The sequence below is a fragment of the Methylocystis sp. genome (genome assembly GCF_050246715.1).
GTDB lineage: Bacteria > Pseudomonadota > Alphaproteobacteria > Rhizobiales > Beijerinckiaceae > Methylocystis.
Map to the genome: position 1 here is coordinate 1 of NZ_JBFWVN010000012.1, position 55,854 is coordinate 55,854.

Sequence of the window (55,854 nt, forward strand, 5' to 3'; positions counted from 1 at the left end):
CTCCACGTCCGACGCCCCGCACCAACACCATCATTCGCAGCCGCCATCTGGTGTCCACCTCTTCGATGGTGGACACCTAATCAACTCCACATGCAGAGCGGTAGGCGGTCGTCCGATCACGCTTACCCACAGGCCAGCGCCATTGCGGTTGCCGGCGGCCCATTGCGCGTCGAGCCAAGGGAGATGCGGCTCGAGTGAGCTCTCTCGCGTGCGGAAGATATCAGAAGATTTACGAGCGCATGGAAGCCGAGCGCGAGCGGCGGCGCGATTGGTGGGCGCGTCCCGTCGAAGGCTGGCGCGATGGCCGGCTGACGATCCGCAACATCGCCCGGGACGAGAGGGTCGTTGTCGGTTTTGAGAAATGGAGGGCGGGACGATGAACCGTCACCGTCTCCAAAATCGCCGCGCGCATGAAGCTATCCGTTTTTCCTTCCGGGGGCGGCCCTACACGGCGGGCGTTGGCCGATTCCCTGACGGATCGGTGGCGGAAATCTTCATCGATGCGGAAAAGCAATCCACCGACGCCGCAGATGACGCCCGCGACGCGGCCGTCTGCCTTTCGCTCGCCCTGCAATATGGCGTTCCTCATGAAGCCATCCGCGCCGCCGTGACGCGCGAGAGCGATGGTCGGCCGTCCGGAATTGTCGGCGCTGTGCTCGATTTGTTGGCGGAGGGCGCGGCGCGATGACGATCCTCGGAATAGACCCCGGCCTTGATGGCGCAATCGCGGTTCTGACCGACAGCGGCGAGCTTGTCGAAATCCGTGACATGCCGACGTTGCTCGATGGCGCGAAAGGACGCCGAGCCGTTAATCCGGCACTGTTCGCCAGCATCATCTATTCGACGCAAGCGAGCCGCGCCTATTGCGAATTGGTCGGGCCTCGTCCGACAGATGGAACAGCCGGAGCCTTCGGCTTTGGCCGCACGCGCGGAATCATCGAGGGCGTGCTCGCCGCTGCGGGCGTTCCTCTCGAATTGATCGCGCCGCCGGCCTGGAAACGAAGCGCTGGCATAGCGCCGGGCAAGGAAAACAAGGACAGCGCGCGCAGCGTCGCAATCAGCCGATGGCCTTCGCAGGCGGCGCTTTTCGCCCGCAAGTGTGACTGCGATCGCGCCGAGGCGGCGCTGATCGGTGTCGCCGGCCTGCTGCGGGAAGGGAGGGCAGCGGCATGACAGACGATCCGAAGATTCTTGTTCCATTCGATCACGACGAAGCGATCCCAATCCGCATTATGGCGCGGCTCGCCGGCATATCAGAACAGACGGCGCGCAACTGGTGTGCTGAGCACGGACTCGGCCGACGCATTGCTGGCCGCTGGTGGGGCTCGCGCGTCGCCCTTGCGATGTTCCGGGACGGCGATAAAGCAGCGCTGAACGCCTATCACGCCGGACAAAGAGACGGCCGCGTCGCCGACTATTTTGCCCGCGTCCGCGCACAAAAACTCAAAAATCTCTAATTCCCAAAATCTCGGCATGGCGCATGAGAATCCGCGCGCATAGATTCCGCTCATGTCCTCGCTCGACACAAACCAAACCGCGCTTGCGCTCGCCTGCGTTGTCGATGCGCTCGCCAGCGCAATTGATCCAACCGGCGCTTCTCTTCGACTAGCGCGCCGTCATCTCGGCGACGGCCTTCTGCTTGCCGAGCAAATGGACGCAGCAGACAGCCCTGTCGCTGAGATCGTGCGCGTATTGATCGCAAACCTAGAGGAAATGGAGACAATACATTGACCGATGCGCCCGCCCTTCTCCAACATCGTTTTCAGACCGCTGAAACGCAGCGCAATGTTTGGTTCGCGACTGTCGAAACGAACATCCAGGCAGAAGACGTGCTGAAGCCTGATTTCTGGCGGCATCTCTCCGGACAGATACAACCTTACGACGTGATCGAAGTCGGCGTCGATTCATGCGAGTGGCGTCTGGAGCTGCTAGTCTGCGATGTCTGGCACCAGGGCTGCCGCGTCGTCGAATTGGGCCGCATCGAAATGGGCGGGCAAGAGGTCGAGGATCAAAGTGCGGGCGATGACATGCGGGCGAGATGGCGGGGTCCGGTCAACAAATGGTGCGTTGTTCGCATTGCGGATGGGGTCGTGCTCAAAGGCGGTATCGGAAACAAGACTACCGCATTTGACGTTCTTTCAAGGATCGCTGCTGAACGAGCGCGCGCGGGGAATTGATGCCTGTCCTGGAGAACCCCCGCCACGAAATCTTCGCCCGAGAGATCGCCAAAGGCGCGTCTCAGCGGGAGGCTTATCGTGCGGCGGGTTATGAGGGCGAGAACGAAGACGCCGTCGACGCCAGCGCTTCCCGACTGCTAACCGACGCTAGGGTGGCGCTAAGGATTCAGGAAATCCGGGCGGCTGCGGCCAAGCGTGCCGAGATCACCATCGAGCGCACCCTGCTTGAACTCGCCAAGATCGGCTACGCCGACATTCGGAAGGCTGTCCGATGGGGCGAAGAAGTCGCCGTCAAGGATGCGGACGGCAACGAGGCCATCAGTAACGGCGTCGCCATGCTGGACAGCGTCGAGATTGACGACGACACGGCTGCGGCGATTGCGGAGGTCGCGCAGACGCGCGACGGCATAAAAATCAAGTTTCACGACAAGCTCGGCGCTCTTGAGAAGATCGGCAAGCACCTTGGAATGTTCGTCGACCGCCATGAGCACTCCGGCAAAGATGGCGGCCCAATCGAGACGCGCGAATTGTCTCCGCTGGAGGCGGCGCGGCGCATCGCTTTCGCCTGGGCGAAGGGCGAGCGGGAACTGGAGGGAAAATGAGCGGGATTAGTAATCTTGCACGCTTCGCCATGGGAACGGCTGGGGCTGGAGCGCTTGTCGGCGGCTATGGCGAATATCGATCCGGCATGGCGGAGGCGGGAGCGATCGATGCTTCACGGCCCTATGATCTGATCAACGCTGCCAATCAGGCGAAGTCGCTCCGCTATGGAGCCGATACTGCTCTTGCCGGCGCTCAGCGGCGCGCCGAAGGTAGTGTCATCGACAAGAACATGGCGCTATCGCGCGCGAAGGCGGTCGCTGGGGCATCTGGAGCCGGAGCGTCCGATGCGACTGTCGTCAATCAGGAAGCGCTTATCGAAAACCAGGGCGAATTCAACAAGGCGCTCGAGATGTTTGGCGGACAGGATCAGTTCAATCAGATGAACAGTGCCTCGGATAACGCGCTGATTGAGGGCGTCAACACCTATAACTCGAAAGGCGTTCAGGCGAGCCGATTGCGGAGCTCCGCACTGACGCAGGGGCTTGGGACGTTTTTCGGCGGAGCCAGGACGATGTTTGATATTTACGGCAAGGCCGCTTACCGCCAATATCCGAAAACATATTGAGAAAGCCCAAGAAACCGCCGTCGCCGTTCGAAAGCGCCGAGGCTCGCGAGGCGTTCAACACATCGTTGCGCGCGGCTTTTACAGCGAGCCGAGCGCTGACTGACTTCATCGAAGGTGTCTTGCGCGACAATCCCGATGTCGAGCCGCTGGCCGCGATCGAGCTGGCGGCTGCGGCAGCGCGTGAAGCTGAAAAGGCATGGGCTTACTTCTTGCGGCTCTCCCACAGGAGCTTTCCCGACAAGGTGAGCCTCAACTGAGTCGCTAGCGTCCGTCTACGACTACGCGCCTGTGGTGTATCTCGCAGGCGCGCCTCTGCTCATGACCGCGGTGTCACGGAGAAGCCGGGGACGGCCTGCACTCGAACACGCACTCCTTTAGATCGTTCGCCTGTTCGCGCACGCAGGCGGCGAACACTTGAGGGCCGGTTTTCAAAGGCGTTCCGCATTCTTTCAGATCGACTTTGTGCGTGTTCACACATCGATGTACGCAGCCGCCAACCAGCCCGTGCGCCGTCTCCGGCAGAAAACCAGCCCACGCCTGCGCCGTCTCCGGCAGAAAAGGAGTCAGCGCCATAGAAACGAAAAGTGCCACCAATGTCCTGGTCAACATCTTCTTCCTCCCAATTGCTTTGGCGTCGAAAAGGCCTGTCGGCGAGGTTCGCCACAAATTGGGCCAAACCCTTGTGTTGCAATTAAGGCTGCGCCGCGTGCTGCCGCTATTTGCGGCCCTTTTTCCTCAGCCCGGGCAAGGCGTTCGTCGCGGATATCGAAAAGATGCACAAGGTGACGGAGGCGAAATTCCGTGAGCGTCAAGCGACGCTTGAGGGAGCGGATTTGCCAGAGGCCATCGCCATGCAGAAGCTGCGCTGATGCTCGATCTTGAGCCTCGGCCGGATAAACTCGGCAATAGACGCACGATGCTGAGCGGCCTGGGCTCTCTTCTTGCGTCTTCTGCAAACGCAGATTTTGCGTTTGCATCTCCATAGCGCGCATCGACTGCTCTGGCGCAACAGGAAACGGTTGGCGCGCAGCGTGTTCCTACGAGTTACTGACCAGCATTTAGCGTCGGCCACGATGCAGATCACGGCGGCTATAAGGGGAGCGACGATAACCTGGCGCGGGTTGGCCGTATCGCTTTTGCGGAACACGTCCCTCGACGCCAGACGGCGGCAGATCGACGCCAGATGGCGGCAGATCGGTGCCAAACGGCGGCAGGCCGAGCGCATCGGGATTGAACTGAGCAGCAGCCGGTCCAGCCGCCAGCTGCCCAAATCCTATCACGAGCGAAATGCCCAGCGCCCGGCAGAGGCTCCTTCGACAGCCTGCCGCGAAAATCCGATCAAGATTGATTGTCATCGTTTTTGCTCCTTAGCCGGGATTCCTATCATTGTAGATTTATCGTGCGGTGATAGACGGCAAGACAGAACCCGCTGTTGCTTCAGCGCTGACCGGACTCCCCGCCGCGAGCGGTCGCAGCGGCTATCGCGCGGAATGGCGTTGCTCTTTGCGCCACTCCCAAGGCGCTTGTGTATGTCCTGCCCATACGCCGCGACGGTTATTCTTGGCCTCCTGCTCCGCGCCAATGTAGTCCGACGAATAGCGGCGGTACGCGAAGGCGTTGCCGCTTCTGACCAGCCAAAGCCCTACATCCTCGCCGCGGACCCGGCAGGCAGCGACGGTCCGCCCATAGCGGTCGACATCCTTCTCCCGGCACGACACGGGCGACTGTCCGATAAGTTCGTCCAGAGCCACCGCTGCGTTCTGCCCGCAGCGGTAGGGTTGGTTCGCGGCGTCGAAACACGGCTGCCCCTTCTCAGGCGCATCGACCCCATGGAGGCGGATGCGCTGTCCCTGAATTTCGATTGTATCGCCGTCTATCACTGACGCTCGCCCGACGATGTCGGCCAAGCAGACGCCAGAGGTCATTGCCGCAAGCGCAGCGACGAGCAAGCGAGTCGTCATGCCGATTTGTGGCCCTTCATGAAAGCACAGTATAAAGACGCCCATTGGCTATGTAGAAAGGTCGACTCAGCTTTCGTCGAAAGAGTGGGCTGCATCGACGAGGGAGGAACCGTTTAAGCGATGGAGAGGGATGTTGGCGGTGTGATCGGATTTTTCTGTGGCGTATTTATCGCCGCAGTAGTCATCGTCTTCGTGGCCTTGGCCTCAAGCGCAAGTGCGACAGACCAACGGAACGCTTGCCGTGTTGCCGCGCTAACTGATTACACCCAAGCCAACCAGGCCTTGCTCACTAAGTCGGATCTGCCGATGACCGTCGAGACGACAATCGCCCAACGACGGTTACAAGAAAGGTATTGCCTTAGCGCCGCACAGTGTCAGCTTGCGAGCATGCCGCCACAGCAAACCACAGTGGCTTTGGACGTAGCCTTTTCGCGCTGCTTGCGCGACGAGGCTATGGAAAAATACGAGCTGGCTCCCGCTACCGGCAACTAAGGCGACAAAACTGTCGGTCGTCCGCGATCGTTAAAAAGGCGGGGTGCGCCAATGGCATGGCCGCGAAGCGCTAATCCGCGGTCGGGTGCGCAACTAACTACCTGCGCTTCCTCAACCTGACGCCTGGCCCTTCGCCATTTTCGTCGACAAAGATCACGCCAGCCTTTTCGAGGGCGGGACGGGGTTCATAGGCGCTGCGTCCGCCGAAATTCACCGGCGTTCCGGAGCAGCTTTTCCGTATTTTTTCCGTATGGCGGGCTATCGAGGCCAAAATCCAATGCTAACACATTGATTTTATTGGCGCTCCCTAGGGGACTCGAACCCCTGTTTTCGCCGTGAGAGGGCGACGTCCTAGACCGCTAGACGAAGGGAGCGGGAAGGAGCGTTCTATAGACCGCCGGCTCCCCCCGCACAAGCGCGAGAACGGGCTGAGACAGCCTTGCGACGCGGCGTCGCCGGCCAATCAATTCAATCAATGAAGCTTCGCTCCGCCAGCAAAAGTCTCAGCCGCGCGCGGACGTCTTGCGGCCGATGAGCGTGCGCGTCGCGGCGCGCTTGCCGTCGCCTTCAGCCGCCAGATACAGAGACCGCTTGGCGGCCCTGGCGCCCGAGGCGCTGCGCACCGCCTCATTGATGCGCTCGATCGACGAGGTCGAGGGCAAGTTCGCTGACTTGGGCGGCACGGCCGCGACCTCGACACGTTCGGCGCGTTCGCCGCCTGCTTTCGCGGCCGGCGCGGGCTTGGCGGCGCGATAATCCTCGAGCGCCGTCAGTTCGCCGGCGATGACGGCGCCCTTCTCCAGCTCGATCTCGCCATAGGTGATCCTGCCTTCGACGCGCCCGCTGGCCCGAACGACGAGCAATTGCTTGATTTCGACATGGTCGGAAATCCAGCCGCTGACGTCGGCTTCGGTGGCGCTGACATTGCCGCGAATGACGCCGCCCTGCCCGACCTGAATGACGCGCGCCGAGACGTCGCCCTCGATCGCGCCGTCGACGATGATGAGATCGGAGGCCGAGATTTCGCCCTTGAGCGTCACGCCGGCGCCGATATAGGCGACATTTTCTTCATCCGGTCGAAAGTCCATCGCGTTCTTCGCCATCGCCCAGCTCCTCGGTCGCGAAAATGCGCGCAAAGCTTACGTTGAGCGCATCTCGACATTCAACGGGAAAATGCCCGAGTCGGCTCAGCGCGTTTTTTCCGCGGCTTCCGACATTGGATGTAGATCGCGCACCATGGCGCGCATGCGCTCGTCGAGCACATGGGTATAGATTTGCGTCGTTGAAATGTCGGCGTGGCCGAGCAGCTCCTGCACGACGCGCAGGTCGGCGCCATTCTGCAGCAGATGGCTTGCAAAAGCGTGACGCAGCGCATGCGGATGCATGGCGGACGCCGACAGGCCGGCGGCGCTCGCGAGCGCCTTGAGTTCGCGGGCGAAGGCCTGGCGCGTCAGATGGCCGCTGTCGCTGTCGGCGGGGAAGAGAAAGGCGGATGCGGCGCGCTCGGGCGCCGTCGCCTCAAGCAGCTTGCGGTACGAAAGAAGCGCGCGGCGGGCGCGATCGGTCAGCGGCGCCAAGCGCTCGCGCCCGCCCTTGCCGCGAATGGCGATGAAAGGATCGCGTGCATGCGCGGCGCTTTTCGGCAGCGAGACGAGTTCGGAGACGCGCAGGCCGGTGGCGTAAAGCGTTTCGAGCAGCGCATAAAGCCGCGTCGCCTGCAGCCGGTCGCGCGCCGGCCGGCGCTCATCGTCAAGCCCTTCGCCGGCGACGGCGAGCAAGCGGTCGATTTCCGCTGTGGAGAAGACGCCCGGCGCGCTGCGCCGCATGCGCGGTCCCTCGAGCGCCGCCGCGGGATCGTCGCCGCGATGGCGATCGACATAGAGAAATTTGTGGAACTGGCGAATCGCCGAAATCCGCCGCGCCACCGTCGCCGCCGACATGCCGCGCGGCGCCAATGCGGCAAGATAGGCGCGAATCTCTTCCGTCGTCGCCGCGCCGGGATCGCCGCCGTTTGCCGAAAGATGCGCGATGTAATCGGAAAGGTCGCGCCGATAGGCGTCCTGCGTATTGCGCGCCGCGCCGCGTTCGGCGGCCAGCATGTCGAGAAAGGCGTCGAGCTGGCGGGAAGCGCCGGGCGTCATGCGCTCAGATCCTCGAATGTCGATCCTCGTCAGGCCGCATGCCTGACCCGAACTCCTGCGCCGCTGCGTCTCTTCACTTGCCGAATTCGCGATAGCCCTGCGCGCATCGAGAATGACGCGCTCACTTGTTCAGCCGCTGCGCTGGAATCGTATAAGTCATCTGGCGCGGCTGCGGCGTCACATAGGAGACGAGCGCGACCATGGCGCCGTAGACGATGGCGACGACAGCGGCGACAACGACCAGAAAGCGGATGAGACTGGGCAATGATTCGACTCGACCCCGGAAAAAGCCTGCGACTCTATTCGCCCGAACGCGCCGCGATTGCAACCCGCACGTCGGTCGACTGCAATCAAATGCCTGAAATCCTATATGAACTTCGGCGTGGCCGGGCGACGAAAGGCAAGTGCCAAGTGTGATGTCGAGATCGAACGCCGCTTAAGCGATTCGATCGCCCAAACGGCTGCGCTCTTGATGATGGAGGCCGTCGGTTAGAGCGCGCTGCGAATTAACTGAGTCGGTCATAGTAGCTTTGGCGGGCCAGGAGGCTCGCGGTCCAAGGGCGACGGACCGCGAGCCTCCTGGCTCGCATCGCTGCGAACAGGCCGGAGTTGCTGCATTTAATTCGCGGCGCCGACTTAACCTCAAAAATGCACTTCCGTATCTTCGTCCTCGCGACGGATTTCATGGCGCATGATCAGCGGCGCCTGAGTGAGGGCGAAGATAATCGTCAGCGGCAATATGCCGAAGACCTTGAAATTTACCCAGGCGTCGGTCGTCAGCACGCGGCGCAGAACTTCATTCAGCCCGGCGAGGGCGAAGAAGAACAGGCCCCAGCGTATGGTGAGCTTGCGCCAGCCGGCGTCATCGATATGGATCGCCATGTCGAAGACGATCGGAAGCAGCAGCTTGCCGAAATAGAGCGCGCCGATGAGGCCGGCGCCAAACAGCGTGTAAAGGATCGTCACCTTAAGCTTGATGAAGGTTTCATCGTGCAGAAAATAGGTCAGCGAGCCGAACACCAGCACCATCGCCGCGGTGACGACCGGCATCGCCGGCAGGTGCCGCGTGATCGCCCAAGAAACAGCGAGAGTAAGGACGACGCCCGCCATCAGCACGCCAGTCGCGGCGAAGATGCCATATTTGGCGTTGGCGACGAAGAACAGCAGCAGCGGTCCTAATTCCAGCGCGAGCTTCAGCCAGGGATTGAGCTTCTTCTTAACCGCTACGGCCGTTTCCTGCGTCATCTGTCTTTAGCTTTCCGCATCCGCCGTTTCTTCAAGCCCCGCGATCGCCCGCGCAAAGTCGCGCGCCTCGAAGGGCTCAAGGTCATCTGCGCCTTCGCCGACCCCGATGTAATGGATCGGCAGTCCATAGGTCTCGGCGATGGCGACCAGAATGCCGCCGCGCGCCGTGCCGTCGAGCTTGGTCATCACCAGGCCAGTGACGCCGGCGACGCGCTCGAAGACGTCGACCTGCTGCAGCGCGTTTTGACCGACGGTGGCGTCGAGAACCAGCAGCGCCGCATGCGGCGCTTCGGCCTCTGCTTTTTTGATCACGCGCACGATTTTTTCAAGCTCGGCCATCAGTTCGGCGCGGTTTTGCAGCCGCCCCGCCGTGTCCATGAGCAGAATGTCGGCGCCCTGCTCCTTGGCGCGCCGGATCGCGTCAAAGGCGAGGGCCGCCGCATCGGCGCCTTCAGCGCCCGAAACGACTTCGGCGCCGAGCCGCTCGCCCCAGACCTTAAGCTGCTCAACCGCCGCGGCGCGGAACGTGTCGCCCGCCGCGAGCACCACCGACTTGCCCTCGCCGCGCCATTTGGCGGCGAGCTTGGCGATCGTCGTCGTCTTGCCCGAGCCATTGACGCCGACGACGAGGATGATGAAGGGCTTCTTGCTCTCGTCGACGATCAGCGGCGCGGCGACCGGCGCGAGGACGCGCTCGACTTCGCTGGCGAGAATAGCGCGCACTTCCTCGGCGTCGATGTCGCGCTCGTAACGGGCCTTGCCGACCGCCTCGGTGATCCGAGTCGCGGCGCCGACGCCGAGATCGGCCCGCAGCAGCACGTCTTCGAGCTCTTCGAGCGTCAGCGCGTCGAGCTTCCGCTTGGTGAAAACGTCGGCGACGCCCTGGGTGATCGCCTGCGAGGTGCGCGACAACCCGCCGGAGAGCCGCGACCACCAGGAGCGCTTTTCTTCCTCGGGGGCCGCCTCGACCGGCGTTTCGGGCGCGGACTCGTTTTGGCCGCCGCCGAACAGGCGGGAAAACATGCCGCGCTTCTTGCCATCGTCAGTGCTCATGCAAGCGGATGCCTACACCAGACCGGGCGAAAGGGCTAGAAGCGACGCGACCGGCGCAGGGATCGGCGCAAGCGCGCCGATCCGCCGTTCGCCTTGGCGCTAGGCTGTCGCCTCGGCGCAGCCCTTGGCCATCGCCTCTCGTCCCGCCGCCGCGATCTCTTCCGGCGTCAAATTGCGGACATGGGTCGCGATCGACCAAACATGGCCGAAGGGATCGATCACCTGGCCGTAGCGGTCGCCCCAGAACATGTCGGCGACCGGCATTTTCACCGTCGCGCCTCCGGCGACGGCCTGCGCGAAGACAGAATCGACATCGTCGACCATGAGATGAATCGTGACCGGCGTTCCCTTGAGCGCCTTCGGCCCGAGCGCGCCCCATTCCGGCATTTCGTCGACCAGCATCACCGTCGAATCGCCGATCTTCACCGAGGCGTGCATCAGTTTTCCGTCCGCGCCCGGCAGGCGGAAGGTCTCTTCGGCGCCGAAGGCTTTCTTATAAAACTCGATCGCGTCGGACGCGCCGGCGCAAATGAGATGCGGCGTGATCGATCGCAGGCACGGGGTATTTTTCTCAACATTGGCGTTCATGCTGGGAGTCCTTTCCTTCAGTGTGAGTTTCAGCCCCTAACTTTCGCAGCGCTTTGCGAAGCTTTTGGCCTTCGCTTTGCGACAATTCAGCGTCGAGCGCGGCATGTTCGCGCCGCCAGATCGGCAGCGCCGCCGCGAGCTTCTCAAGACCCGCATCCGTCAGAAACAGTCGGCGGGCGCGGCGGTCCTTCTCATCGAGTCGCGTTTCGACCAGTCCGCGCCGCTCAAGCGATTTCAGCGCGGCGGTCAGGGTCGTGCGGTCCATCGCGAGAAACTCGGCGAGCCGTCCCAATGTCGGCGCCTGCGGGGCATTGAGCGCCATCATGAGAGAAAACTGCCCATTGGTGAGTTCCAGCGCCGCGAAGGCGCGATCGAAGCGCCGCGCCAAGCGACGCGCCGCGCGTTGCGTCGCAAGGCAGAGACAGGCGTCGCGAACCTCATGAACGACCTCGATCGGCAGTTTCTTCGACATGGCTTTTTTGACAACGCGGCGTTATGTTGATATCAACGTTTATCAGTCTTGTCCAGTCTTTCGTTCGAAGCGTAAGTGTCGCGGGGAATGTCATTCCCGACAGGCCGCAGGCCTGATCGGGAATCGAGAGTCACAATACGCATGTTGGAGAAGCTCTGGATTCCCGATCGCGCGCCAAGCGCGCGTCGAGAATGACAGCGGCGAAATAATCGCAAGGAGCACCCATGAATCCGAAAGTCAGAACCTGTCTCGCCTTCAAGGATCGGGCGGAGGAAGCGGCGCGCTTCTATGTTTCGGTCATTCCGGATTCCAATTTCGAAGGCGCCTTCCGCCGCGAGCCGAACGGGCCGGCGGTATTGGTCTCCTTCACCCTCGCCGGGACGCCCTATCAGGCGCTCAACATGGGTCGCGACACGATCCACAACGAGGCCTTTTCGATCTCGGTGATGACCAAGGATCAGCGCGAGACCGACGAGATTTGGGAAAAGCTGCTCGAGGGCGGGGGCGCCGAAATCCAATGCAGCTGGCTGAAGGACCGTTTCGGAATCTGCTGGCAGATCGTGCCCGAAGCCCTGCCGCGCATGTTCATGGATGAAGATCGCGCCGCCGCCGCGCGCGCCTTTCAGGCGATGCTCGGCATGGTGAAAATTGACATCGCCGCCGTCGAAGCCGCGTTTCGCAGCGCGCTCTAGTCGGCGCAGCGAATTAAACGCGCCAACCCCGGCTTGTTGGCGCCCAAGCGAGCCTGGAGGCTCGCCAAAGCTATTGTGACCGGTTCAGCTATTTCATAGCATCGCCTTAAGCCGAACGCGCGATCGGCGCGGCGTCGCTTTTCGCGGCCATGGCGTCGCCCTTGGCGGCGACCGCGTTCCATTCCTGCTCCCAGAAATCGGCGACGCCGAAGCGCGCGATCACCGCGCCCTTTTCATCGAGAATGATCACCTCGTCGAAATCGACGACGTCGAGCGCCGTCGGGCTGGAGAGCTCCATTTCGAAGAAGCGGCTGACCTCGGCGACGACGCTGGCCGCACCGGATGATTCACGCTCATATTCGCGCAAGGGCTTAAGCTTGACGTGACCGCCTTCGGTCTCAATGAATTTGACTTCACGAATACGAAAAACAGGCATTGTTTTCACTCCCCGTCAGCAACGGGCACAAATGTGAAATTGGCTGATTCAGCGTCGAGTCAAGAGGCAAAGCAAGAGCTAGGCTGTCGTCTCACGCGCTTACGCATCCGGAAGCGCGGACAGCCACGGGAGTCGTCATTGCGAGCTGGAGGCGAAGCAATCCAGAATCCGCCTGCGATTCTGGATTGATTCGTCGCTGCGCGCCTCGCAATGACGGCCTTGAGCGCCCTTAAACGCAAAGTCGGTCCCGGGCGATCTGGACCGCGAGCCTCCGGCTCGCACGAAGCGTTCAAACGAATAACGCATCAGACGTCCTATGGAGATTTTGGCAGCCGACTCTCTCCTGGACGCGCAGCAGGATCATAAATGGCCAAGGCGTCAGAGCGACATATTCTGATATCGGAAGAGAGCATCCTGCAGATTGCGGCGCATATTCTCACGTCCGGAAAAGCGCCGCCCGACGAGGACATCGCCAATCAGAAAATTATCGCAAGACTGATCGAGCTGATTACCAGACTTCCCGAGGCGTCGCCGCGACTGCTGAACTGTCTGTCGGATTGCGCGCACTTCATGAAAATAAGGGGCCACGAAAATCATTTCGACGAAGCGAAGATTTACGCGGAACGCCAACGCCGATCGAAACGCGCAACGCCATCAAAGCGGGGCGGTTAGCGGCGCCAGCATGTGAGCCGCGACGAACAGCCGTCGCTTTGCGAACTTCAAATTGCCCGATTACCCGTTAGCGCCGCTTGTCACTACCTTCAATGGGAGACGAAGACGCGCAGGCCTTCGAACTCGGGTTAATTTCTGCCTACCTTCAGCCGTCATGCCCGCGCTTGTCGCGGGCATCCACGCCGAGACATCGCGAAATGCGTCGCCAGGAGACGCCATGTCCGACTCATGCGCTCACATTTGCGTCGTGTGAGCGCGTGGATGGCCGCGACAAGCGCGGCCATGACGCGGTGAGATGACGCCCTGTTAACCTGGACGCGGAGTCCTCCACGCCGACGGGCCCTATTGACACCACCGGAATAAATTCGCATTTATATACTTGACAAAAGTAGGAGCGTAGTCCTAGATTCGTGACCGTCGCGAAAGCGGCTGGCTCCCCGAATGGTCAAGTGTGTAAGCGCGTCGCCTGAGTTAGGAGGCGCATCGTGAGTGAGAGTGCTTCACTTAATGTAAGGCTCTATGAACCTGTCGAGGGCATCGATCGTCTTCGTCGTGACCTGAGAGAGGTGAAGGAGAGTTGGGATAACAGGCTGATTCTCGAAAACAGCCCCTTTTGGGAACTTTATATCAGCGGTCGTGCTGAAATTGTTTTCTATGGCGATTGGGGAGTTGGACATAATAAGTTTGATTGGTTTGTCCGCGTTCCCGCCAGCCGCACAGTCTTTCATTCGATTCGTCCCGATCGTGGCGTTTATGCCTGCAACGCAAGCAATGGAGACGATTGGCACAAAATCGTTATGTTTGTTGTCGTTGCAGAGGCTGGTAATAGCCCAGAGGTCGAGGTTCATGTCCCTGCACGGTTGTACGTTTGTAAAAATAAAGTCTGCAAGGTCGGGGAATGCCTTCTCTACCGAACGATAACGGCCGGTGGCTTTAAAGTCTTCCCATTTATCATGGAACGGGAAGTTAGGTTGTTTCCCGGTAACCCCGGTAGCCCCAGTTGCTCCGATAATGGCAGCTGTGATCCAGTAATCCAGAGATTCTCTGAGGTTGTTGACTGCATCCCCGATGATGCAGCCGAAAAGCTGAGAGATTGGCTCTTTGGGTCTGTAGGTAAGCTCAAAGCAATCAGGGTTAGCCAACAAAACATGGGTGCGCGCCCTTTCGACCCCAATCTCATACAGGTCTCTGGAAAGTGGGGCAGAATGCTTGATAAGCGTATCAATGTGGCTGTTGGCCCGTTTGATCTTTAAGCGGGATGATTTAGATACTATGGACATGGCAAGCGACCTTATCGACGAAACAAAGCTCCTAATGCGCGCACTTCTGCGCCAGCCGCCGAAACTTCACGACGATATGAAGGTCGGCAAGAAAAAGTCTGCACAAGAACAGCCAGCTTCGAAACCCAAAAGAAAGGCGTCGGGAACGAGCCCCGACGCCAAGCGTTAACCAATCATTGACGATTGCATGGCGGGGTAAGACCATGACGGAGATCGGTTTCGATTCTCAATCGCAAGGCGTCGTCGCCGGGCACATGCAAGGTGCATATGTGGGTTGCGCCAGCGGCTCGAATGCTCTGCCAATTGTGATGGCACGGAAGGTCGTCGGCGATACGACCGCTAAAATCATTCGTCTCGCCGACATACACCGCGTCCCATCGCAAATTTGGCGCGAGCTTACAGAATATGTAGACTCCGGCTCTGGCATCGTAGCGCACGCCGATAGGGTGAAGCTGGAAATCATATTTTGTTTTGCTAGCGCCCCACCAGCTTACAATGATAGGTGAGTCGACAGAGGGATTCGGATTTAGCAGATTCATTTTCTCGTAGCCTCATTGGTTACGGGTCTCCCGGCCCGCTTCAAGGTTTCTCAGGCCAATGAGAAGCGGGCCGGTCTCTCGACCGATTCGAAATCGTTCCAATATATCTGAATCTGTACAACTCAAGGTGGAGGTCTGTGGATTTCACGTGCCATTTCGGCGATTTCTCCACACTAAGAAGTGCTTAGCGAAATGTTTTTTGCTTTTAAGTTTAGTTAATTGGCCGATACGTCAGGCGCTTGCCTTCTATACCCTTCATGGCAAGTGCCGTCCGTTCCCCATCGTTTACGCCGAGGGCGGTGCGGTTGTTATGGCGAAACTCAAATTCGTTCAAATAGCGCTGTAGGTGCTGCTCGCTGCAAAAGCGATAAGTGCCCTTCATTGAACGCTTGAAGTTGCCGAAAAAGTTCTCGACGGCGTTTGTCGTTTGGCCTTCGTCGCCGACGTAATAGCCGCTCTGGTTCATGCCGTGCTCAACGGTCTTATGCGCAGCAAACTCTCTGCCGACCTTGATATAAAGGCGGCTTTCGTCCGTATGCAGTTCTGACTTGCGATGGGCATTCGTGACAAGTATCTCGCGCACTGTCTCGACCGTGGCGCTCTTGACGTGAAACACGCGGGCGCGGCCCTTGGGTTCGACAAGAGCGACGACGCCAGCTTTATGGCTGTGGCCCTTCTTGTAGCCCTTGGCGCGCTTCGAAGAGTTGCCGTAGTAGGTTTCGTCGGCTTGGACGCTCTGGCCTTCCCCGCCCATGGGCGCGGGCGCAAGGTCTTTCATAGCCTCGCGCAAGCGATGCATCATGAACCAAGCGGTTTTGTAGGTGACGCCAAGCGAGCGGTGAATTTCGTGAGCCGAAACGCCGTTCTTGCCAGAATTGAACATATGCGCAGCCATCCACCACTTTGTGAGGGGGACTTTGCTGCGCTCGAACACGGTGCCAACAGTGACGGTGAACTGTTTCTTGCACTCTAGGCAATAACGGAGGCCAGGCCGATGCGACTGCTTCTTGCCAGCAATGAGCGCAATACGGTCAGGGTCAGCGTTGCCGCAGTGAGGGCAGATCGCGCCATTGGGCCAGCGGACGCCTTCAAGCGCCTCGCGGGCTTTGTCTTCGTCCTGAAAGATGGGGTTTTGGAAAACAGCGGTCATATGGGCGACTCCCTATGACTGCAATCCTACCATTGTCCCAACTTTTGTCAAGTATATAAATGCGAATAAATTCCTATCATCCTCTCGCCTTCGTCAAGCGAGGGCGCGGCTCAGGGTCGGGCGGCGCCGGCGAGGGACGGATCCGGCGGGACGAACGACCCTCGTTCCCTGGTCCGGCGGCGCGTCGCCGGTTTGGGCTTCTCTCCTTTGCGCGGAGACGCATGAGCCCCTTCGAAGAGCCGCAAGGCTCGAACGAAACTCATGTGCAGGCTTTGAAGGCCCGGACCACAATATCCGAGGATGGCGCAGGCGTCGGTTACCCGAACGATGGGGAGCGGCTCCCTCAGCCCGGAGGCGGCGAGACGACGCGATCCGTGTCCGGGAGAAACCGGCAGTCGAAGACAATTCTTAGCGCTGCGGCCAGCGACGGCCGGGGCGTCCCGGACCGCTCGCCCCCGCGCCTCACGGCGCCGGGAACTCTTCGCGCGCCCATTTTGGCGCATCCGTTTGAACGGGTCTGTCATTCCCGACGCGCGAAGCGCGATCGGGAATCCAGAGCAAAGCCAGCATTTCTGAATTGGCTCCGGATTCCCGGTCAGGCCTTCGGCCTGCCGGGAATGACATGGCCCGAGCAAACGGTTCAGCGCACTTCCGCCACCACCATGGCGATGTCGTCCGACGCGGGCGCCTCGCCGCGAAAGGCGCGCACGTCGGCGAGCGTCGCCTTGATGAGGTCGCCCGGCGAAAGGTCGCGATGCTGCATGAAAGAGGCGGACAGGCGTTCGAGCCCGAAGAAGTCGCGCTGGCGGTTTTGCGTCTCGGTGATTCCATCGGTGTGGAACAGCAGCCTGTCGCCCGGAGCGAGTTGGATGTTCCCCTCCTTGAAATCGACGCCGCGCATGACCCCGAGCACCAGGCCATCCGCGTCGAGCTGCGTGCACGCCAAGCCTCCGGCGCGCAGCAGCAGCGGCGGATTCTGGCCGGCGTTGGCGTATTGCAGCATGCACGTCTGCGGCGAGAACCGGCAACAGAACATCGTGATGAAGAGGTCCGAGGCGCACAGATCCTCGTGCAGCAGCTCATTGAGGTCGCGCAAAAGTTCGGCCGGGCCGCATGTGGCGTTGGTCGACCGCCGCGTCTCGGCGCGCAGCGTGCTGCGCACTTCGGTCATGATCAGCGCGGCGCCGACGCTATGGCCGGAAACGTCGGCGATAACGATGTCGATCACGCCGGAATTTTCGAAATAGTCGAAATAATCGCCGCCGACATGCGTCGCCGGCACGCAGATTCCGGCGATTTCCATATGCGGCGTGCGCAGCGGCGCGCTCGGCAGCAGCGACAGCTGAATGTGCCTGGCGATTTCGAGCTCATGGCGGCTCTCCTCGATCCGGCGCCGCTCGGAAACATCGGCGTGAACGCTGACGAAATGGGTGATGCGCCCCGCCTCATTGGCGACCGGCGAGATGAGCAATTCATCCCAGAAGGAGACGCCGTCCTTGCGGTAGAATTTCACCGTCACCTGACAGCTCTTGCGATGCGCGATGGCGTTGCGGATCTCTTCGATCGCCGCGGGATCGGTCTCTGGCCCGCGCAACAGATGCATGCTGTGCCCAAGCAGTTCCTCGCGGGCGAATCCGGTGATCCGGGAGAGCGCCGGATTGACATAGACATTGGGAACGCCGGGCGCCCGCGCATCCCAGATCGCGATTCCGATCGGCACGGATTCGATTGCGCGATTGCGCACGCGCAGCGCGTCCTCGAACTTCTTGCGCGCCGTCATGTCATGGTCGACGCCGCGCCATTTGATGAGCCGGCAGTCTTCGTCGAAAACCGGCGCCCCGGTCGACTCGGTGTAGACGTCGCCGCCGTTTTTATGCCGATAATGGTTGACGACGTGGTGGAACGGCCGACGCGACGCGATGCGCCCGCCCGCGCTCTTTACGACGGCGCCGCTCGCAGGCTCCTTGGCGAAGAGGTCAAGATAGGTTTTGCCGACGACCTCTTCGGGCCTCATCCCCAACACGTCCTCGACCGCGCTGCTGCAGTAAGTGTAGCGGCCGTCCTTATCCTGCTCCCACAGCCACTCGCCGGCCATGTCGGCGATCTGCCGGAAGCGCTGCTCGCTCTCGAGCAGCGCCTCCTTGTCGCGCTTCTGTTCGGTGATGTCCTGCTGGATGGCGAGATAATGGGTGATTGCGCCGCCGGCGTCGCGCAACGGCGTGATGATTTCGGACGCCCAGTAGAACTCGCCGTCCTTGCGTCTGTCCTGAATCTGTCCGCGCCACTCGACGCCGGCGGAAATGCTTTCCCACAGGCGCCGATATTGATCGCTCTCCGTCTGCTTCGATTGAAGCATGCGCGGATTTTGGCCGATGAGCTCATGCGGCCGATAGCCGGTCAGAGTCGCAAACCGGCCGTTCACATATTCAATTTCGCCATCCTTGTTGGCGATCATCACCGCGATCGGACTTTGCTCGATGGCGGCGGAAAAGGTCAGCAGCTGCTCCTCAGCGCGTTTGAGCCTGGTAAGATCGTGGGTGACGCCGACAAAATAGCGCTTGCCCTTGAGCCGGATTTCGCCGATCGAGAGATACATCGGGAAGGTCGTGCCGTTCTTTCGTCTTCCGACGACCTCGCGGCCGACGCCAATGATCTTCTTGACGCCGGTTTTCTTATAGGCGGCAAGATAGCCGTCATGCGCCTCTCGATAGGGCGAAGGCATCAGCAGCTTGACGTTTGCGCCGAGCGCTTCTTTGGCGCGATAGCCGAAAAGCTTCTCCGCGCCTTTGCTGAACAGCAATATCTCGCCGGCCTCGTCGATCGCCACAAGGCCGTCGGCCATGCCGCCGAAGATTGTTTCGAGCTTTTCCTTGATGTCGTCGAGCGCATCCGCCTCGCTCAACCCCTCGTCGATAGGACGAAGCTTGATGAGCGCGCCGCCGTCGTCGCCGAGAGGATCGATCTCGCAGCGGACGTCGATCGATGTTCGATCCTTGCGACGAATGCGTAACGACAGCCGTTCGCGGGCCTGCGTCGGCCGCGATGGTTCGCGGTCGCCGCCGTTGCGCGCGACAAGCTGCGAGAAGAAAGATCGGCCGCGAAGCTCGCGCTCGGAATAGCCGGTCAGCCGTTCGGCGGCGCGGTTCATCGTTCGCAGGACGCCAGAAGACTCAAGAACGCAAAGCGCCTCATCGAAGGCGTCGAGAATGGCGCGATCGGCGGCCAGCGTTTCCATCGGGCTAAGAAACCCCTGCCTGCGCCGAAACGCCCTGACGCCTTCGCTCATCTTCCGCGCGGACGCCGGTTCGGGTGCGATAGGCGGCGTCGCATGAGTCGACGAGCGCATTCAGCTCAGCGACGAACGCCGCAATCGGCGTGAGCGTGTTGAAAAGCGAGGACTCCAGTTTGAAGGCCAGCCGCTCAAGACCGGCGAGCCGGAATTCGAGGCCGACGTTACGGAACAAGGCGCGAGGATCGGCGATTCCGGTAAGGAATTGCATGGACGCGATGCGCGCGGCCGCATCCCTCATCCTTGAGTCGAGCGCGGCCTGCAACTGCTGCTCCCATCGATCTCTCGGCTTCACCTCCTCCAGAAAGGCGGTGAGCTTTTTCAGTCCGAAAAGATTGGCCGCCTGATCAAAATAGGCGCCGGCCACGCGCATGTCTTCTCCCGACTCCCGGCTGAGCGCGACCAGGAAAGGAAAATCGCCCAGGCGACTGAAGTAGGGCTCTCCCAGCCCATCCGCCGGTTCGGCGGCGCCCACGCGCGCGCGGTAGTCGCGAAGATCAAAACGCCAGCGTTCAATCTCTTCATCATCCGGGCTCAGTCGATAGCCGCGCCGCATCGCCCATCGGCACATGTCGGCAAGAGCGTCTTCAAGCTGAAGCAGCAGTCCATATTCCTGCGCGGCGTCGAACTGGCCTTGCGCGCCGAAGGACGCGCGCCATCTGTCGCCTTCGAAAATTCGATCGAAGGAGAGGTAGAGTTTCACGGCATAGCTGAGCAGCGCCGGCGTCAGCCCCTCGCCGAGCAGGAGAATACGGACGCCCGCCTGATCGACCACTCTATTGCAAATCGCCGTGACGGCGATTTCTCGCGCGAGCGAATGGCTTTTGATCCGGTCCGGAAAATGAGATCGCACATATTCGGGAAAATAGCCCGCCAGAAACTCATTGGCCCAAGACCCTTGCAGGAATGACTCGTCTTCAAGCAGCCGCTGTTTCAGCGCCAGTTTCGCGCTCGCCATAAGCAATGCAAGTTCCGGCCGCGTCAATTCCTTCGTCTCGCGCGCCGCGACATCCTTGCGCGTGGGGAACGCGTCCATAGTCGTATTGATATAGCCGGCGTTTTCGAGTTGCGCCGCGATATCCATGAGCGGTTCGAGATTGACGAGACAACGCGCCCGGTCCAACGACAGACAAAGACTCTGCTGGTCATTGTCGTGCAACACGGTCGCGCAGACTTCATGAGTTAGGGATTCAAGAAGCGCGTTGCAGTCGCCAGGCTCCGGCGCATCCCGATCGCTACTTGTGCGCAGCAACGTCTTCAGATTGACCTCGTGATCGGAGAGATCGACTCCCGCCGAATTGTCGACAGCGTCGGTGTTGATGCGCCCGCCCTTCAGCGCATATTCTATACGCGCCCTGTGGGTGAACCCCAGATTGGCGCCCTCTCCAACAATTTTGGCGCGAAGCTGCAACGCATCGACCCGCGCGCTATCATTAACGCGGTCGCCGACGCAGTCATTCGTCTCCGAACTTGCTTTGACATATGTGCCAATACCGCCCATCCACAACAGGTCCACGGGCGCCGTCAACAGCCAACGAACCAGCGCCTCGCCATCGGTTGTGCTGTGCCGTACGCCGAGCCAGGCGCGCACCTCGGGGCTGAGCGCAACGTCCTTGGCGTCGCGCCGATAGACGCCGCCACCCTCCGAGAGCAGCGCCGGGTTGTAGTCGCGCCAAGTCGACCGGGGCATATCGAACAGGCGGCGGCGCTCGGCGAAGGAAACCTCCGGGTCGGGATTGGGGTCTAGGAAAATGTACCGGCCATCGAAGGCGCCGAGCAATCGGATATTTGGCGTATGCAACATTCCATTGCCGAAGACGTCGCCATCCATCGAGCCGACGCCAACGACGGTAAAAGGTTCGGCGTCGACATCGCGACCAAGCTCATAAAAGTGCCGTCTGACGCAAACCCACGCGCCGCGCGCGGTAATGCCCAATTTCTTGTGGTGATAGCCGTGCGCGCCGCCGCTCGCGAAGGCGTCGCCGAGCCAGAAGTCGTAAGATTGAGAAATCTCGTTGGCGACGTCGGCCCATGTCGCCGTGCCCTTGTCAGCCGCGACGACGAGATAGGGATCCGGATCGTCATAAGCGACAAGCTCCGGCGGCCGAATGATCTTCGAATCCTTTAGATTGTCGGTCAGATCGAGCAGCCCGCGCAGGAATTGCGAATAGGCCTCCTTTCCCAGCCGCTGACGCTGCGTCGCGTCCTCATAGGGAAGCTTCAGGACAAAGCCGCCTTTCGCGCCCTGCGGCACGATGAGCGCGTTCTTGATCATCTGGGTCTGCATCAGGGCGAGGATTTCGCTACGAAAATCCTCCGGCCTGTCCGACCAGCGAATGCCGCCGCGCGCGACCTTGGCGCCGCGAAGATGTACGCCTTCCATCGACTGAGAATGAACGTAAATTTCCGCCATTGGTTTTGGCGCCGGCATGTTGAAGACGCCGAGACTGCTGATCTTCAAAGCGATGAAGTCTCGCGCCGATTCGCCCGAAAAGTAGAAGTTTGTGCGCACCGTGGCGTCGATGAGATTGAAGAGGTCGCGCAGAATGCGGTCGTCGCTGCCGTCGACGACCTTGTCGAGAATGTCGACGAGCTGAGCCCGGATCGGCGTGAGCAATTCAAGTTCGATCTCAAACGAGTCGCGTCTCCCGTGATCCGGCTTGAATCGCGCTTCGAAATAACGATACAGCAGGTCGACGGCCGCCGGACTTCGTAAAAGCCCAAGATAGATGCGGGCGCGCCCGAGCCGGACGCCGAGCTGCTGATAATAATTGCAGTAAGCGCGAAAAAGATCGATCTGACGCCAATCGAGTCCGGTCGCCAGGATCAGGCCGTTCAAGCCGTCGCTTTCGACCTCCGCCGCAAGCACCGCTTCGAGCGCCCGCAACAATCGCGGGCGGCAGCGCGCGAGGCTCATTGCGCCGGGCGCCGAGGGCTCGACCGCAAAGCTTCGTATGAACCGCGGACCGGCGCCAAGATTGAGCCTGAACCGGATTTGATCCGAGACGCGCAATCCCAGGTTCTGCAGTATCGGCAGGAGTTCGTCGAGCGAACGCTCCTTCGCGCCGATGAGGCGAATTTCGTAGCTCGCGTCGCCGGCGCCGCGCAGCGGGCGGAGTTCGACGATTTCGCGCGCGCTGTCTTCGCCGCTCTCGATCAGCGCGATGTCGCGCGCGGCGCGCGACGCCGGCACGAGATAGCGATAGGACTTCGGCAACCCGCGGAGCGCATCCGCTGACAGTTCGCGTCCGATGCGGCGTCCGGCGCGGCTGAGGAAGCGGCGAACCGACGCATCCCAGTCAGCGGTGCGGGATGTATCGGGCGCCGATGTTTCCGGAGAGCCAAACACGGGAGGTCTATGCGATCTTCTTGCGCATTTCGAGCACATTGCCCGAATCCGTCTTGCGATATTGAACCGAGTCCATCACAGAACGGATGAAAAATATGCCGCGGCCACGTTCGCAAAGTTCACCAAAGTCGGGCGTCGGCACGGCGGCAAGATCGAAGCCTCCGCCATGATCAAACACGCGCACGGAAAGATAGGCGTCTTTAACGGAAAGACAGATCCGAACCGAGTCCTTCGCGTGCGCTGCGACGCTGTATTGAATCGCGTTGGCGACGGCTTCGGTCAGCGCCAGATTGAGATTGAAAGCGAGGGTGTCGCGTTGATCCTCTTGAATGTCCAATTCCTTCGCGAGCTGTTCGGCGACCGCGCCAACGAAACGCAAATATCGCGTTTCATTTGGAACGACGATGTCCAGATTGACCGCCGTCTCGCACATTTCGACCACCGCCCATTTCCATTCAGGCGCTCAGCGCCGTTTGCAGGCTAGGATAAATGTCGAAAACTCTATGCAGCCTTGTCAACTCGAACATCGATCTCACGCGCGGCTGCAGCCCCGCCAACGCAAATCCGCTTGAGCGCAAATTCGCGTTCTTATAGCCAGAAAGCAAGGCGCCTAAACCCGAGCTGTCGATAAATTGAACTCTCGCGAGATCGATCACCACATTGTGTGCGCCGCCCTCAAGCGTTTTCAGCACCAGATTCTTGAGCTCTCCGGAGTTATGCGCATCGATGCGATCTTCCTGGATGCTCAAAACGGTGCGATCGTCTCGCTCTTCCGTAGCTACTCTCATTGTCCAGCCTCGGCTCGATTTCGGATCGCGATCCGATACTAATTAAATATGTCGGCGTCCCCGCATTTAACAGTCCCCGGCGCGAAGCTTGCGGCATCCTTTTTTCTTCAGGCGCCTTAGACTTGAGCATTTCAGCCAAAAGCTAGGGCGAGATCGGCAATGAGGTCGTCCGGATGCTCGATGCCGATCGAAGCGCGAATGAGCGAAGGCGTGATGCCGATTTCCCGCCGGGCTTCCTCGGTCAGTCCCGAATGCACCGTGGTCGTCGGGTGGCAGATCAACGATTCCGAGCCGCCCAAGCTCACGGCGAGCTTGAAAATCTGGAGTCGATTGAGAAAGGCGAAGGCCTCCGCCTGCCCGCCCACGACCTCGAATGAGAAGGTCGAGCCGGCGGATGTGGACTGGCGCTCCATCAGCATGCGCTGGGGGTGGTCGGGCGGCAGCAGCGGCGGATAGTGAACGCTGGCCACTTTGGGATGGCCCGACAGAAATCTTGCGACGATCGCGGCGTTCTCGGCGGCCCGGTTCATGCGCAAGGACAGCGTTTCGAGAGACCGGCCGAGCATCCAGCAGGAATGCGCGTCGAGCTGCGTGCCGATCGCGCTGCGCATTGCGCGAATGACCTTAAGATGCGCGCAATCGCCGACGACGGCGCCGCCGATGAGATCGCTGTGTCCGCCGACATATTTGGTCAGCGAATAGAGCGAGAGATCCGCGCCGTGCCGCAGCGGCGACTGAAATACCGGGCCGAGCAGCGTATTGTCGCAGCAAATAACCGGGCGCGCGCCTTGCTTGCCCGCAATGTCCTCTGCGATGCGCCGCACGAGCGCGATGTCGACGAGGCTGTTCATCGGATTGGACGGCGTCTCGATGAAAATCATCGCGATGCGCCCGACGTCCATCGCGCGGACGGCGGCGGCGCGGATGTTCTCCTCGTCAAGTCCGTCAGTGAAGCCGACGCCGGTCAATCCGAACGGCGCCAGGGTTTTGTCGATGAGAACTTCGGTGCCGCCATACAGCGGCCGGCTGCGCAGGATCGTTTCTCCGGGCCGCGCAAACGAAAGTATCGTCGTGACGATCGCCGACATGCCGGAGGAAAAAACGAGACCGCACTCGGCATGTTCGTAGACCGCCAGACGATCCTCGACAATTTCGAGATTGGGATGATTGAAGCGCGAATAGACGAGGCCGGTCTCTTCGCCTTCCGGCGGCGTACGACGGCCGGACATGTAATCAAAAAAGTCACGCCCATCTTCCGCCGTTCGAAACACGAAGGTCGACGTCAGAAACACCGGCGGCTTGACCGCCCCTTCAGACAGCGCCGGGTCGTAGCCATAGCTCAGCATCAGCGTTTCCGGTTGAAGCAGACGGTTGCCGATGCTGGCCTTGTGGTAGCGCGCGCTGTCCATCGTCATTCCCTCTCCGCCGCGCCAAAGCCGGCCGACTGCGCCTGTTCAAACTTGAAGAGCGGCGACGCTATCGAGGCCAAGCGCCTTTAGGCTTGCCGACAGGGAGCGCGTTTCCTCATCTTCATAGAGCGTGAGTTCATTAAGGATCGGCGCGCCGAGCGCCTTCTCGAAGGCGCGCCGGTCGGCGCGCTCGGTGAACTCTTCCGCGCGCTGATCGCCGAGATTCGAGCGAAAGATGCCGGCGGCGCTGACGGGGAGAAAATCTTCGTAAAGGATCGGTTCCACGCGCAGGGCTCCGATCCGAAGGAGATCGTCCACCGAAGGACGAGACGCCAACTCCCCTGCCCGCGCTTTCGCATCGGGAGAATAGCGGAAGTAGGCGAGCTTCTCGCGTCGAAGCGCCTCATCATCGTCGGGAAACGCCGCGAAGCGTCGGGTCAGCGCCGAATGATAGGCAAGCGCATTTCCGCCATCCGTCGCGAGCGGAGCCTCGGCCTGAGTCTCGGCGAGGAGCCGGTCGTAAAGCGCGCGTCCTTTCGCGGTCAGCGCGGCGCCTCTTTGCTCGATCTCGCCGAAGCGGGCGGCATGGGCGCCGCTTGTGCGCCGGCCATCCTCCTCGATGAACTCGATAGGCTCAGGATTCGCCTTGAAGCTCGTTTGGCGCAGCAGGATCGGGCAAGAGCGACGCGGCGGGCCTTCGATGATCGCCTTCGGATTCATGCCGTGCTGCTCCATCATCGCAGCATGCGCGGCGTCAATATCGAGCGCGTGCAAAGTGAGATGATTGATATGCGGCCCTTTGAAGCAAACAATGTCGGCAAGTAGCGGATGCGTCGAATAGAGCCTGCGATAGACGTCGGACGAGACCGTCGCCTTCCCGTTCCAACGGAATATTTTTGTCGCTTCAGTGATAAATTCCCGCGCCTCTTCGTCATCGAAGCCGCGCGTTTCGTGGAGATCGATCAGCATCCGGCAGCGCGGCGTGAATATGTCGCGCTGCGCGAGAATTTTTTCTGCGATCTCGCGCGCCTGCGCATCGGCGATGAGATCAGGTCTAAGAAGCGAGCAAAAGATTCGAAACGGGCTCGCACGCAGAGCGCTTTCGCCGATCGGCCGGAAGGCGGTCGAATGTACCGGAAGTCCGGCGACCGACAGATCGTAATAGCCGACCGGCGCCATGCCCATGATCGCGAAGAGCCGGCGCAATGTCGCGAGCTCTTCGGCGGTCCCGATGCGAATGGCGCCATGGCGCTCGACGTCGAGTCGTTCAAGCTCGCCGCTCTCTAGAAGGCGCCGCTTCAGTTGCAGGTCATCGGCCAAGCACTGCCGATTCGTCTCAGCCACAAGAGCTTTCATGGCGCGATACTGTGGCGCCTCGGCCTGATACATGTTCGAAATCGCCGAGGCGAATATCGCCCGAAGGGCGTCGGCGGAAGCAGAAGACTGGTTCATCGCAGCCCCTGACTGATCGAGGTTTGCATCTCGTCATTTAAGTCGTCGGCGTCGCAAAACCACGGGCGCGACGGCGGACGCCATGTAAGCCTGGAGGCTCGCATGGCTGCAAACAAGCCGGCGCCGATTATGCCTCCAGATCGAATTTGACTCCCTGCGCCAGAGGCAGTTCGCCGGAATAATTGATCGTGTTGGTGGCGCGGCGCATATAGGACTTCCAGCAGTCCGACCCCGCTTCGCGGCCGCCGCCGGTGTCCTTTTCGCCGCCGAACGCCCCGCCGATTTCGGCGCCGGAAGGCCCGATGTTCACATTGGCGATGCCGCAATCCGATCCGTCGGCGGCCATGAATCGTTCGGCTTCATCGAGGCGCGCCGTGAAGATCGACGACGCCAACCCATGTGCGACATCATTGTTCAACCGGATCGCCTCATCGAGGCTGCGAAACTTCATCAGATAGAGGATGGGCGCGAATGTCTCCCGCCGCACGACCTCCGCCTGGTCCGGCATCTCGACGAGCGCCGGGCGCACGTAAAAGGCTTCGGGATATTTTTCAGCAAGCATGCGTTCGCCGCCGAAAACGACGCCCCCCGCGCCGCGCGCTTCGTCGAGCGCGGCGCGCATCGTCGCATAGGCGCGCTCGTCGATGAGCGGTCCGATAAGCGAAGCGCCGTCGCGGGGATTGCCGACCGGAACTGACGCATAGGCGCGCCGCAATCGGCCAAGAAGCTCCTCATGAATGTCTTCATGCGCGATCAGGCGGCGCAAACTCGTGCAGCGCTGGCCCGCCGTGCCCATCGCCGCGAAGGCGATCGCCCGCACGGCAAGATCGAGTGGCGCGGAGGCGCAAAGGATCGCGGCGTTGTTGCCGCCAAGCTCCAGAATCGATCGCGCAAAGCGACGCGCAAGACGCGGCGCGACGGCGCGGCCCATGGCCGTCGAACCCGTCGCGGAAACGAGCCGAACCCGCGAATCTTCGACCAGCGCCTCGCCGATCTCGCGCCCGCCAATAAGCGGGCTGCACAGCCCATCCGGCGCATCGCCGAAACGCGCGGCGGCGCGCTCGACCAGCGCCTGCATCGCGAGCGCGACAAGCGGAGTTTTTTCCGACGGCTTCCAAACCACCGCATTCCCGCAGACGAGAGCCAGCGCCGCGTTCCAGGCCCAGACGGCGACAGGAAAGTTGAAGCTGGTGATCACGCCGGCGACGCCGAGCGGATGCCAGGTCTCCATCATGCGATGGCCGCGGCGTTCGGTAGCGATGGTCAATCCGTGCAGTTGCCGCGAGAGGCCGACGGCGAAATCGCAGATGTCGATCATCTCCTGAACTTCGCCGAGACCCTCAGTCGTGATCTTGCCGGCCTCGATCGTGACGAGGCGCGCCAACTCGGCCTTGGCCGCGCGCAGCTCTTCGCCAAGCAGGCGTACGAATTCGCCGCGACGCGGCGCCGGGACATTGCGCCAAGCGCGAAACGCGGCCTCGGCGCGCGCGATCGTCTGCTGCGCGACCGTCGAATCGGCGCTCTCGACATGCGCAATGATCTCGCCGCTGATCGGCGAACGAACGGCCAGCGACCCACGCGCGAACTTGCGAGAGTCCACCCCGAATTTTTGCAGCAGGGCCGCAGTTTCAGCGGCAACGCCGGCATGCGGAACGCGCGGCTCCATCTTAATTCCCCGATAATCGCCATGCTCGCGCGGCTGGCGCCTTCTGTCGCTCCTTCCTATCTAAGCATGAAAGGCGCAAATGTCCGCACGCCTCCCTCTGGCGCCGACAGGCGCAAAAGCTTTCGGGTAAGGGTAGCTCGACGTTCAGGAACAAGCACATCGCCACGAACTACGATCCGCTGCCGGTCAGGCTCACGCGCGGAGAAGGAGCTTATTTGTGGGATGTGGAAGGCCGGCGCCATATCGACATGATGAGCGCCTATTCGGCGGTTAGCCTTGGTCACGCTCATCCGCGTATCCTCGCCAAGCTTGCCGAACAGGCCCAGCGTTTGGCCGTGCCGTCCCGCGCTTTTTGCGATGACAGGCTCGGCCCTTTTCTCGAAGAATTGTGCAAAGTCACCGGGCTCGACGCCGCCCTGCCGATGAATAGCGGAGCCGAGGCGGTCGAGACGGCGATCAAGGCGGCGCGCCGCTGGGGCCATCGCGTCAAAGGGATCGCCAATCCGGAAATCGTCGTCGCGGACGGCAATTTTCACGGCCGCACCACGACGATCATCAGTTTCTCGTCGGAGGACGAATATCGCGACGGATTCGGGCCGTTCATGCCAGGTTTTCGCTCGGCGCGGTTTGGCGATCTCGCGGCCTTCGAAGCCGCCGTCACGCCCAACACAGCCGCCATTCTCGTCGAACCGATCCAGGGCGAAGCAGGCGTCATCGTGCCGCCCGACGGCTGGCTCGCAGAGCTGCGCCGATTATGCGATGCACGCGGCGTCCTGCTGCTGCTCGATGAGGTTCAATCCGGGCTGGGACGGAGCGGAACGTGGTTCGCCTACGAACATGAGAAGGTCGTCCCCGACGGCGTCACGCTCGGAAAAGCGCTCGGCGGCGGCGTGCTGCCGGTTTCAGCCTTCGTCGCGAAGCGTGAAGTGATGGACGTCTTCACGCCCGGCTCGCATGGATCGACTTTCGGCGGCAACACGCTCGCCGCCGCCGTCGGACTCGAAGCGCTGCGCGTCATTCGCGACGAGCGGCTGGTCGAGCGCAGTCAGGCGCTCGGCGCGAGAATGCTGCAACGGCTGGACGCGATGCGCCTGCCGGCGATCAAGGAGATTCGCGGGCGCGGCCTATGGGCGGGCGTGGACCTGGACCCGCGCTACGCAAGCGCGCGAGAGGTTTGCGAGAGCCTGATCGACAAAGGCGTGCTGACGACCGCCACGCATCACACGGTCGTTCGGCTGGCGCCGCCCTTCGTCATTTCTCAAGACGACCTCGATCTTGCGCTCGACGCGGTCGAGGAAACGCTCGCGACGTTCGACGCCCCGCGCGATGTCGGCGGGGCGGCGTCAGGCGCCGGCCAGCGGCTCGAAGCATAGAAACGGCGGTCAAGCGCGAATGCGTTCGCCTTTCGGATCATAGAACGGCGACAGCGAGACGATCGCCGGTCGGCGCTCGCCGGCAATTTCGAGTTGATACTCGCCCGATAGAACGAATGTCGGATCGACGCCGTCGGGGCAGCGAACGTAACCATAGCCAATCGACTTGCCGATCGAATAGCCATAGCCGCCGCTCGACAGCCAGCCGACGCGCGCGCCATTGCGATAGATGGTTTCGCGTCCGAGCAGCGTGATGTCGGGATCGTCGATGGCGAAGCCGGCGAGAAGCCGCGGCAATGGCGCGGCGGCCGATTCAACCAGCGCTTCTCTCCCCTGAAAAGGCGCGCCGGATTTCATTTTGACGGCGAAGCCGAGGCCCGCCATCAGCGGCGTATGATCGGGACCGATGTCGGCGCTCCAGGCGCGGTAGCCCTTTTCCAGACGCAGCGATTCAATCGCCCTGTAACCGGCGTCGACCAGTCCCAAGGGCGCGCCTGCTTCGATAAGCGCGTCATAGACCGAAACCGCGAAATCGACGGGGATGTGAAGCTCCCAGCCGAGCTCGCCGACATAAGTAACGCGGATCGCCAGAACCGGCGCGCCGGCGAAACGGATTTCGCGGGCGGTCATGAAAGGAAAGGCGGCGTTCGAGAAATCATCGTCGCAGCAGGATCGCAGGATGTCGCGCGCGCGCGGTCCCATCAACGCCAGCGCCGAATTCGCCGACGTTACGTCGATGAGGGTCGCGTCCAATCCTTGAGGAATCGATCGCCTGATCCAATCGAAGTCATGCGTGCCGAAGGCCGTGCCCGTCACCACATAGTAACGGTCGCTGGCCAGGCGCGCGATCGTCAGATCGCATTCGATGCCGCCTTTGGCGTTCAACAATTGCGTATAGGCGACGGCGCCGGGCGGTTTGGCGACATTGTTGGCGGCGATCCAGGACAGCGCCGCTTCAGCGTCCTTGCCGACGACGAGCGCCTTGGCGAAGCTCGTCTGATCGAAGAGCGCCGCCGACTCGCGGCAGGCGCGATGCTCGCGCCCGACTGCGTCGAACCAGCCCGGCCTGCCGAAGGAATAGCGATCCTGCGGCGCTTCGCCGGCCGCTAAATCCGCGAACCAATTGGGTCGCTCAAAACCCATCTTCTCGCCAAAGCACGCGCCCTTCGCCTTGAGCCGGTCATAGAGCGGCGAGCGCCGCAGCGGCCGGCCCGACGTAAACTCTTCGAAGGGCCAGGCGATGCTGTAATGGCGCGCATAGGCTTCGAGCGTCCGCACCCGCACCCAGTTCGGGTCCCGATGCGGCGCGCCGAACCGGCTTACGTCGACAGGCCAGAGATCGAAGGGCTGTTCGCCGTCGGCCGCCCATTCCGCGAGCGCCATGCCGGCGCCGCCGGCTGACGCAATGCCGAAGGCGTTGAAGCCGGCGCCGACGAAGAAATTGCGCACCTCCGGCGCTTCGCCGATCATCCAATTGCCGTCGGGCGTGAAGCTTTCGAGGCCGTTGATCATCTGCTTGACGCCGGCCTCGGCGAGCGCCGGCACGCGGCCGAGCGCCAGATCCATGATCGGCTCGAAATGGTTCCAGTCGTCTTCCAACAGCCGAAAGGCGAAATCCTCGGGAACGACGCCCGACGACCACGGCACCGGATTGGGCTCATAGCCGCCCATCACGAGGCCGCCGACCTCCTCCTTGTAATAGGTCAGCCGATCCGGATCGCGCAGAGTCGGCAGATCGCTCGTCACGCCGTCGATTTTTTCGGTCACGATATATTGATGGTGAACCGCGGAGAGCGGAACGGCGACGCCGGCGCGCGCGGCGAGCGGCTGGGTCCACAGACCGGCGCAGAGCACCAGCTTTTCGCAAGCGACCGCGCCGCGATCGGTGACGACGCCGCGCACGCGCCCATTCTCGATGATGAAATCCTTGACGGCGACGCCTTCGACCAGCTTTGCGCCGGCGAGCCGCGCGCCTTTCGCCAGCGCCTGCGTGATGTCTGAAGGATTCGCCTGTCCGTCGGTCGGCAGGAAGGCGGCGCCGACGACATCATCGACATTCATCAGCGGCCAGAGCGCCTGCGCCTCCTTGGCGCTGAGGAGCTGCATGTCGAGACCGAAGCTCCGCGCCGACGTGGCCTGCCGTTTGACTTCGATCCATCGATCGGCGTTGCAGGCAAGGCGCAGCCCGCCATTTCGCCGCCAGCCGGTCGCATAGCCGGTCTCTTCTTCGAGCCGGTTGTAAAGCTCCACCGAATAGCCGAGCAGCTTGGTGATGTTGGCGTTGGTCCGCAACTGTCCGATCAGTCCGGCGGCATGCCATGTCGAACCAGAGGTCAGTTGATGACGCTCGATGAGCAGCGTCTCAACGCCACGCTTGGCGAGATGATAGGCGACCGAACAGCCGACGATGCCCCCGCCGATAACAACGATCTGCGCGCTTTGTGGAAGGTCGGTCATGCTTTTTCCATCAGCTGGAACGCTGCCCAGGCGTCCTCGAAGCGCGACATGTTTTGATCGGAATAAGCGACATAGTCGAAATCGATCTCGGACCGGGTTTCCGAGACAAGACTCCACAATGTTTCGCGCAAGAGCGAAGCGCAGAGCATCGCCTTGAACCGGCGTCGAAGCGCATCGGTAGGCGCAGCTTCGAAATATTCCTCGAGCATGGCGTCGTCATCCACGGCGTCGAAGCCATTGTTCGACGAGAGCCCGCCAAGATCGAACAGCGGCGTGTTCCAGCCCGCATAATCCCAATCGACGAGCCAGAGACGCCGCCCGTCATCGATGAAATTGGCGGCGAGGAGATCGTTGTGGCCAAAAACCAGATCGATCGGGCCGACGGATTTTTCCAGGACCTCGCTCGCCGCGAGCAGAGGCGGCAGCAGCGGCAATATCCGGCTTTGGTCCTCGACGAGCGTGTGGGCGTAGTCTCGAATGACGTGAAAGACATTGAACGCCAGCGTCGGTCCGCGCAAATGCCGCGCAAGTTCACGGTGAACGCGCTTGACGAGATCGACGCAGCGTTTGCGGTTTTGGCGCACGTCCTGCGCGTCAAAGGTGCGGCCGGGAATGTATTCGAGCGCCATCGCCATCGGCGCGGCGCAAAGAACCTTCGGCGACACGCCGGCCGCGCCCGCCGCCCTGCTCGCCGCCAATTCGTTAAAGCGCATCACGCCGTGAACCGGAATGTCGCCGCCAAGGCGAACGACGACGCGCCGGTCGCCGTCAGTGACGATATAGTTCTTATTGGTGATGCCCCCGAGCAGGGGCGCGATGTCGATCGGCCCACGCCAGAGCGGCAGCGCGCGTATCAGAGTTTCGGGGTCTGCGGTCAGGGATGACATCGGCGCCGGCGGGACGAAACAAACTTTGGCTCAGCGAGTATACGCAGGTCGAGCGCAAAGGCCATGGGCCGAGACGGCGCTGGGGAAAACCTTGCCGGCACAAGGTGACATGTTCGCGTCGGCGCCTTAGCCTGAGAAACGGTCGTTCGAGGTCGAGCCATGTATGGGACGACGATTCGCGGAACGAGCTATAGGTTCCAAGACCTTAAGACGCTGATGGCGAAGGCGACTCCGCTGCGTTCGGGAGATTGCCTCGCCGGAATTGCCGCGACCAGCGCGGCGGAGCGCGTCGCGGCGCAAATGGCCCTCGCCGATCTCCCATTGAGCGTATTCTTGAACGAAGCGCTCATTCCCTATGAAGAAGACGAGGTCACGCGCCTCATCATTGACAGTCACGATCGAACCGCCTTTGCGCCGATCGCGTCGCAGACCGTCGGCGAATGTCGCGACTGGCTTCTCTCCGACGCCGCCGATGAGGAAGCGCTCGCGGCTTTGACCTTCGGACTCGCGCCGGAAATGGCGGCGGCAGTCTCCAAAATCTGCCGCAACCAGGACCTCATTCTGATCGCCGCGAAGCGCCGCGTCGTCACCAGATTTCGAAATACGCTCGGTCTGCGCGGACGATTGTCGTCACGCATTCAGCCCAACCATCCGACCGATGACGCGCGCGGCGTTCTCGCCAGCGCCATCGACGGGCTTCTGCTTGGCAACGGCGACGCCGTCATAGGCGTCAATCCGGCTTCCGACAGTCCGGAACAGTGCTATGAACTCTTGCGCTTGCTCGACGAATTGCGCGAGACGCTCAACATTCCGACGCAGTCCTGCGTGCTCGCTCATGTCACCACGGCGCTGCAGCTCATGGCCCGGCAGGCGCCGGTCGATCTCGTGTTTCAATCGATCGCCGGCACGCAAGCCGCCAATGCAAGCTTCGGGATCGACCTCGCGCTGCTGCGTGAAGCCCGCGAGGCGGCGCTTGCCTTAAGGCGAGGAACGATCGGCGACAATGTGATGTATTTCGAAACTGGTCAGGGCAGCGCGCTTTCGGCCAACGCCCATTGGAATTGCGATCAGCAGACGCTGGAGGCGCGCGCCTATGGCGTCGCGCGCATGTTCGAGCCGCTGCTGATCAATACGGTCGTCGGATTTATCGGGCCGGAATATCTCTTCGACGGCAAGCAGATCACGCGGGCGGCGCTTGAAGACCATTTCTGCGGCAAGCTGCTCGGACTGCCGATGGGCTGCGACGTCTGCTACACCAATCATGCCGAAGCCGACCAGAACGACATGGACGATTTGCTGACGCTGCTCGCCGTCGCCGGCGTCAATTATGTCATGGGCGTTCCTGGCGCGGATGACGTCATGCTGAATTACCAGAGCACTTCCTATCATGACGTGCTCGCCGTGCGGCGCATGCTAAATCTGGCGCCGGCGCCGGAATTCGCACAATGGCTCGCTGAGGTCGGGCTGAGCGACGCGCGCGGCGAACTACAGCCGCAGGCGCTGCCCGCGTCCTTCGCGCCGCTTCTCGAAAGAGCGTGAGAATGGCGGATCGTCGCCCGGCGCCTGCCGACATGATTTCGAAACTACGTTCGGCGACGCCGGCGCGAATTTTCCTGCCGCGCGCCGGGGCGGCGCTCACGACGCGCGCCACTCTGGACTTTCAACTGGCGCATGCCGAGGCGCGAGACGCCGTCGAAGAACGGCTCGACATTGAAACGCTCTTCGACGAACTGACCGCGCGCGGACTCGCTGCTGTTCGCGTGAAAAGCGCCGCGCGTGATCGGCGCAGCTACCTGCTGCGCCCGGACCTTGGTCGAAGACTAGATGAGGAGTCCCGCGAGCGGCTGAAATCTTTGGCGGGCGATTACGACATCGCCTTCATCATCGCCGAAGGACTTTCCGCCCGTGCGATTCGCCGGCATGCCATCCCGGTGCTCGAAAAGGCGCTGCAATCTCTCAATCAAACATCGTGGAAAGTGGCGCCGATCGTGCTCGCCGAACAGGGGCGCGTGGCGCTTGGCGACGACATCGGCGAGGCGCTTGGCGCGAAACTCGCGGCGGTGCTGATCGGTGAACGGCCCGGACTTTCCTCGCCGGACAGTCTGGGCGTTTATCTCACTTACGCGCCGCGCACCGGCCGCTCCGACGCCGAGCGCAATTGTCTGTCGAACATCCGCCCGCAAGGCCTCGCCTATGACGATGCGACCAGAAAGCTGCTTTATCTGTGTAACGAGGCGCGCCGACGCCAATTGACCGGAGTCGAGCTGAAAGACGAAGCCGAGACGCTCGCATCGGAAGAGCTGCGCGCCATCGACGTAAAGAATTAGCTCCCCCGAAGCGGCGCACGCAGCCAGTCAAGCAAATCTCGATTGATTGCGAAGCTTTCGCTCGACTATGCTTCGCAATCAAAAACTGGCCCGCCCGCGCCGGGCGAGCGAATCCTGAACTGGAGCTTCAATGCCGCTAGGGGTCGATTTCATCCTCGAAGCGCTGGCGAGCGAAGGGCTCGACCATCTGTTCATGGTGCCCGGCGGGCTCGTCGACCCCTTTCTGCCGGCTTTGGGAAGGCAGAAGGCGCTCACCCCGATCGTCGCCGCGCAAGAGGGCGGCGCCGCCTATATGGCCGACGGCTATGCGCGGGCGAGCGGTAATTTCGGCGCCGCGCTCTGCATCGGCGGCCCTGGCCTGACCAACGCCGTCACCGCGGTGGCGACCGCGCAGACCGACGGCTCGCCGCTTCTTCTGTTGAGCGGCGAAGTGGCGACCGTGCTTGAGGGCTTAGGCGTGTTTCAAGACGCGAGCCCACAGACGCTGGACGACGTCACCGTTATGAAGCCGCTGACGCGCTACTCCTCGTCGATCGACAGTCCAAGGAATATGCCGCATTTGTTTCAGCACGCGCTGTTGCAGCTTCGCACCCGACCGACCGCGCCGGTGCATCTCTCCTTGCCCGGAGATTGTCTCGCCGCGGAGCTTTCAGTCAGCCATGCGCCGATCGACCGGGCGCTGACTGACTATGAAGCGCTGTCGATGGCGGCCGCCGACTCGTCGCTGCGACATTTCTCGGGAGGCGTCGACGGCAAGCCGCCAGAAAAAGTCGCGATTCTCGCCGGCGCGGGCGTCGAACATCCAGACGCCGCCGCAGCGCTCAAGGAATTCGCCGAACTGTGGCGCATTCCCGTCGCGACGACGCTGCGCGGCAAAGGCATTTTTCCGGAGGACCATCCTCTTTCGCTTGGCGTGTTCGGCTATGCGGGAACGCATCACGCCCGCGCCGCGTTGACAGATCCGTCGCTCGATTTGCTGATCATTTTGGGATCGGGACTGAATGAGCGCGACACGATGCATTGGGCGCTGCAGCTGAAGCCCGACGCTTCGATCTGCGTGAATTTGCTTCCCGCAGCGATCGGGACGCATGCGCAGGATGGCGGCGTCGTCGGAAGTTGCGGCGCCTATCTGCGTTATCTGCTCGATCAAAGCGATCGCCTGCGCGGGCCGCTTGAGCCGACGCTCGCCGCGCGCGCGAAATGGGTTACAGAAATTCGGTCGAAGCCCCGTCTGCAGGATCCGGAAAACTGCGACAGTGACGCGGTTCCGATTCATCCGGCGCGAGTCGTCAGCGAGTTGAGAAAAGTTTTTCCGCGCGACGGCGTTCTGGTCGTCGACTCCGGCGCGCATCGCGCCTTCGCCGGGCATTATTGGGAATCCTACGAACCGAGAACTTACGTTTCCGCCACCAATCTCGGCCCGATGGGCTGGGCGATCGGCGCCGCGATCGGCGTCCAATGCGCGCAACCGCGCCGGCGCGTCGCGGTCATCACTGGCGATGGCTGCATGCGCATGGGCGGCATGGAAATCGCCACCGCGGCGCGCTACCGGCTGCCGGTGACCTATGTCGTGATCAACAATGCGGCGCTCGGCAATGTCTGGCTGCGCGCGCATCGACTAGGCCCTACGCCCGACGAACTCACGCGCTTGCCCGACCATGACTGGGCCGGATTCGCGCAAGCTTTGGGTTCTCGCGCCGAAACCGTGCGGTCTCCCGACGATCTTGCCGGCGCATTCGAGAGAGCGCTGCAAGGCGAAGGCCCCTGCCTCATCGACGTCAAGGCCAACAAGGCCTTCACGACGCCGGTTAAAGATTGGGCCGAGGCCATTGCTGCCTATTCCTACCACGAGTGAGAGAGCGCCGATGGCTCAGTTGCCCTTCGATCCTTCAACGCTGTCGCCGGCCGATCGCGCGCTTTACGACCGCATGGTCGAACGGCGGAAAGCGCAAGGCGCAGGTTTCGGTGGCCCCTACGCGGCGCTGATGAACCATCCGCAACTTTGCGAACGGATCGAAAATCTCGGCTATTACCTGAAGTTCGAGGGCCATCTGCCGCGCGACGTCTATCAATTCGTCGTGCTCTTCGTCGCGCGCCACACCGGCGCCGCCTTCGAATGGGTCGATCACATTCAGCACGCCGAAGCGGCGGGCGTTCCATCGACGCTCATTGGCGCGCTGCAGCGGGGCGAGGATGTAAGCGGCATAGCGACTGCGCCCTATGATCTTGTCATGCAAGTGCTCGATTCGGCATTATCCTGGCAAAACATTCCGCCGCGCGTTCAGGACGAAGCCATTAAGGCGTTCGGCGTCGAAGGTCTTGTCGAACTCATCGTTTTATCGGGCTTTTACCAAATGTTTTCGGCGATCAACCAAAGCTTTGACGTCGCCTTGCCCCCGGGCGTCGAAAACCCGTTCGGCTAAATTGCGATCCCGCATTTTTGCATGAATCGTTCTTTCGCCGCCGCCAAGCGGGACCAGTGCGATAGACACGCTTGGAAACCGCCTTTCGGAACAAAGCGCTCTCCCATCGGTTTTATCCGAAGGCCGGGCGTTGGCGTGAGGCCGAAGTGAGTTTTTGGAGAATGGAATCGATGGTTGCATTGTCTAATGACGGCGAACCCATGATCTATCAGCAGGACGACACGCGCGGCGAAACGTCGCCGGCTCGTCCGGAAGGGACGGTGAGCGATCGCGAGCAATTGACGCGCTCCAGTTATTGCGTTGCGCAAGTGAAGGACTCGATGTGGGAGGCCTTCGGTCATTTGGCGCGGTCCGGCGCCTCCGATCAGATGCGCGGCTACGCCAATCAAGCGATGGGCAAAACCAAATTGACCCTCGGCATGGCCACGCGATCGCCCGATCTCGCGCTCTCGGGATTGGCGCAAATCGTTGTTGGAGAATTTCAAAAATCAATCGGTGAGGCGAAACGCTCTGACGACGAGAAGGACATCCTTCCCGGACTGTAGCAACCGGCGCTTGCCGATCACTGAGCCAATCGGCGTGATTCTAGCCGCGCTCCTCCTCATCGCCAGCGGGAAGGCGCTCGGCGACCGCTGTTCCTGCGAAGGCGTGGCTTCGAGAGGAACAATCAAACGATCCGCTAGTTCAGTATACGACCAGCGCGGCATCAGCAGCGGAGAAGAGGACATGAGCGTTACATCGCAGGTCACCGATAGGGTCCATGAGGCGCAGGATGCTATCGCCAAGGCGTCAGCGAACGCCGCCGCCAAGGCCGCCTCATTCGCGGAAGACGTGAGCGCCAAAGTGGACGAGACCGTCGACAAGACCGACGCGGCGCTGGCGACAGCGGCGCAGCAGTCGCGCGAAATTGTGGAGAAAACCAAAACAGCGACCGAAGGATTCAAGGCGACCGTCGAGGATACGGTGCGGGAGCAGCCGCTCACCGCGCTGCTGCTCGCCGTCGCCGGCGGATTTGTGGTCGGCGCGATATGGAAGGGCCGCGGCTGATCTTCAGGCGGTGATCATGTTCCTGGATCCCATATTCCACCGGGTTGACGAAACCATCGAGAAGACGACGCGGGGCGCATCGCGTTTCACGATCGTCTTCGTCCTGGTTGTGTTCGCACTCGGCTTCGCCGCGGCCGCGGCCCATGCCTTCGCGACGGCGATCTGGGGCGCGATCGCGGGAAATCTCGTGATCGCCGGCGCATTTCTCATCGCCGCCGTCATCGTCCATATCGCGACCGCGGCACGGTTCAGCGCTCTCGAAACGCGAGCGGCGGCGGCGGAACTTGAAGCGCAGAACCGTTCGGTCCTTTCCTTCGTCGACCAATTGCTCAAGTCGAATGGCGACATGGTCAAATCCGTCGAGTCGCTTGCGCCCGTCGCCGCCAAGGCCGTCGCCGAACGGGTCGGACCTCATCTTCATTTGATCATCGGCGCCGCGCTTGGCGTGCTGGTCGCGTCGAAACTTGCGGAAAAGCTTGACAGGACAAGAGCGCCGGAATCGTAATCCGACAGCCGTGGTCATTGGCCCCGCAAGCGTAAGAGGTATGCGTTGGCGCCGAGAGCGAATTGGAAGGGCTCTCTCAAGCTCGCCGAGCTCGCCTGTCCGGTCGCGCTCTATTCCGCGACGTCGACATCCGACCGGATCGCCTTCCATATGATCAACCGAGCGACCAGCCATCGCCTGAGCCGAACCTTTATCGACAGCGAGACCGGCGCGCCGGTTTCTCCCGCCGATCAAGTGAAAGGCTATGAGGTCGACAAGAACGATTATGTCGTTCTCGAAGAGGAAGAGATCGCGCAAGCGCGTCCTCGGAGCGACAAGGCCCTCACGATCGAGAATTTCTTGGATTGGGTCGAAATCGACACTGTCTATTTCGACAAGCCTTACTATCTCTCTCCGTCGCAAAGCGATGCAAGCGACCTCTTCGTGCTGATACGTGAAGGCCTACGCAGGAACAAAGTCGCGGCGATCGCCAAAGCGACGCTCTTCAGGCGCGCACGCACTGTTCTGATCAGCGCCTATGGCGACGGACTGCTCGCGATCACATTGAATTTTGACTATGAGGTGTGGGCCGCACAGGAGGCGTTTGACGAAATTCCCGAAATCAAGATCGAGGGCGAGATGCTAAAACTCGCCAAGCACATCATCGACACGAAGCGAGGAGCCTTCGATCCGTCCAGGTTCGAAGACCGCTATGAGCAGGCGCTCGCCGAATTTGTGAAGGCGAAGCTCGCGGGCGAGCCGATCGCCCCGCCGCGCAAGGGGCGCGACGCCAAGGTCGTCAATCTGCTTGAGGCGTTGCGCGAGAGCGCGGCGCTATCCGAACAGGGCGGCAAGCCAGCGACCAAAAAGCGGGCGACTCAGCCTCGCAAAACAACCGCGACGCGCCGGAAAGCGAGCTGACCACGCATGTCGCTCGCCGATTATCGCAAGAAGCGCGATTTTTCGGCGACCCGTGAGCCGCAGGGGCGAGGCGCTCGAAAGACCGGCAACAGCTTTGTGATCCAGAAACATGCCGCGCGGCGGCTGCATTACGACCTTCGCCTGGAGATGGACGGCGTTTTGAAAAGCTGGGCGGTCGCGAAAGGCCCGAGCCTCGCGCCCGGCGAAAAACGGCTCGCCGTTCAGGTCGAGGATCATCCTCTCGACTATCGCAATTTCGAGGGCGTCATCCCTAAAGGTCAATATGGCGCCGGAAAGGTGATCGTCTGGGATAAGGGCGTTTGGATTCCGGAGGGCGATCCGCACGAGGGCTACGCCAAAGGCCATCTTGAATTCGAACTGAAGGGCAAGAAGCTTGGCGGCCGCTGGCGCCTCGTGCGCATGGCTCGACGGCCGCGTGAGACGCATGACAATTGGCTTCTCATCAAAGGCGAAGACGATTTTGCGCGAACGCCAGAGGATGAAGACATTCTTGAAGAAATGCCGCGCTCAGTAAAAAAGGGCCGCGCCATCGGCGATGTGGCGGACGGCGCATCGAAGCGAGTCTCCAAGAAATGCGCCCTGCCAAAGCAAAACGCCGCGTCCCGCAAGGATAAGACAAGCTCCTCAGCAGAGACCGACGCGCCCGCGCAGCACTTGGATCCCTCGCGCGTAAAAGGCGCGAAGAAAGCGCTGCTGCCGAATTTCGTCGCGCCGATGCAGGCGAGCGCCGGCGTTGCGCCTTCGGGCAAGGACTGGGTTCACGAAATCAAATTCGACGGCTACCGAATTCAGGCGCGCATTGAGGCGGGACGCGTACGGCTGCTCTCGCGCAGCGGCCTCGACTGGACGACGAAGTTCGGCAAGGAGATCGTCGCGGCGCTGCGCGCGCTGCCGCTCGGCGCCGCGCTCATCGACGGCGAAATCGTCGTCGAGACGAATTCGGGCGCCTCTGACTTTTCAGCGCTTCAAGCGGATTTGAGCGAAGGACGCTGCGACCGCTTCATCTATTGGGCCTTCGATCTTCTCTACCTTGACGGCTATGATTTGCGGAGTGCGGCACTGCTCGAACGCAAAAATGCGCTGGCAAGGCTTCTCGGCGACGCGACCGACGCCAGAATTCGCTTCAGCGCTCATTTCGAAGACAGCGGCGCGGTCGTGCTGTCACACGCCTGTCGGCTTGGTCTCGAAGGCGTGGTGTCGAAGTTGCGCGACTCGCTTTATCGCTCCGGACGCGTCAAGAGCTGGATCAAAGCCAAATGTTTCGCTCGGCAGGAGTTCGTCATCGCCGGCTACACGCCGTCGACGGCGTCGCGACGCTCGATCGGCGCGCTTGTGCTCGGCGTTTATCAGCGCGGTGTTCTGCGCCATGTCGGCCGAGTCGGGACGGGATTCACGACCGATATGGCGCGTGAGCTTTTCGCCAAACTCGAGCCGCTGCGCAGATCGTCGAGCCCCTTTGGCGCGCGGCTCAGCGCCGAGGCGGCGCGTCATGTGCGCTACGTGCTGCCAGAGCTGGTGGCCGAAATCGAGTTTCGCGGCTGGACCGCCGATCATATGCTTCGGCACGCCTCCTTTCGCGGCCTGCGTGAAGACAAGAAAGCGCGCGACGTGATACGCGAGCAAGCGCCGCCAGCTAAACGAGCCGCGACGAAAGCGGAGACAAGCGCCGTGACGCTCACGCATCCGGATCGCCTCTATTGGCCACAAAAAGGCGTCACCAAGCAGGGGCTGGCGGATTACTATTCGGAAGTCTGGCGCTATATCGCGCCCTTCATCGTCAATCGTCCGCTGGCGCTGCTGCGCTGTCCGAACGGCATTGATGGAGAGAAATTCTTCCAGAAGCATCCGTGGAAAGCCATCGATCCCAACATCGTTCTCATCAATGATCCAAAAGAGTCGAAAGAAGAGCCTCTGCTCAGCATCACTGACCTTGACGGACTGATCGCGCTGGTTCAGTCGGCGGCTCTGGAGATTCACCCCTGGGGCTCGACGGCGTCGGACTGGGAGCGTCCAGACGTCATCATCATGGATCTCGATCCAGGCGAGGAGGTCGCATGGGAGTCGGTCATTGCGGCGGCTCTAGAGACGCGGGACCGGCTTCAAGACCTCGGACTGACCGCCTTCGTCAAGACAACCGGCGGCAAAGGCCTCCATGTGCTGGCGCCTGTGACGCCGAAAGCGGAATGGCCGCAAGCGAAGGCCTTCGCCAAAAGCATCGCGGACGCCATGGCCAAGGACAGTCCGAGTAAATTCGTTTCCACGATTGCGAAGTCGAAGCGCCGTGGAAAGATACTCGTCGACTATCTGCGCAATCAGCGCGGCGCGACCGCCGTCGCCCCCTATTCGCCGCGCGCACGTCCCGGCGCGCCCGTCTCGGTTCCGCTCGACTGGGACGAACTCAATCCGGCGATCGGATCCGCCTATTTCACGATCGCCAAGACTCTGGCGCGCCTTGATTCCATGAAGAACGATCCCTGGGCCGACTTTCGACTGGCGGCGGCGCCGATCGAATGGGAAAAAACCCGAAGGAAGCAGAAAGCCTGAACGCCGCAGGACGTGGAACGCTAACGACGTTTGGCGCCGCGCCTGTCCGCATCGATGCTCTTGCGCAGCGCATCCATGATATTGACGACATTGCCGGGACTCGCCGGCGCCTGCTTCTTGCCGCGCGCGGGCCTTTGCTGTTTCTTCTTTGCAGCAATGATTTCGAGCAGATGGGTTTGAACCGGGTCTTGGGTCGCCGAAGGATCCCAATGAATCTTGCGCTCTTCGATCAATTTGGAAATGAGGCCGAGCGCTTTCGCATTCGGCGTCTCGGCGTGGATGTTGTCGAGACAGTCCTTCTGATCACGCACTTCGTCAGCGAAACGCAACGTCCATAACACAAGGCCTTTGTCGCGCGGCTCGATCATCACCGCCCGCTCTCGCCGATAGATCGCCAGTCGCGACAGGCCAACCGTATGCGTCGCCTTCATCGCCTCGCGGATCACGGAAAAAGCCTCGACGCCGATCGGGTCGTCGGGAACAAGGTAATGCGGCTTGTCGAGCCAGATCGAGTCGACGCTGCCCGCCGGCGCGAAAGCGTCGATATCGATCGTTCGCGTGCTGTCGAGGTTGAGCGCGTCAAGCTCATCGTCCTCAAGCAACATGTAATCATTTTCGCCGCGCGGATAGGCTTTTGCAGCTTCGTCCTCGCTGACCGGCGCGCCGGAGACGGAATCGACATATTGGCTGACGACCCGATTGCCCGTATTTCGATTAAGGATATGGAAGCGGACCTTTTCGCGTTCAGAGGCAGCGGGCGTCATCGCGACCGGGCAGGTCACGAGCGAAAGCTTCAAATAGCCTTTCCAGAAGGATCGCGGCGCCATCCCGGTTCACCCGACGCAGGGACATGTTCGATTAACGCCCTTTCGAGCGCATTGTTCCGCTTACGCCCCGCTCCAAACGAAGAACAAGTTTGTCATCGTCCAACGGAACAATTCGCCTGCTACATTGTTGGATGCAGGAACGACAACCTTTCGCCTGCTGTGGGCGTTGGAGTTGCCGGCGCGACCGACCCCTCCAAGAGCTTGGAAAATGGACGACAAAGCCGAACAGAGCGCGGCGGGAGACCGGCGGCGAATGCTAAGCGACAAGCGAAAGGAGGCTGCGTGCCCTTTGTCGCTGCTCGGATTTAATGTCAAGGTCACGGTCGAACTGCGAGATTTATACGAGGACAGCCTCTCCGTTCCCGTGCCCGACAGGATGCGCGACCTGCTTGCGCGACTTTCCCGGCCGCCAGATTAGAGCGAGGGCGGCCGTCCTCGACGCCTTCGGCCCGCCAAGAATGAGCAGCGGGCGCTCGTTAAGAACCAAATGTCAATCGCGCCGCCATTGTTCGATTTCCGCTCGTCGCGGCACGCGAACAAGGATACGACGCGCGCGCGGAAACGCCGGGCTGATGAACAGCATTGTGGCGATGACGCCGGACGCCGCATGAACAAGCTGTCGCCAGCTCACGCCAAATTTGGGCTTCGTACTCATTGCGCGCTCCTCCATTGGAGACGAATACAAAGACAACTCTCCCTTTCTGAGAATGTTCCGACATTGGGCAAGCTCGGCCTTATGGCAGGGGCCGGACGAAAGCATCGCGGTCGCGGCGCGCGCCGCGCTGAAATTGACGCTCAATTCAGAGTCTTGAGCCAGGCGTCGACGTCTTCACGGATTCGATCCCGGCCCGCGCCATAGCGTTGCTGCAGAATCCCCTCGAACTGCTCGCGCTTGCCGTCCATGCGCGCAAGATCGTCGTCAGTCAGCTCGGCCCACTTCTCGCGCACCTTGCCCCGGAACTGTTTCCAGGCGCCTTCGACACGATTCCAGTCCATCGCCGTTCTCCAAGAGAGCACGTCGACGCAACGCGGACAGAATTGCTTTGTTCCTGATTTTGACGATGGGAAAAGATCGTGCGGTTCGACGGAAAGCTGACGCCCGCTTTACGCGGCGGCGCCGCAGCACTTCTTGTATTTCTTGCCCGAGCCGCAGGGACAGGGATCATTGCGGCCCGCCTGCTTGCCTTTCACGATCGGCGCGCTCTTGCGATTGGCTTCTTCAAGGAAATACCAGCGGCCATCCTGCGGATCGTGGCGGAACAGCGAGCGCTCCCGATGCGCATAGCGTTCGCCTTCGCTGGCGAAATTCGCGATGAACTCGACATAGCCGGTTTCGTCTCCCGGCAGGCCCTGCTCCGTCGCGAGAATTTCAAGTCCAAGCCATTGCGAGCTGCGCGCCCAATGCGTGATCGCCTTGCGGTCGAAATCGTGACGCGATTCCGGCGCGAGCGTATCGACAAGATAGTCGATGTCGCCAACCACGAACGCTGTGTAGCGCGAACGCATCAGCGCCTCGGCGGTCGGCGTCGGCAGTCTTTGCTCGATGTAGGGCGCGCAGCAAGCGGAATAGGCGAGCTGTTGCGCATCCATCGCGCGGCAGGGGCAGATTCGGTCAGTCATGTTTTAGCCGGCGCAGGAAGCTTCTGTTCAGCCGTCGGCGCCGCCCTCGCCCGGGCGCAAGCCTGAAGCTGCGGCGCCCGCCCGAGTTTGGAGGCGCTTCACCGCCTCGATGGCGATCGGATCGAGGCCGGCGCCGCCATGATCGACATGAGCGATAATCGCGTTGCGCATGCGCGGGTCCCAGAACTTCCTCAAATGGTCCGTCATGCTGGCGACGCCTTCGGGGTGCTTCTGCGCCACGAAGAACTTGCCGATCTGGTTAGCCATTTTGACGAGCTTATCGACCGAATCATGCGACATGTGCGGAAACCTGTTCGAGGATGCGTCCCGGATGGGTGAAGATTTCGAAATCCCGGCCGCGCATGACCGCCACCAGCGTCATGCCGCATGTCTGCGCATTGCGCACGGCGAGCGCTGTCGGCGCTGAAACCGCGGCGATGATCGGCGCGCCCATGCGGGCGGCCTTTTGGACGAGCTCGACCGACACGCGGCTGGTCATCAGAACCACGCCCTGCGTCGTGGCGATCGCCTGTCGCGCGAGCGCGCCGGCGAGCTTGTCGAGCGCATTGTGGCGGCCGACGTCCTCGCGCGCGATCAGCGCGCCGGTAACCGGATTCCAGAAGGCGGCGGCGTGAACGGCGCGAGTCTCGCGATTATAGGTCTGAGCGGCGGGAAGTCGCTCCATCGCCTCGATCAGGGCGTCGGCGCGCACGCAGAGCGCATTGTCAAGCGTCGGCAGAATGCGCGTCGCCGCCTCAAGGCTCTCGATGCCGCAAAGCCCGCAGCCTGTCGGGCCCGCCATCGAACGGCGGCGTTGGGCATAGGCTTCCTGCCGCCCGCCCTTGAGCCAGGCGCGCAGCTCAATGCCGGCGTCGGAGATGATAATCTCGACATCGCCCGCCTGCTCCGGCGAGTCGATCAGTCCCTCGGTCAGCGCAAAGCCGATCGCGAAATCTTCCAGATCCGCCGGCGTCGCCATCATCACCGCATGGGTGGCACCGCCGTAAGTGAAGGCGATCGGCGTCTCCTCGGGGATCACGCGAGAAGAACGCGCCGTCACATCGTGACGGCGCGCCAGGCATTCCACCCGTAGAGTCGGCGACGGCGTTGCTGTCATTCCGCCGCGTCGATCGTGCTCGCGATGCGGCGGCTCTGCTCGGTCAGCTCGCGATACTGCTCCTGCCAGTCGGTCGGCCCATTGGTGGTCGAGACCTGCACCGCCGTGACCTTATATTCCGGACAATTGGTGGCCCAGTCGGAATTGTCGGTCGTGACCACATTGGCCTGGGTGGTCGGATGATGGAACGTCGTATAAACGACGCCCGGAGCGACACGATCCGTGATCTTGGCGCGCAGCGTCGTTTCGCCGGCGCGGCTCGCCACCTTCACCCAATCGCCTTCGCGCACGCCGCGATCCTCCGCGTCATGCGGATGAATCTCGAGGACGTCCTCAGGATGCCATTGCGAATTCTCGGTGCGCCGCGTCTGCGCGCCGACATTATATTGCGACAGGATACGTCCCGTCGTGAGCAGCAGCGGAAACCGCGGCCCCACTCTCTCGTCGGTCGGGACATATTCGGTGATGACGAATTTGCCCTTGCCGCGCGCAAAGCCGTTGATGTGCATGATCGGCATGCCGTCCGGCGAGTCGGCGTTGACCGGCCATTGCAGCGAACCCGCCTCTTCGAGGCGCGCGAACGACACGCCGGCGAAGGACGGCGTCAGCCGCGCGATCTCGTCCATGATCTCGCCGGCGTGGGTGTAGCTCCAATTCAACCCAAGCCTATTGGCGAGGAGCTGGGTGACCTCCCAATCGGCGTAGCCGTTCTTCGGCGACATCACCTTGGTGACGCGCTGAATGCGGCGCTCGGCGTTGGTGAAGGTGCCGTCCTTCTCGAGGAAGGTCGCGCCGGGCAGGAAGACATGCGCGTAGTTCGCGGTCTCGACCAGGAAGAGGTCCTGCACGATGACGATGTCCATATTCGCGAGCGCGCGTGAGACATGGCGCGTGTCGGGGTCGGACTGGAGAATGTCCTCGCCCTGGACATAAAGTCCCTTGAACGTGCCTTCGATCGCCGCGTCGAACATGTTCGGGATGCGCAGGCCCGGCTCCGGATCGAGCGACACGCCCCAATCCTTCTCAAACGCGTGGCGGGCCGCATCATTGGAGATGTGGCGATAGCCCGGCAGCTCGTGCGGGAACGAGCCCATGTCGCAGGAGCCCTGCACATTGTTCTGGCCGCGCAGCGGGTTCACGCCAACGCCGCGGCGTCCGAGATTGCCGGTCGCCATGGCGAGATTGGCGATGCCCATGACGGTGGTCGAGCCCTGCGCATGCTCGGTGACGCCGAGACCGTAATAGATCGCAGCGTTACCGCCGGTGGCGTAGAGCCTGGCCGCCGCACGAACGTCGGCCGCCGGAACGCCGAGCGTCGCTTCCATCGCCTCGGGGCTGTTCTTCGGCTGGGCGACGAAATCCGCCCAATCCTGAAATTCGTCCCAGTCGCAGCGCGACTTCACGAAATCGAGATTGACGAGATTTTCCGTCACGATGACATGCGCCAGCGCGGTGACCATCGCGACATTGGTGCCGGGCTTGAGCGGCAGGTGATAATCCGCCGCGATATGCGGCGAGCGCACGAGGTCGATGCGGCGCGGATCGATGACAATGAGCTTGGCGCCGTCGCGCAGGCGCTTCTTCATCCGCGAGCCAAACACCGGGTGGGCGTCGGTCGGATTAGCGCCCATGACCAGAATGACGTCGGCGTCGTCGACCGAATCGAAATCCTGCGTTCCCGCCGAGGTGCCGAAGGTCTGCGCCAGACCGTAACCCGTCGGCGAATGGCAGACGCGCGCGCAGGTGTCGGTGTTGTTGTTCTTAAAGCCTTGGCGCGCGAGTTTCTGAACGAGGTAGCTTTCCTCATTCGTGCAGCGCGACGAGGTGATCACACCGACGGAATTCTTGCCGTATTTCTCCTGCGTGGCTTTCAGCCGCTCGGCGGCGAAGCTGATCGCTTCGTCCCATGAGACCACGCGCCAGGGCTGATCGATCGACTCGCGGATCATCGGGTCCAGAATCCGGTCGCCATGCTGGGCGTAGCCATAGGCGAAGCGACCCTTGATGCAGCTATGGCCGTGATTGGCCTTGCCGTCCTTCCAGGGGACCATGCGGACGACTTCCTCGCCGCGCATCTCCGCCTTGAAGGTGCAGCCGACGCCGCAATAGGCGCAGGTGGTGACCGCCGAATGCTCGGGCTGGCCGACGGAGATGACCGATTTCTCGATCAGCGTCGCGGTCGGACAGGCCTGCACGCAGGCGCCGCAGGACACGCATTCCGATTCCATGAAGGCTTCGTCCATGCCGGACGAAACGCGCGATTCGAACCCGCGGCCTGAAATCGTCAGCGCGAAGGTGCCCTGCACTTCCTCGCAGGCGCGCACACAACGGTTGCAGACGATGCACTTCGAGGGATCGTAGGAGAAATAAGGATTGGATTCGTCTTTCGGCTTCCAATCAAAATTCACCTCGCCATTGTTGCGGGCGAAAACGTGGTTGGCGCCGTCATAGCCGTAGCGCACGTCGCGCAGGCCGACCGCGCCCGCCATATCCTGCAGTTCGCAATCGCCATTGGCGGCGCAGGTCAGGCAGTCGAGCGGATGGTCGGAAATATAAAGCTCCATCACGCCGCGGCGGATGGCGGCGAGGCGCGGCGTCTGGGTCTTGACCGAGATGCCGGGCGCGACCGGCGTGGTGCAGGAGGCGGGCGTGCCATTGCGGCCCTCGACTTCGATCACGCAGAGCCGGCAGGAGCCGAACGCCTTGATGCTGTCGGTGGCGCAGAGCTTGGGGATTTCGGTGCCGATCTCCATCGCCGCGCGCATGATCGAGGTGCCCTCGGGCACGGTGACGCTCTTACCGTCGATGGTCAGCGTCACTAGTTTCTCGGCTTGTGATTCGGGCGTGCCGTAATCGATTTCCTTGATGAGCGTCATGGCGGCTACCTCACTCAGCGGCTTCAAGGGCCGGCTTGCGGAAGTCCTCGGGAAAATGGCGAAGCGCGCTCTCAACCGGATAGGGCGCAAAGCCCCCCAATGCACAGAGCGAGCCAAACTTCATTGTATGGCAGAGATCCTTGAGGAGCTCGATATTCGCGTCGACGTTCTGGCCTTCGCGAATCTTGTCGATCGTTTCGACGCCCCGCGTCGAACCGAGCCTGCAGGGCGTGCACTTGCCGCAGCTTTCGATGGCGCAGAACTCCATGCCGAAGCGCGCCATCCAGGCCATGTCGACGGTGTCGTCGAACACAACAAGGCCACCGTGGCCGATCAGACTGTCCTTGGCGGCGAAGGCCTCATAGTCGAACACCGTGTCGAAGAGCCATGGCGGCAGATAGGCGCCGAGCGGCCCGCCCACCTGCACGGCGCGCACCGGCCGGCCGGATCGCGTGCCGCCGCCGATGTCATTGACGATCTCGCCGAGCGTCAGGCCGAAGGGCACTTCGCAGAGACCGCCATATTTGACGTTGCCGGCGATCTGCAGCGGCATCGTGCCGCGCGAGCGGCCGACGCCGAGTTCGGCGTAATGCTGCGATCCCTTTTCGAGGATCATCGGCGCCGTCGCCATCGACAGCACATTGTTGACCACCGTCGGCTTGCCGAAGAGGCCCACATGCGCCGGCAGCGGCGGCTTGGCGCGAACGATCCCGCGCTTGCCCTCAAGGCTCTCGAGCAGCGAGGTTTCCTCGCCGCAGACATAGGCTCCCGCGCCGATGCGCAGCTCGACGTCGAAAGAAAAGCCCGAACCGCGGACATTGGCGCCGAGCCAGCCGGCCGCGCGCGCGACCTCGATCGCCCGATCGAGGACGACCGCCGCCTGCGGATATTCCGACCGCAGATAGATATAGCCCTTGGAGCCGTTGATCGCGTAGCCGCAGATGATCATGCCTTCGATCAGCGAGAGCGGATCGCCTTCCATGATCATGCGGTCGGCGAAAGTGCCGCTGTCGCCCTCGTCGGCGTTGACGACGACATAGCGCCGGTCGGCGGGCGCGTCGGCGACCGTCTTCCATTTGATTCCGGTCGGGAATCCTGCGCCGCCGCGGCCGCGCAGGCCGGATTTGGTGATTTCCTCGATCGTCGCCGCAGGGCCGATCTGAAAGGCGCGTGCGAGGCCGGCGCCGCCGCCATGCGCCTCATATTCATCCATCGACAGCGGGTCGATGACGCCGCAGCGCGCGAAGGTGATGCGGTTCTGCCGCTTCATCCAGGGCTGATCGTCGACCTCGCCGATCGAGAGCGCATGGGCGCCGCCGGAGAGGAAGCCCGCGTCGAACAGCGAGGCGACATCCTTGACCTTGGCCGGTCCATAACCGACACGGCCCGCGGGAGTCTCCACCTCGATCAGGGGTTCGAGCCAGAGCATTCCACGCGAGCCGTTTCGGACGATCTCGACAGTCTCGCCGCGGGCGGCGGCTTCTTGCGCGACGGCGGCGGCCAATGTGTCGGCGCCCATCGCGACGGCGGCCATATCGAGCGGGATGTAGACCTTTGCCATCAGTCGCGCGCCTCCGCGGCGATTTCATCGAGCCTTTCGGCGTCGACGCAGCCGATCGGCTCGCCGTCAAAGAGCGCTGACGGACTATGCGCGCAAAGCCCCAGACAATAGATCGGCTCCACGGTCAGAGCGCCGTCCGGCGTCGTTCCGCCCCAGTCGAGCTTCAACTTGTCGAGGAAGGCCCGCGCCTGCTGTTCCGCGCCCATCGATTGGCAGGACTCGGCGCGGCAGAGTTTGAGGGTGTGGCGGCCATGCGGCGCGCGCCGGAAGTCGTGATAAAAAGTGACGACCCCATGCATTTCTGCGCGAGAAATATTGAGCGCCTCGGCCATTTGCTTGACGGCGGCGTCCGGCACATAGCCGAATTCTTCCTGGAGCGCGTGCAGAATGGGCATCGCGGGCCCTTCAAGACCCATATGAGCGGCGATGATCTCCCGCGCGCGCTCGTCGCTATACTGAGCAGCGCCAGCCATTTCTTCCCTTTCGGTCCAGAGCGTTGCGCCAAATGCGGCCGCCCTTTTTAGATTAGTTCTGAAGACAGTGCCGGAAATCCAAGGCGCGATCAATAGCGACACTTCGTTGCTCGATAGGCCGAACCTATCAATCTCCAAGCGCTCGGCTTTCGGCGAGCTTCTTTGCCTCCGAGACCAGCGCCGCGACCAGCGGAATCACCGGCTCGCGCTGGGGCGCGACGAGGCCGATTTCATGGACTGCGTCCGGTTCGACGATGGGGATCGAGCGCAGGGGCGGCGCAATCTCCAGCGTTTTGGCGAGCTTCTCCGGCAGCACGGTCGCCCAGCGACCAGACTTCACATGATCGAAGAGCAGGATCACGCTGTTCGACTCCAGCGCCGGCGCGGGCTCTGCGCCGCCCTTGCGAATGAGCTGCTCGACGATGCGTCGGTTCTGCATGTCCGGCGTCAGCAGGCAGAGGTCGATGCGCCCGACCTCGGCCCATGTCACACGTTCGCGATCGCCGAGCGGCTTGTCCGCGAAGGTTAAGAGCCGGTAGCGCTCCGAGCAGAGCGGCACCGTGCGCACGCGGCCGAGCGGCTCATTGTCCAGATAAGTAATGCCGGCGTCGATCTCGAGATTGTCGAGCATGGTCAGCACTTCGCTCGACGAAGCCGAAATCACCGAAAAACGAACGCCGGGGTGCTTCTCGCGATAAGGCGTGGTCAGCGCCGAAACGATGCCGAGCGCCGTGGGAATGACCGCAATCTTCAACTGGCCGGCCAAGCCTTCCTTGAGCGTTCGCACTTCCTGGCGCATCGCCCGCGCGTCGCCGACGATGCGCTTCGCCCATTCGAGCACCCGCTCGCCTTCCGCCGTCAGCCCGTGAAAGCGCGACGAACGGTTGACCAGCAACACGCCGAGCGTGTCTTCGAGCTGTTTGACGCCGGCCGAGAGCGTCGGCTGAGTGACGCCGCAAATCTCCGCGGCGCGCGAAAAGCTCTTCTCTTTTGCGACGGCGATGAGGAATTCAAGCTTTTCGATCACAAGCCGGAGTCCATGGGCGCGCGAAGACGCGAAGACGCATGGGCCCTCGCCGGCCGGTCCGAAGCGTCGCTGGCGTTTTCGTCCAGACTTTACATTAGCATATCCGCTCTCGCTGCGCCGAAAATTTCAAAGAATTCAAATGGGGTGACGCCGCTCGGGCAAATTGCCCGATCGACGGCCGAAAGGGACGGCGCGCATTGGCGCTCTTCCAAATTCCTGTTCTACTGAGCGGCAAATCCCCGCAGCAAGGAATGCGCCCATGCGGTTGATCGTCAGGCTTGTCTTGCAGCTCGTCGCCATCACCCTTCTTTGTCTGACGCTGACCGCGGGCTGGGTGATGGTCGACGCCCATCGCGCGATCGAAACCGAAGCGGCGACCTCCGCCGAGCGCGTGGCGCATGAACTCGAGAATCTCTACTGGCGCGCCATTTTGTGGCGCGGCAGCATGCGTCGCGACAATATTTTGCCCCGTCCGGAGTGGGAGTCGCTTGCGACCTTGAAGCTGATCTCGCCCGGCGTCTGCGTCAGCTATGCGCCTGGAGAGGAAGCGCCGCGCACGCTCTGCAGCCAGCTGGAGGGCGTCGGCGCAGCGGCGCCGGCATGGTTTTCGACCGCCTATGAGTCGATATTCGGCGCGCCTGCGACGATCGTCCGCCCCTTGACTGTGCGCCAACCGGAAACCGGCGCGATCTCTGTCAGGGCCGACCCGGACGCAGCGATCCGGCAGGCGTGGCGACAAATCTCGATCATCGTGAGCGTCGCGGCCTCAATGGCGATTTGCCTATGCGCGCTCGCCGCCGCCGCCATCGTCCACGCTCTGGCGCCGACGCGCGCCATTGTCGATGGACTGCGGCAGCTGGAGCAAGGGAATTACGACAGTCGGCTCAACGCTGTCAGGAAAGGCGAGTTCGGCCTGATTGCGCGCGCCGTCAATGATCTTGCCGAACGGCTGGCGCAAACCACGGCGGAGCGCGCCGCGCTCACGAAAAGACTGTTCGAGGTACAGGAGGAAGAGCGCCGCGCGCTCGCCCGCGACCTTCACGACGAATTCGGGCAATGCCTGACGGCGACCCTCGCCTTCGCAGGCTCCATCGAGACGGCGGCGGCCGCGACCGACCCAGGCGTCGCGGGGGACGCGCGCGCCATCGCCCGCGTCGCCAAGCGCATGATGAAGACGCTTCGCGACGCGCTCGCCCGCCTGCGTTCGCAAGATCTTGAAGAGCTTGGACTCGAAACCTGCCTCGTCCAGCTCGCCGCCAACTGGAACGCCAAGGCCGAGCGAAAGGCCGTCGTCCATCTCAGACTTCTCGGCGACCTCGCCGACCTGCCGCAGGCGATATCGACAAGTCTCTATCGCATCGCCCAGGAATGTCTGACCAACGCCATGCGGCATGGCGACTCGAAGAATGTCTATCTGCGCATCGAGCGCGCCCCTTCAAAGGGCGGACTCGTCGCGCTGACGGTCGAGGATGACGGCGGCGGCGACGCGTCGCGCCTCGCGACCTCCTCCGGCCACGGCATTCTCGGCATTCGTGAGCGCATCGCGGCCTTCGGCGGCAGTCTTTCGATCAGCGACGCCGCGCGCGGCGTCCGCGTCGTTGCGCGCCTTCCGCTGATCCCGGCCGGGCCCGCGCCGTTGAAAGGCATCGTGCTCGCATGACCACGATTCTTCTCGTCGACGACCACCCGATCGTTCGAGAAGGTTATCGCCGGCTGCTCGAACGCCAGCCGGATCATAAAATCGTCGCCGAAGCCGGCAATGCCGCAGAGGCCTATCAGGCCTATCGCAGGGTTTCGCCCGACGTCGTGATCATGGACCTTTCTCTTCCGGGCGCGAGCGGCGTCGAGGCCGTGCGCCATATCAGGCAGTGGGACAAAAGCGCCCGCATATTGATGTTCACCATGCATGGCGGCGCGGCCTTCGCGCTGAAAGCCTTCGAAGCCGGCGCCTCGGGCTATGTCACGAAAAGCAGCGACGCCGTCGAGCTGCTTCGCGCCGTCGCGATCGTCGCCAAGGGCGGCCGGGCGCTCAGCGATGACGTCGCGCGCGAAATCGCGGCGGAGCGATTGGGCGCCGGTCGCGCGCTCGTCGACGAACTCGGCCCGAGAGAGACGGAAATCCTGCGGCTTGTCGCGTCGGGCCGAACCACCGAGGACATCGCTGCGCTTCTCAACCTCAGTCCGAAAACGGTTCAAAACTACCATTATCAAATCAAGGCGAAGATCGGCGCGCGCACCGACGCCCATCTTGTCTGGCTGGCGATCGGCGCGGGAATCGTCGGGGACGCGCCCGCGGCTTGATCGGCCGAGAAGAGGAAATTTGCCCAGACCGATCGGGGCGATGGTCTGAAGCCCGTCGCGCCTTGGGGAGTTATCGTCCGCCCTGGATGAAGAGCGACGGAGCTTCGCGATGGGCAAAAGGACGCTGACAGGCTTTCTCGCGATGGCGCTGATGACGGCGACGATCGGCGGCGCGCAGGCTCAGGCGCAGTCTCCCGCGCGCTTAAAACTCGCCGTCTTCGACATTGAACTCGATGATTTTTCCGCCGGCGGACCGATCGCTGGAGAAAGTCCGGAGGAAACCGCCCGCCTTCAAAGAATGACCGCGCTGGCGCGGGACCTCCTGTCTCAGTCGGGGCTCTTTGACATCATCGACGGAAGCGGGTCGACCGACCAGAGGGTCAAGGACCATTGGCTGCGCAAGTGTAATGGCTGCGACGCCGATATCGCCCTGGCGCTTGGCGCGGACCTGTCCTTCGTCTGCTTTTTTAGAAAGATCAGCGTGATGGAGCAAAATCTCGAGATCCGCATCCGCGACGCGCATACAGGCGAGTTGGCGCATGCCTCGCAAACCGATCTGCGCGGCGAAACCGATCAGTCCTGGAGTCGCGCGCTGAAGTTCCTCATCAAATACCAGCTCGTCGAGCCGGAGCTGGCGCGGCGAAAGCAATGATCGCCGCCGCCATGCCTTTTGTTAAGACTTACGGTTAACAGTCCGCTAAAGTCGCCCCCGAATCGCCCTAATCTCGGCCTATCCCGGCTATGCGCCTGGTGCGCTATTATATAGTCGGCGATTTCTTGCGATCCCGCGCGGTTGAGCGACGGGTGATGGGGCTAAGCGGATGATCTTCTCGAAGTCCACATTGATCGCGGCGGCCACCGCACTGCTGATTTCTTTCGGCGCCGAAGCGCCCGCCCGGGCGACGCCGTCGATCGTCATCGATGTCTCTTCCGGCGCCGTGCTCTCGCATGATCAGGCGACCGCCTCCTGGTATCCCGCCTCCGTAACGAAGCTGATGACGACCTATGTCGCGCTCGAAGCGGTGCGGCAGGGCCGCATCACGCTCGACACGCCGGTGATGATGTCGCCGCGCGCCTGTCGCGAGGCACCTTCCAAGATGGGCTTCAGAGCCGGTTCGGAAGTCACCCTGCACAACGCCCTCGTCATGCTGATGGTGAAGTCCGCGAACGACATCGCGGTCGCCATTGCGGAAGGCGTGTCCGGTTCGGTCGAAGCCTTCGCCGATGAGATGAACCGCGCCTCCGCCTCGCTCGGCATGACGCAGTCGGTTTGGTACAATCCCAACGGACTCCCCGACGATCGGCAGGTCACGTCGGCGCGCGATCTCGCGATTCTCGGCCGCGCGCTCTACCTGCAGTTTCCCGAGCACGCCAATCTCTTCAACATCGGCGCGATGCGGCTCGGCAAGCAGATCATTCCTACCCACAACCATCTTCTCGGCCGCTACCCTGGCGCCGACGGGATGAAGACCGGCTTCACCTGTTCGGCCGGATTCAATCTTGTCGCCTCCGCCACCCGCGGCGGCCGGCGCCTGATCGCCGTCGTCCT

The 55,854-nt window shown here is 62.0% G+C and carries 59 protein-coding genes, 1 tRNA gene and 1 pseudogene (1 of these 61 only partly in view); 27 read left to right on the top strand and 34 right to left on the bottom strand.

The features are described 5' to 3' along the window. Positions 1-194: 194 nt before the first annotated feature. The 9 genes from AB7I51_RS06275 (at position 195) to AB7I51_RS06315 (ending at position 3,602) form a co-directional block, all read left to right on the top strand. Positions 195-380, top strand: coding sequence for a hypothetical protein (locus AB7I51_RS06275; RefSeq protein WP_428403535.1), 186 nt, complete (start codon positions 195-197; stop codon positions 378-380). Next, the gene (locus AB7I51_RS06280; protein ID WP_428403534.1) at positions 377-688 is read left to right on the top strand and encodes a hypothetical protein; all 312 of its coding nucleotides are present in this window, start codon (positions 377-379) and stop codon (positions 686-688) included. Before AB7I51_RS06275 ends, AB7I51_RS06280 begins: the two co-directional genes overlap by 4 nt. Continuing rightward, positions 685-1,173, top strand: coding sequence for a hypothetical protein (locus tag AB7I51_RS06285; protein WP_428403533.1), 489 nt, complete (start codon positions 685-687; stop codon positions 1,171-1,173). Before AB7I51_RS06280 ends, AB7I51_RS06285 begins: the two co-directional genes overlap by 4 nt. Beyond that, on the top strand, positions 1,170-1,457 hold the full coding sequence (locus AB7I51_RS06290; protein ID WP_428403532.1) for a hypothetical protein: 288 nt from the start codon (positions 1,170-1,172) through the stop codon (positions 1,455-1,457). Before AB7I51_RS06285 ends, AB7I51_RS06290 begins: the two co-directional genes overlap by 4 nt. A gap of 52 nt (positions 1,458-1,509) precedes the next feature. Beyond that, a complete protein-coding gene (locus tag AB7I51_RS06295; RefSeq protein WP_428403531.1) occupies positions 1,510-1,731 on the top strand; it encodes a hypothetical protein in 222 nt (73 codons plus the stop codon). Continuing rightward, on the top strand, positions 1,728-2,177 hold the full coding sequence (locus AB7I51_RS06300) for a hypothetical protein (RefSeq protein ID WP_428403530.1): 450 nt from the start codon (positions 1,728-1,730) through the stop codon (positions 2,175-2,177). The genes AB7I51_RS06295 and AB7I51_RS06300 overlap by 4 nt, the downstream gene beginning before the upstream one ends. Beyond that, on the top strand, positions 2,177-2,779 hold the full coding sequence (locus AB7I51_RS06305) for a terminase small subunit (protein ID WP_428403529.1): 603 nt from the start codon (positions 2,177-2,179) through the stop codon (positions 2,777-2,779). Before AB7I51_RS06300 ends, AB7I51_RS06305 begins: the two co-directional genes overlap by 1 nt. Further along, positions 2,776-3,345: a hypothetical protein gene (locus AB7I51_RS06310; protein ID WP_428403528.1), complete on the top strand. Its 570-nt coding sequence runs from the start codon at positions 2,776-2,778 to the stop codon at positions 3,343-3,345. Before AB7I51_RS06305 ends, AB7I51_RS06310 begins: the two co-directional genes overlap by 4 nt. A gap of 119 nt (positions 3,346-3,464) precedes the next feature. Then, entirely contained in the window at positions 3,465-3,602 is a 138-nt protein-coding gene (locus AB7I51_RS06315; RefSeq protein ID WP_428406157.1) for a hypothetical protein, read from the top strand. A 73-nt stretch (positions 3,603-3,675) separates the two neighbouring features. Here AB7I51_RS06315 and AB7I51_RS06320 read toward each other — a convergent pair whose 3' ends face one another. From AB7I51_RS06320 to AB7I51_RS06330, 3 genes are all read right to left on the bottom strand, one after another. Beyond that, entirely contained in the window at positions 3,676-3,954 is a 279-nt protein-coding gene (locus AB7I51_RS06320; RefSeq protein WP_428403526.1) for a hypothetical protein, read from the bottom strand. 449 nt (positions 3,955-4,403) lie between these two features. After that, positions 4,404-4,700 (bottom strand): hypothetical protein, encoded by a 297-nt coding sequence (locus tag AB7I51_RS06325; protein ID WP_428403525.1) that lies wholly within the window; start codon positions 4,698-4,700, stop codon positions 4,404-4,406. Between the two features lie 123 nt (positions 4,701-4,823). Continuing rightward, the gene (locus tag AB7I51_RS06330) at positions 4,824-5,252 is read right to left on the bottom strand and encodes a thermonuclease family protein (protein ID WP_428403524.1); all 429 of its coding nucleotides are present in this window, start codon (positions 5,250-5,252) and stop codon (positions 4,824-4,826) included. A gap of 174 nt (positions 5,253-5,426) precedes the next feature. Here AB7I51_RS06330 and AB7I51_RS06335 point away from each other — a divergent pair, with 174 nt between their 5' ends. Continuing rightward, positions 5,427-5,798: a hypothetical protein gene (locus AB7I51_RS06335; RefSeq protein WP_428403523.1), complete on the top strand. Its 372-nt coding sequence runs from the start codon at positions 5,427-5,429 to the stop codon at positions 5,796-5,798. Positions 5,799-5,895: 97 nt separating this feature from the next. Here the strand turns inward: AB7I51_RS06335 and AB7I51_RS06340 are convergent. The 9 genes and pseudogenes from AB7I51_RS06340 to AB7I51_RS06380 all read right to left on the bottom strand — a co-directional run. Continuing rightward, positions 5,896-5,979: pseudogene (locus AB7I51_RS06340) on the bottom strand (transcriptional regulator); the annotation flags it as partial. 117 nt (positions 5,980-6,096) lie between these two features. After that, positions 6,097-6,172 (bottom strand) — tRNA-Glu (locus AB7I51_RS06345). A 129-nt stretch (positions 6,173-6,301) separates the two neighbouring features. Then, positions 6,302-6,901, bottom strand: coding sequence for a bactofilin family protein (locus tag AB7I51_RS06350; RefSeq protein ID WP_428403522.1), 600 nt, complete (start codon positions 6,899-6,901; stop codon positions 6,302-6,304). 84 nt (positions 6,902-6,985) lie between these two features. After that, positions 6,986-7,939 (bottom strand): tyrosine recombinase, encoded by a 954-nt coding sequence (locus tag AB7I51_RS06355; protein ID WP_428403521.1) that lies wholly within the window; start codon positions 7,937-7,939, stop codon positions 6,986-6,988. 121 nt (positions 7,940-8,060) lie between these two features. Further along, positions 8,061-8,204, bottom strand: a complete 144-nt coding sequence (locus tag AB7I51_RS06360) for an oxidoreductase (RefSeq protein ID WP_428403520.1) — start codon at positions 8,202-8,204, stop codon at positions 8,061-8,063. 377 nt (positions 8,205-8,581) lie between these two features. Then, positions 8,582-9,184, bottom strand: coding sequence for a septation protein A (locus tag AB7I51_RS06365; protein WP_428403519.1), 603 nt, complete (start codon positions 9,182-9,184; stop codon positions 8,582-8,584). Between the two features lie 6 nt (positions 9,185-9,190). Next, positions 9,191-10,237: a signal recognition particle-docking protein FtsY gene (gene ftsY, locus AB7I51_RS06370; RefSeq protein ID WP_428403518.1), complete on the bottom strand. Its 1,047-nt coding sequence runs from the start codon at positions 10,235-10,237 to the stop codon at positions 9,191-9,193. 99 nt (positions 10,238-10,336) lie between these two features. Beyond that, a complete protein-coding gene (locus AB7I51_RS06375) occupies positions 10,337-10,825 on the bottom strand; it encodes a VOC family protein (RefSeq protein ID WP_428403517.1) in 489 nt (162 codons plus the stop codon). Then, positions 10,809-11,297, bottom strand: a complete 489-nt coding sequence (locus tag AB7I51_RS06380; RefSeq protein ID WP_428403516.1) for a MarR family winged helix-turn-helix transcriptional regulator — start codon at positions 11,295-11,297, stop codon at positions 10,809-10,811. Before AB7I51_RS06380 ends, AB7I51_RS06375 begins: the two co-directional genes overlap by 17 nt. 224 nt (positions 11,298-11,521) lie before the next feature. On the opposite strand from AB7I51_RS06380, the gene AB7I51_RS06385 reads away from it, so the two are divergent. Continuing rightward, on the top strand, positions 11,522-11,989 hold the full coding sequence (locus AB7I51_RS06385; protein ID WP_428403515.1) for a VOC family protein: 468 nt from the start codon (positions 11,522-11,524) through the stop codon (positions 11,987-11,989). A gap of 106 nt (positions 11,990-12,095) precedes the next feature. Here AB7I51_RS06385 and AB7I51_RS06390 read toward each other — a convergent pair whose 3' ends face one another. Next, entirely contained in the window at positions 12,096-12,425 is a 330-nt protein-coding gene (locus AB7I51_RS06390) for a hypothetical protein (RefSeq protein ID WP_428403514.1), read from the bottom strand. A 366-nt stretch (positions 12,426-12,791) separates the two neighbouring features. Between AB7I51_RS06390 and AB7I51_RS06395 the strand changes: the two genes are divergently transcribed. Beyond that, a complete protein-coding gene (locus tag AB7I51_RS06395) occupies positions 12,792-13,097 on the top strand; it encodes a hypothetical protein (RefSeq protein WP_428403513.1) in 306 nt (101 codons plus the stop codon). Between the two features lie 500 nt (positions 13,098-13,597). Here AB7I51_RS06395 and AB7I51_RS06400 read toward each other — a convergent pair whose 3' ends face one another. The 9 genes from AB7I51_RS06400 to amaB all read right to left on the bottom strand — a co-directional run bounded on the left by AB7I51_RS06400 (position 13,598) and on the right by amaB (position 28,019). Further along, positions 13,598-14,377: a hypothetical protein gene (locus tag AB7I51_RS06400; RefSeq protein ID WP_428403512.1), complete on the bottom strand. Its 780-nt coding sequence runs from the start codon at positions 14,375-14,377 to the stop codon at positions 13,598-13,600. A gap of 750 nt (positions 14,378-15,127) precedes the next feature. Beyond that, on the bottom strand, positions 15,128-16,066 hold the full coding sequence (locus tag AB7I51_RS06405) for an IS1595 family transposase (RefSeq protein ID WP_428403511.1): 939 nt from the start codon (positions 16,064-16,066) through the stop codon (positions 15,128-15,130). Between the two features lie 640 nt (positions 16,067-16,706). Next, entirely contained in the window at positions 16,707-19,352 is a 2,646-nt protein-coding gene (locus AB7I51_RS06410; RefSeq protein ID WP_428403510.1) for a PAS domain S-box protein, read from the bottom strand. Then, positions 19,306-22,572: an NAD-glutamate dehydrogenase domain-containing protein gene (locus AB7I51_RS06415; protein ID WP_428403509.1), complete on the bottom strand. Its 3,267-nt coding sequence runs from the start codon at positions 22,570-22,572 to the stop codon at positions 19,306-19,308. Before AB7I51_RS06415 ends, AB7I51_RS06410 begins: the two co-directional genes overlap by 47 nt. A gap of 139 nt (positions 22,573-22,711) precedes the next feature. Beyond that, complete coding sequence (locus AB7I51_RS06420) at positions 22,712-23,137, bottom strand: ATP-binding protein (RefSeq protein ID WP_428403540.1); 426 nt, start codon at positions 23,135-23,137, stop codon at positions 22,712-22,714. 22 nt (positions 23,138-23,159) lie between these two features. Beyond that, positions 23,160-23,492, bottom strand: coding sequence for an STAS domain-containing protein (locus tag AB7I51_RS06425; RefSeq protein ID WP_428403508.1), 333 nt, complete (start codon positions 23,490-23,492; stop codon positions 23,160-23,162). A 131-nt stretch (positions 23,493-23,623) separates the two neighbouring features. Next, positions 23,624-24,901, bottom strand: coding sequence for a cystathionine gamma-synthase family protein (locus AB7I51_RS06430; protein WP_428403539.1), 1,278 nt, complete (start codon positions 24,899-24,901; stop codon positions 23,624-23,626). Between the two features lie 45 nt (positions 24,902-24,946). After that, a complete protein-coding gene (gene hglS, locus AB7I51_RS06435) occupies positions 24,947-26,353 on the bottom strand; it encodes a 2-oxoadipate dioxygenase/decarboxylase HglS (RefSeq protein WP_428403507.1) in 1,407 nt (468 codons plus the stop codon). 127 nt (positions 26,354-26,480) lie between these two features. Continuing rightward, on the bottom strand, positions 26,481-28,019 hold the full coding sequence (gene amaB / locus AB7I51_RS06440; protein ID WP_428403506.1) for an L-piperidine-6-carboxylate dehydrogenase: 1,539 nt from the start codon (positions 28,017-28,019) through the stop codon (positions 26,481-26,483). Between the two features lie 158 nt (positions 28,020-28,177). On the opposite strand from amaB, the gene rocD reads away from it, so the two are divergent. After that, positions 28,178-29,392, top strand: a complete 1,215-nt coding sequence (gene rocD / locus AB7I51_RS06445) for an ornithine--oxo-acid transaminase (protein ID WP_428403538.1) — start codon at positions 28,178-28,180, stop codon at positions 29,390-29,392. Positions 29,393-29,401: 9 nt separating this feature from the next. Here the strand turns inward: rocD and AB7I51_RS06450 are convergent, their stop codons facing one another. Both AB7I51_RS06450 and AB7I51_RS06455 read right to left on the bottom strand, forming a co-directional pair. After that, positions 29,402-31,849 carry a GcvT family protein gene (locus tag AB7I51_RS06450; RefSeq protein ID WP_428403505.1) on the bottom strand — a complete coding sequence of 816 codons (2,448 nt, stop codon included), beginning with the start codon at positions 31,847-31,849 and terminating at the stop codon, positions 29,402-29,404. Further along, positions 31,846-32,736 (bottom strand): phosphotransferase, encoded by an 891-nt coding sequence (locus AB7I51_RS06455; protein ID WP_428403504.1) that lies wholly within the window; start codon positions 32,734-32,736, stop codon positions 31,846-31,848. Before AB7I51_RS06455 ends, AB7I51_RS06450 begins: the two co-directional genes overlap by 4 nt. Before the next feature lie 159 nt (positions 32,737-32,895). Here AB7I51_RS06455 and AB7I51_RS06460 point away from each other — a divergent pair, with 159 nt between their 5' ends. From AB7I51_RS06460 to ligD, 9 genes are all read left to right on the top strand, one after another. Next, positions 32,896-34,275, top strand: coding sequence for an ethanolamine ammonia-lyase subunit EutB (locus tag AB7I51_RS06460; protein ID WP_428403503.1), 1,380 nt, complete (start codon positions 32,896-32,898; stop codon positions 34,273-34,275). Positions 34,276-34,277: 2 nt separating this feature from the next. Continuing rightward, positions 34,278-35,063, top strand: a complete 786-nt coding sequence (gene eutC, locus AB7I51_RS06465; RefSeq protein ID WP_428403502.1) for an ethanolamine ammonia-lyase subunit EutC — start codon at positions 34,278-34,280, stop codon at positions 35,061-35,063. Positions 35,064-35,193: 130 nt separating this feature from the next. Further along, a complete protein-coding gene (locus tag AB7I51_RS06470) occupies positions 35,194-36,918 on the top strand; it encodes a thiamine pyrophosphate-binding protein (protein ID WP_428403501.1) in 1,725 nt (574 codons plus the stop codon). Between the two features lie 10 nt (positions 36,919-36,928). Further along, complete coding sequence (locus AB7I51_RS06475) at positions 36,929-37,486, top strand: carboxymuconolactone decarboxylase family protein (protein WP_428403500.1); 558 nt, start codon at positions 36,929-36,931, stop codon at positions 37,484-37,486. 170 nt (positions 37,487-37,656) lie between these two features. Continuing rightward, a complete protein-coding gene (locus AB7I51_RS06480; RefSeq protein WP_428403499.1) occupies positions 37,657-38,031 on the top strand; it encodes a hypothetical protein in 375 nt (124 codons plus the stop codon). Positions 38,032-38,212: 181 nt separating this feature from the next. Continuing rightward, positions 38,213-38,533 carry a hypothetical protein gene (locus tag AB7I51_RS06485; RefSeq protein ID WP_428403498.1) on the top strand — a complete coding sequence of 107 codons (321 nt, stop codon included), beginning with the start codon at positions 38,213-38,215 and terminating at the stop codon, positions 38,531-38,533. A 16-nt stretch (positions 38,534-38,549) separates the two neighbouring features. Beyond that, positions 38,550-39,038 (top strand): hypothetical protein, encoded by a 489-nt coding sequence (locus AB7I51_RS06490; RefSeq protein ID WP_428403497.1) that lies wholly within the window; start codon positions 38,550-38,552, stop codon positions 39,036-39,038. A 45-nt stretch (positions 39,039-39,083) separates the two neighbouring features. Next, complete coding sequence (locus AB7I51_RS06495; RefSeq protein WP_428403496.1) at positions 39,084-39,938, top strand: Ku protein; 855 nt, start codon at positions 39,084-39,086, stop codon at positions 39,936-39,938. A 6-nt stretch (positions 39,939-39,944) separates the two neighbouring features. After that, entirely contained in the window at positions 39,945-42,503 is a 2,559-nt protein-coding gene (gene ligD, locus AB7I51_RS06500; RefSeq protein ID WP_428403495.1) for a DNA ligase D, read from the top strand. Between the two features lie 20 nt (positions 42,504-42,523). On the opposite strand, the gene AB7I51_RS06505 is transcribed toward ligD, so the two are convergent. Continuing rightward, positions 42,524-43,330, bottom strand: coding sequence for a Ku protein (locus AB7I51_RS06505; protein ID WP_428403494.1), 807 nt, complete (start codon positions 43,328-43,330; stop codon positions 42,524-42,526). Between the two features lie 253 nt (positions 43,331-43,583). On the opposite strand from AB7I51_RS06505, the gene AB7I51_RS06510 reads away from it, so the two are divergent. After that, on the top strand, positions 43,584-43,748 hold the full coding sequence (locus tag AB7I51_RS06510) for a NepR family anti-sigma factor (RefSeq protein WP_428406159.1): 165 nt from the start codon (positions 43,584-43,586) through the stop codon (positions 43,746-43,748). A 72-nt stretch (positions 43,749-43,820) separates the two neighbouring features. Here AB7I51_RS06510 and AB7I51_RS06515 read toward each other — a convergent pair whose 3' ends face one another. The 9 genes from AB7I51_RS06515 to AB7I51_RS06555 all read right to left on the bottom strand — a co-directional run bounded on the left by AB7I51_RS06515 (position 43,821) and on the right by AB7I51_RS06555 (position 52,004). Next, a complete protein-coding gene (locus AB7I51_RS06515; protein WP_428403492.1) occupies positions 43,821-43,985 on the bottom strand; it encodes a hypothetical protein in 165 nt (54 codons plus the stop codon). Positions 43,986-44,125: 140 nt separating this feature from the next. Further along, positions 44,126-44,326 carry a CsbD family protein gene (locus AB7I51_RS06520; protein WP_428403491.1) on the bottom strand — a complete coding sequence of 67 codons (201 nt, stop codon included), beginning with the start codon at positions 44,324-44,326 and terminating at the stop codon, positions 44,126-44,128. Between the two features lie 108 nt (positions 44,327-44,434). Further along, positions 44,435-44,950 (bottom strand): YchJ family protein, encoded by a 516-nt coding sequence (locus AB7I51_RS06525; protein ID WP_428403490.1) that lies wholly within the window; start codon positions 44,948-44,950, stop codon positions 44,435-44,437. Positions 44,951-44,977: 27 nt separating this feature from the next. Continuing rightward, positions 44,978-45,250 (bottom strand): formate dehydrogenase subunit delta, encoded by a 273-nt coding sequence (locus AB7I51_RS06530; protein ID WP_409978540.1) that lies wholly within the window; start codon positions 45,248-45,250, stop codon positions 44,978-44,980. Then, complete coding sequence (fdhD, locus tag AB7I51_RS06535) at positions 45,240-46,067, bottom strand: formate dehydrogenase accessory sulfurtransferase FdhD (protein ID WP_428403489.1); 828 nt, start codon at positions 46,065-46,067, stop codon at positions 45,240-45,242. Before fdhD ends, AB7I51_RS06530 begins: the two co-directional genes overlap by 11 nt. Beyond that, the gene (gene fdhF, locus AB7I51_RS06540) at positions 46,064-48,943 is read right to left on the bottom strand and encodes a formate dehydrogenase subunit alpha (RefSeq protein WP_428403488.1); all 2,880 of its coding nucleotides are present in this window, start codon (positions 48,941-48,943) and stop codon (positions 46,064-46,066) included. Before fdhF ends, fdhD begins: the two co-directional genes overlap by 4 nt. Before the next feature lie 10 nt (positions 48,944-48,953). Continuing rightward, complete coding sequence (locus tag AB7I51_RS06545; RefSeq protein WP_428403537.1) at positions 48,954-50,507, bottom strand: formate dehydrogenase beta subunit; 1,554 nt, start codon at positions 50,505-50,507, stop codon at positions 48,954-48,956. Beyond that, positions 50,504-50,977 carry a formate dehydrogenase subunit gamma gene (locus tag AB7I51_RS06550; protein WP_428403487.1) on the bottom strand — a complete coding sequence of 158 codons (474 nt, stop codon included), beginning with the start codon at positions 50,975-50,977 and terminating at the stop codon, positions 50,504-50,506. Before AB7I51_RS06550 ends, AB7I51_RS06545 begins: the two co-directional genes overlap by 4 nt. A 127-nt stretch (positions 50,978-51,104) precedes the next feature. Beyond that, positions 51,105-52,004 carry a LysR family transcriptional regulator gene (locus AB7I51_RS06555; protein WP_428403486.1) on the bottom strand — a complete coding sequence of 300 codons (900 nt, stop codon included), beginning with the start codon at positions 52,002-52,004 and terminating at the stop codon, positions 51,105-51,107. A gap of 259 nt (positions 52,005-52,263) precedes the next feature. On the opposite strand from AB7I51_RS06555, the gene AB7I51_RS06560 reads away from it, so the two are divergent. From AB7I51_RS06560 to AB7I51_RS06575, 4 genes are all read left to right on the top strand, one after another. Next, entirely contained in the window at positions 52,264-53,664 is a 1,401-nt protein-coding gene (locus tag AB7I51_RS06560) for a HAMP domain-containing sensor histidine kinase (RefSeq protein WP_428403485.1), read from the top strand. After that, entirely contained in the window at positions 53,661-54,305 is a 645-nt protein-coding gene (locus tag AB7I51_RS06565; RefSeq protein ID WP_428403484.1) for a response regulator, read from the top strand. The genes AB7I51_RS06560 and AB7I51_RS06565 overlap by 4 nt, the downstream gene beginning before the upstream one ends. Positions 54,306-54,414: 109 nt before the next feature. Next, positions 54,415-54,957: a DUF3280 domain-containing protein gene (locus AB7I51_RS06570; RefSeq protein ID WP_428403483.1), complete on the top strand. Its 543-nt coding sequence runs from the start codon at positions 54,415-54,417 to the stop codon at positions 54,955-54,957. Between the two features lie 169 nt (positions 54,958-55,126). Further along, positions 55,127-55,854 carry the 5' portion of a D-alanyl-D-alanine carboxypeptidase family protein gene (locus AB7I51_RS06575; RefSeq protein ID WP_428403482.1) on the top strand. Its footprint extends 730 nt past the window's final position, so 728 of the gene's 1,458 nt are visible here — the first part of the coding sequence; it begins with the start codon at positions 55,127-55,129; the stop codon falls past the right edge of the window.

Coding starts and splice junctions, on each gene's coding strand:
- AB7I51_RS06280 (WP_428403534.1), top strand. CDS start 377: ATGAACCGTCACCGTCTCCAAAATCGCCGCGCGCATGAAGCTATCCGT.
- AB7I51_RS06285 (WP_428403533.1), top strand. CDS start 685: ATGACGATCCTCGGAATAGACCCCGGCCTTGATGGCGCAATCGCGGTT.
- AB7I51_RS06290 (WP_428403532.1), top strand. CDS start 1,170: ATGACAGACGATCCGAAGATTCTTGTTCCATTCGATCACGACGAAGCG.
- AB7I51_RS06295 (WP_428403531.1), top strand. CDS start 1,510: ATGTCCTCGCTCGACACAAACCAAACCGCGCTTGCGCTCGCCTGCGTT.
- AB7I51_RS06305 (WP_428403529.1), top strand. CDS start 2,177: ATGCCTGTCCTGGAGAACCCCCGCCACGAAATCTTCGCCCGAGAGATC.
- AB7I51_RS06310 (WP_428403528.1), top strand. CDS start 2,776: ATGAGCGGGATTAGTAATCTTGCACGCTTCGCCATGGGAACGGCTGGG.
- AB7I51_RS06320 (WP_428403526.1), bottom strand. CDS start 3,954: ATGTTGACCAGGACATTGGTGGCACTTTTCGTTTCTATGGCGCTGACT.
- AB7I51_RS06325 (WP_428403525.1), bottom strand. CDS start 4,700: ATGACAATCAATCTTGATCGGATTTTCGCGGCAGGCTGTCGAAGGAGC.
- AB7I51_RS06335 (WP_428403523.1), top strand. CDS start 5,427: ATGGAGAGGGATGTTGGCGGTGTGATCGGATTTTTCTGTGGCGTATTT.
- AB7I51_RS06350 (WP_428403522.1), bottom strand. CDS start 6,901: ATGGCGAAGAACGCGATGGACTTTCGACCGGATGAAGAAAATGTCGCC.
- AB7I51_RS06355 (WP_428403521.1), bottom strand. CDS start 7,939: ATGACGCCCGGCGCTTCCCGCCAGCTCGACGCCTTTCTCGACATGCTG.
- AB7I51_RS06365 (WP_428403519.1), bottom strand. CDS start 9,184: ATGACGCAGGAAACGGCCGTAGCGGTTAAGAAGAAGCTCAATCCCTGG.
- ftsY (WP_428403518.1), bottom strand. CDS start 10,237: ATGAGCACTGACGATGGCAAGAAGCGCGGCATGTTTTCCCGCCTGTTC.
- AB7I51_RS06375 (WP_428403517.1), bottom strand. CDS start 10,825: ATGAACGCCAATGTTGAGAAAAATACCCCGTGCCTGCGATCGATCACG.
- AB7I51_RS06380 (WP_428403516.1), bottom strand. CDS start 11,297: ATGTCGAAGAAACTGCCGATCGAGGTCGTTCATGAGGTTCGCGACGCC.
- AB7I51_RS06385 (WP_428403515.1), top strand. CDS start 11,522: ATGAATCCGAAAGTCAGAACCTGTCTCGCCTTCAAGGATCGGGCGGAG.
- AB7I51_RS06390 (WP_428403514.1), bottom strand. CDS start 12,425: ATGCCTGTTTTTCGTATTCGTGAAGTCAAATTCATTGAGACCGAAGGC.
- AB7I51_RS06395 (WP_428403513.1), top strand. CDS start 12,792: ATGGCCAAGGCGTCAGAGCGACATATTCTGATATCGGAAGAGAGCATC.
- AB7I51_RS06400 (WP_428403512.1), bottom strand. CDS start 14,377: ATGTCCATAGTATCTAAATCATCCCGCTTAAAGATCAAACGGGCCAAC.
- AB7I51_RS06405 (WP_428403511.1), bottom strand. CDS start 16,066: ATGACCGCTGTTTTCCAAAACCCCATCTTTCAGGACGAAGACAAAGCC.
- AB7I51_RS06410 (WP_428403510.1), bottom strand. CDS start 19,352: ATGAGCGAAGGCGTCAGGGCGTTTCGGCGCAGGCAGGGGTTTCTTAGC.
- AB7I51_RS06420 (WP_428403540.1), bottom strand. CDS start 23,137: ATGTGCGAGACGGCGGTCAATCTGGACATCGTCGTTCCAAATGAAACG.
- AB7I51_RS06425 (WP_428403508.1), bottom strand. CDS start 23,492: ATGAGAGTAGCTACGGAAGAGCGAGACGATCGCACCGTTTTGAGCATC.
- AB7I51_RS06430 (WP_428403539.1), bottom strand. CDS start 24,901: ATGGACAGCGCGCGCTACCACAAGGCCAGCATCGGCAACCGTCTGCTT.
- hglS (WP_428403507.1), bottom strand. CDS start 26,353: ATGAACCAGTCTTCTGCTTCCGCCGACGCCCTTCGGGCGATATTCGCC.
- amaB (WP_428403506.1), bottom strand. CDS start 28,019: ATGGAGCCGCGCGTTCCGCATGCCGGCGTTGCCGCTGAAACTGCGGCC.
- AB7I51_RS06450 (WP_428403505.1), bottom strand. CDS start 31,849: ATGACCGACCTTCCACAAAGCGCGCAGATCGTTGTTATCGGCGGGGGC.
- AB7I51_RS06455 (WP_428403504.1), bottom strand. CDS start 32,736: ATGTCATCCCTGACCGCAGACCCCGAAACTCTGATACGCGCGCTGCCG.
- AB7I51_RS06460 (WP_428403503.1), top strand. CDS start 32,896: ATGTATGGGACGACGATTCGCGGAACGAGCTATAGGTTCCAAGACCTT.
- eutC (WP_428403502.1), top strand. CDS start 34,278: ATGGCGGATCGTCGCCCGGCGCCTGCCGACATGATTTCGAAACTACGT.
- AB7I51_RS06470 (WP_428403501.1), top strand. CDS start 35,194: ATGCCGCTAGGGGTCGATTTCATCCTCGAAGCGCTGGCGAGCGAAGGG.
- AB7I51_RS06475 (WP_428403500.1), top strand. CDS start 36,929: ATGGCTCAGTTGCCCTTCGATCCTTCAACGCTGTCGCCGGCCGATCGC.
- AB7I51_RS06480 (WP_428403499.1), top strand. CDS start 37,657: ATGGTTGCATTGTCTAATGACGGCGAACCCATGATCTATCAGCAGGAC.
- AB7I51_RS06485 (WP_428403498.1), top strand. CDS start 38,213: ATGAGCGTTACATCGCAGGTCACCGATAGGGTCCATGAGGCGCAGGAT.
- AB7I51_RS06490 (WP_428403497.1), top strand. CDS start 38,550: ATGTTCCTGGATCCCATATTCCACCGGGTTGACGAAACCATCGAGAAG.
- ligD (WP_428403495.1), top strand. CDS start 39,945: ATGTCGCTCGCCGATTATCGCAAGAAGCGCGATTTTTCGGCGACCCGT.
- AB7I51_RS06505 (WP_428403494.1), bottom strand. CDS start 43,330: ATGGCGCCGCGATCCTTCTGGAAAGGCTATTTGAAGCTTTCGCTCGTG.
- AB7I51_RS06510 (WP_428406159.1), top strand. CDS start 43,584: ATGCTAAGCGACAAGCGAAAGGAGGCTGCGTGCCCTTTGTCGCTGCTC.
- AB7I51_RS06515 (WP_428403492.1), bottom strand. CDS start 43,985: ATGAGTACGAAGCCCAAATTTGGCGTGAGCTGGCGACAGCTTGTTCAT.
- AB7I51_RS06520 (WP_428403491.1), bottom strand. CDS start 44,326: ATGGACTGGAATCGTGTCGAAGGCGCCTGGAAACAGTTCCGGGGCAAG.
- AB7I51_RS06525 (WP_428403490.1), bottom strand. CDS start 44,950: ATGACTGACCGAATCTGCCCCTGCCGCGCGATGGATGCGCAACAGCTC.
- AB7I51_RS06530 (WP_409978540.1), bottom strand. CDS start 45,250: ATGTCGCATGATTCGGTCGATAAGCTCGTCAAAATGGCTAACCAGATC.
- fdhD (WP_428403489.1), bottom strand. CDS start 46,067: ATGACAGCAACGCCGTCGCCGACTCTACGGGTGGAATGCCTGGCGCGC.
- fdhF (WP_428403488.1), bottom strand. CDS start 48,943: ATGACGCTCATCAAGGAAATCGATTACGGCACGCCCGAATCACAAGCC.
- AB7I51_RS06550 (WP_428403487.1), bottom strand. CDS start 50,977: ATGGCTGGCGCTGCTCAGTATAGCGACGAGCGCGCGCGGGAGATCATC.
- AB7I51_RS06560 (WP_428403485.1), top strand. CDS start 52,264: ATGCGGTTGATCGTCAGGCTTGTCTTGCAGCTCGTCGCCATCACCCTT.
- AB7I51_RS06565 (WP_428403484.1), top strand. CDS start 53,661: ATGACCACGATTCTTCTCGTCGACGACCACCCGATCGTTCGAGAAGGT.
- AB7I51_RS06570 (WP_428403483.1), top strand. CDS start 54,415: ATGGGCAAAAGGACGCTGACAGGCTTTCTCGCGATGGCGCTGATGACG.